Origin of the sequence: Ectothiorhodospira variabilis (assembly GCF_022227625.1) — a bacterium.
Taxonomy (GTDB): domain Bacteria; phylum Pseudomonadota; class Gammaproteobacteria; order Ectothiorhodospirales; family Ectothiorhodospiraceae; genus Ectothiorhodospira; species Ectothiorhodospira haloalkaliphila.
Map to the genome: position 1 here is coordinate 285,126 of NZ_JAJNAO010000003.1, position 41,341 is coordinate 326,466.

General features: G+C 63.5%; 35 protein-coding genes (1 of these 35 running past the window's edge). 22 read left to right on the forward strand and 13 right to left on the reverse strand.

The genetic code is table 11. The features are described from left to right. Together LPW30_RS06180 and LPW30_RS06185 are read right to left on the reverse strand one after the other, a co-directional pair. Positions 1-536 carry the 5' portion of an AEC family transporter gene (locus tag LPW30_RS06180; RefSeq protein WP_239680338.1) on the reverse strand. The gene continues 397 nt to the left of window position 1, outside the view, so only the first 536 of its 933 coding nucleotides appear in the window; it begins with the start codon at positions 534-536; its stop codon lies beyond the left edge, outside the window. 114 nt (positions 537-650) lie between these two features. Further along, positions 651-2,651: an acetoacetate--CoA ligase gene (locus LPW30_RS06185; protein WP_025282893.1), complete on the reverse strand. Its 2,001-nt coding sequence runs from the start codon at positions 2,649-2,651 to the stop codon at positions 651-653. 200 nt (positions 2,652-2,851) lie between these two features. Here LPW30_RS06185 and LPW30_RS06190 point away from each other — a divergent pair, with 200 nt between their 5' ends. Further along, positions 2,852-4,129 (forward strand): hypothetical protein, encoded by a 1,278-nt coding sequence (locus LPW30_RS06190; protein WP_239680339.1) that lies wholly within the window; start codon positions 2,852-2,854, stop codon positions 4,127-4,129. A gap of 64 nt (positions 4,130-4,193) precedes the next feature. Continuing rightward, a complete protein-coding gene (locus LPW30_RS06195; protein ID WP_238624486.1) occupies positions 4,194-5,048 on the forward strand; it encodes a class I SAM-dependent methyltransferase in 855 nt (284 codons plus the stop codon). A gap of 10 nt (positions 5,049-5,058) precedes the next feature. Here the strand turns inward: LPW30_RS06195 and LPW30_RS06200 are convergent, their stop codons facing one another. From LPW30_RS06200 to LPW30_RS06230, 7 genes are all read right to left on the reverse strand, one after another. Beyond that, positions 5,059-5,955 (reverse strand): hydroxymethylglutaryl-CoA lyase, encoded by an 897-nt coding sequence (locus LPW30_RS06200; protein WP_025282896.1) that lies wholly within the window; start codon positions 5,953-5,955, stop codon positions 5,059-5,061. A 10-nt stretch (positions 5,956-5,965) separates the two neighbouring features. Then, on the reverse strand, positions 5,966-6,445 hold the full coding sequence (locus LPW30_RS06205; RefSeq protein WP_025282897.1) for a MaoC family dehydratase: 480 nt from the start codon (positions 6,443-6,445) through the stop codon (positions 5,966-5,968). Then, positions 6,442-8,454, reverse strand: a complete 2,013-nt coding sequence (locus LPW30_RS06210; RefSeq protein ID WP_239680340.1) for an acetyl/propionyl/methylcrotonyl-CoA carboxylase subunit alpha — start codon at positions 8,452-8,454, stop codon at positions 6,442-6,444. The genes LPW30_RS06205 and LPW30_RS06210 overlap by 4 nt, the downstream gene beginning before the upstream one ends. A gap of 62 nt (positions 8,455-8,516) precedes the next feature. After that, positions 8,517-9,317, reverse strand: coding sequence for an enoyl-CoA hydratase/isomerase family protein (locus LPW30_RS06215; RefSeq protein ID WP_239680341.1), 801 nt, complete (start codon positions 9,315-9,317; stop codon positions 8,517-8,519). Positions 9,318-9,331: 14 nt separating this feature from the next. Further along, positions 9,332-10,939 carry a carboxyl transferase domain-containing protein gene (locus LPW30_RS06220; RefSeq protein ID WP_239680342.1) on the reverse strand — a complete coding sequence of 536 codons (1,608 nt, stop codon included), beginning with the start codon at positions 10,937-10,939 and terminating at the stop codon, positions 9,332-9,334. Positions 10,940-10,993: 54 nt separating this feature from the next. Beyond that, entirely contained in the window at positions 10,994-12,160 is a 1,167-nt protein-coding gene (locus LPW30_RS06225; RefSeq protein WP_025282901.1) for an isovaleryl-CoA dehydrogenase, read from the reverse strand. A gap of 139 nt (positions 12,161-12,299) precedes the next feature. Next, positions 12,300-12,815 carry a MerR family transcriptional regulator gene (locus LPW30_RS06230; RefSeq protein ID WP_025282902.1) on the reverse strand — a complete coding sequence of 172 codons (516 nt, stop codon included), beginning with the start codon at positions 12,813-12,815 and terminating at the stop codon, positions 12,300-12,302. 413 nt (positions 12,816-13,228) lie between these two features. Here LPW30_RS06230 and LPW30_RS06235 point away from each other — a divergent pair, with 413 nt between their 5' ends. From LPW30_RS06235 to LPW30_RS06285, 11 genes are all read left to right on the forward strand, one after another. Beyond that, positions 13,229-14,926, forward strand: coding sequence for an AMP-binding protein (locus LPW30_RS06235; protein WP_239680343.1), 1,698 nt, complete (start codon positions 13,229-13,231; stop codon positions 14,924-14,926). A 194-nt stretch (positions 14,927-15,120) separates the two neighbouring features. Then, positions 15,121-15,924, forward strand: coding sequence for an ABC transporter ATP-binding protein (locus tag LPW30_RS06240; RefSeq protein ID WP_025282904.1), 804 nt, complete (start codon positions 15,121-15,123; stop codon positions 15,922-15,924). Then, positions 15,914-17,893: an AMP-dependent synthetase/ligase gene (locus tag LPW30_RS06245; protein ID WP_025282905.1), complete on the forward strand. Its 1,980-nt coding sequence runs from the start codon at positions 15,914-15,916 to the stop codon at positions 17,891-17,893. Before LPW30_RS06240 ends, LPW30_RS06245 begins: the two co-directional genes overlap by 11 nt. A gap of 3 nt (positions 17,894-17,896) precedes the next feature. Beyond that, positions 17,897-18,784 carry a branched-chain amino acid ABC transporter permease gene (locus LPW30_RS06250; protein ID WP_035369072.1) on the forward strand — a complete coding sequence of 296 codons (888 nt, stop codon included), beginning with the start codon at positions 17,897-17,899 and terminating at the stop codon, positions 18,782-18,784. Positions 18,785-18,789: 5 nt separating this feature from the next. Next, the gene (locus LPW30_RS06255) at positions 18,790-19,863 is read left to right on the forward strand and encodes a branched-chain amino acid ABC transporter permease (protein ID WP_025282907.1); all 1,074 of its coding nucleotides are present in this window, start codon (positions 18,790-18,792) and stop codon (positions 19,861-19,863) included. 47 nt (positions 19,864-19,910) lie between these two features. Continuing rightward, positions 19,911-21,158 (forward strand): ABC transporter substrate-binding protein, encoded by a 1,248-nt coding sequence (locus LPW30_RS06260; protein ID WP_239680344.1) that lies wholly within the window; start codon positions 19,911-19,913, stop codon positions 21,156-21,158. Positions 21,159-21,231: 73 nt separating this feature from the next. Beyond that, positions 21,232-22,068, forward strand: a complete 837-nt coding sequence (locus LPW30_RS06265) for an ABC transporter ATP-binding protein (RefSeq protein WP_239680345.1) — start codon at positions 21,232-21,234, stop codon at positions 22,066-22,068. Between the two features lie 35 nt (positions 22,069-22,103). Beyond that, positions 22,104-22,925 carry a universal stress protein gene (locus LPW30_RS06270; protein WP_239680346.1) on the forward strand — a complete coding sequence of 274 codons (822 nt, stop codon included), beginning with the start codon at positions 22,104-22,106 and terminating at the stop codon, positions 22,923-22,925. Positions 22,926-22,952: 27 nt separating this feature from the next. Beyond that, positions 22,953-23,702 (forward strand): electron transfer flavoprotein subunit beta/FixA family protein, encoded by a 750-nt coding sequence (locus LPW30_RS06275; protein ID WP_025282911.1) that lies wholly within the window; start codon positions 22,953-22,955, stop codon positions 23,700-23,702. A 1-nt stretch (position 23,703) separates the two neighbouring features. Then, complete coding sequence (locus LPW30_RS06280; protein ID WP_025282912.1) at positions 23,704-24,645, forward strand: electron transfer flavoprotein subunit alpha/FixB family protein; 942 nt, start codon at positions 23,704-23,706, stop codon at positions 24,643-24,645. Between the two features lie 21 nt (positions 24,646-24,666). Next, complete coding sequence (locus tag LPW30_RS06285; RefSeq protein WP_239680347.1) at positions 24,667-26,304, forward strand: electron transfer flavoprotein-ubiquinone oxidoreductase; 1,638 nt, start codon at positions 24,667-24,669, stop codon at positions 26,302-26,304. 163 nt (positions 26,305-26,467) lie between these two features. On the opposite strand, the gene LPW30_RS06290 is transcribed toward LPW30_RS06285, so the two are convergent. The 3 genes from LPW30_RS06290 to LPW30_RS06300 all read right to left on the reverse strand — a co-directional run bounded on the left by LPW30_RS06290 (position 26,468) and on the right by LPW30_RS06300 (position 31,950). Beyond that, positions 26,468-27,220, reverse strand: a complete 753-nt coding sequence (locus tag LPW30_RS06290) for an MBL fold metallo-hydrolase (protein ID WP_239680348.1) — start codon at positions 27,218-27,220, stop codon at positions 26,468-26,470. A 276-nt stretch (positions 27,221-27,496) separates the two neighbouring features. Beyond that, complete coding sequence (ilvD, locus tag LPW30_RS06295) at positions 27,497-29,188, reverse strand: dihydroxy-acid dehydratase (RefSeq protein ID WP_239680349.1); 1,692 nt, start codon at positions 29,186-29,188, stop codon at positions 27,497-27,499. A 116-nt stretch (positions 29,189-29,304) separates the two neighbouring features. Then, positions 29,305-31,950 (reverse strand): AMP-binding protein, encoded by a 2,646-nt coding sequence (locus LPW30_RS06300; protein ID WP_239680350.1) that lies wholly within the window; start codon positions 31,948-31,950, stop codon positions 29,305-29,307. Between the two features lie 189 nt (positions 31,951-32,139). Here LPW30_RS06300 and LPW30_RS06305 point away from each other — a divergent pair, with 189 nt between their 5' ends. The 9 genes from LPW30_RS06305 to LPW30_RS06345 all read left to right on the forward strand — a co-directional run bounded on the left by LPW30_RS06305 (position 32,140) and on the right by LPW30_RS06345 (position 40,403). After that, positions 32,140-32,598, forward strand: a complete 459-nt coding sequence (locus LPW30_RS06305; RefSeq protein WP_239680351.1) for a small multi-drug export protein — start codon at positions 32,140-32,142, stop codon at positions 32,596-32,598. Between the two features lie 127 nt (positions 32,599-32,725). Then, entirely contained in the window at positions 32,726-33,253 is a 528-nt protein-coding gene (locus LPW30_RS06310; RefSeq protein WP_128571966.1) for a hypothetical protein, read from the forward strand. 398 nt (positions 33,254-33,651) lie between these two features. Then, positions 33,652-34,569, forward strand: coding sequence for a hypothetical protein (locus LPW30_RS06315; RefSeq protein ID WP_239680352.1), 918 nt, complete (start codon positions 33,652-33,654; stop codon positions 34,567-34,569). A gap of 70 nt (positions 34,570-34,639) precedes the next feature. Further along, positions 34,640-36,403 (forward strand): hypothetical protein, encoded by a 1,764-nt coding sequence (locus LPW30_RS06320; protein ID WP_239680353.1) that lies wholly within the window; start codon positions 34,640-34,642, stop codon positions 36,401-36,403. Continuing rightward, a complete protein-coding gene (locus LPW30_RS06325; RefSeq protein WP_026623488.1) occupies positions 36,403-36,834 on the forward strand; it encodes a hypothetical protein in 432 nt (143 codons plus the stop codon). Before LPW30_RS06320 ends, LPW30_RS06325 begins: the two co-directional genes overlap by 1 nt. Next, positions 36,831-37,538: a C39 family peptidase gene (locus tag LPW30_RS06330; RefSeq protein ID WP_238625719.1), complete on the forward strand. Its 708-nt coding sequence runs from the start codon at positions 36,831-36,833 to the stop codon at positions 37,536-37,538. Before LPW30_RS06325 ends, LPW30_RS06330 begins: the two co-directional genes overlap by 4 nt. A 38-nt stretch (positions 37,539-37,576) precedes the next feature. Then, entirely contained in the window at positions 37,577-38,728 is a 1,152-nt protein-coding gene (locus LPW30_RS06335) for a transporter (RefSeq protein WP_239680354.1), read from the forward strand. A gap of 219 nt (positions 38,729-38,947) precedes the next feature. After that, entirely contained in the window at positions 38,948-39,658 is a 711-nt protein-coding gene (locus LPW30_RS06340) for an aminodeoxychorismate lyase (protein WP_239680355.1), read from the forward strand. An 82-nt stretch (positions 39,659-39,740) separates the two neighbouring features. Continuing rightward, positions 39,741-40,403: an MOSC domain-containing protein gene (locus LPW30_RS06345; RefSeq protein WP_239680356.1), complete on the forward strand. Its 663-nt coding sequence runs from the start codon at positions 39,741-39,743 to the stop codon at positions 40,401-40,403. A gap of 472 nt (positions 40,404-40,875) precedes the next feature. On the opposite strand, the gene LPW30_RS06350 is transcribed toward LPW30_RS06345, so the two are convergent. Beyond that, the coding region (locus tag LPW30_RS06350) for a rhodanese-like domain-containing protein (protein WP_338018811.1) at positions 40,876-41,341 on the reverse strand (466 nt) is incomplete at its 5' end.

Below are 41,341 nucleotides of genomic sequence, written 5' to 3' on the forward strand. Positions count from 1 at the left end.
ATGCCGATGTCGTTCAGATTGAGCATCACGCCCAGCAAGAAGGCGTACAGCGATGGCAGGCGCGCCACCTTGATCATGCAGTCGCGGATACCGAAACGCCCCCGCGCCGCCAGGTAAAAGCCCACCGAAGTCTCGAACAGGGTGGTCCCCAGCATGCAAAGGATGTAAATGCTCAAGCCTTCGGTGCCGAACAGCAGCAGGGCCACGGGGATGCCGAAATAGCCGCTGTTGCCCGTGCCCACCGACAGGGGGATGAGCGAGGCGGTGCTGTCCCTGAGCCAGCGCCGGGCGACGTACAAATGGCTCAGCGCAATCAGGGTGCAGAATCCGAACACCATCACCGGCAGCAGGATCACGCTCGGCGATAGCGGGGCATACATCACCCCGGCAAAGATCACCGACGGGGTGATGATGTAGAGCATGATCCCGGCGATATGCCCCCCACTGGCGTTCAGGTAACGCCCGGCCACCCAGCCCAGGGCAATGGTGATGTACAGGGGGAGGAGTTGGGTAAAGAGAGAGAGGGTGGTGGTCATGGGGGCATGATAAGGCCCGCTGACCCTCCCATGTTCGCCATATGGCTCATGCCTGATGCGAGACCGTTGCATCGGGTTGTGACGAAGGGCGGGCTGAATACCCGCCCTGACTGATCATGGGCGTGCCGGGCGGCTTTTGTCCCGGCCCGCCAATGTCAGGCATCGTGCAATCTCCTGCAGGGATTCCGGGTTGGCCAACGCACCCAGGTTCTCCGCATCCGTTTCGCCCTGAAGCATGCGGGCGACGGCAAGCTCCACCTTCTTGCCGCTGCGCGTATAGGGAATCTGGCCGACGGCATGGATCCTGGCCGGCACGTGGCGCGGGCTGGCGTTGGCGCGGATGCGCGAGCGGATGCGCTTCTCCAGTTCCGGTGTGAGGGTCTGATCCGGCGCCATGACCACGAACAGCACCACCTCCACATCACCATCCTCATGGGGAGCCCCCACCACCAGGCTGTCGGCCACTTCCGCAATGGTTTCCACCTGCCGGTAGATTTCCGCAGTGCCGATGCGTACGCCACCAGGATTGAGTGTGGCATCGGAGCGCCCGTAGATGACGGCGCCGCCGTGCGGTGTGAACTGGATGAAGTCACCATGGGCCCAGATGCCGGGGTAGGTGGCGAAGTAGGATTTGCGGTAACGGGCCCCGTCCGGATCGTTCCAGAATCTCACGGGCATGGCCGGGAAGGGGGTCACGCAGACCAGTTCGCCCCGGTCATGTCCCGCGTCCCGACCATCCGGGGTGTAGGCCCTTGCATCCACACCCAGCATGCGACACTGGATTTCGCCCCGCCGCACCGGCAGCAGGGGGGTGCCACCCACGAAGCAACCGCAGATATCGGTCCCGCCGGAGATGGAACTGAGCATCAGGTCCGCCTTCACGCTGTGGTACACCCAGTCGAAATCCTCCGGCAGCAGGGGAGAGCCGGTGGAAAAGAGGGCGCGCAAGGCCGACAGGTCATGGGTATTGCCGGGTTCCAGACCGGCCTTGCGACAGTTACCCAGATATTTGGCGCTGGTGCCGAAATGGGTGACCCGTTCCCGGGAAATCAGGGACCACAGGCAATCCAGGTCCGGGTGCGCAGGTGACCCGTCGAAAAGGACCAGGCGTGCACCGGTGAGCAATCCGGAGGCGAGCCAGTTCCACATCATCCAGCCGGTGGTGGTGAAATAGAAGAACGTGTCTCCCGCCCCCAGATCGGCATGCAGCAGCAATTCCTTGCTGTGATTGAGCAGCATTCCGCCGGCTCCATGGACGATGCACTTGGGTACGCCCGTGGTGCCGGAGGAATAGAGGATGTAGACGGGGTGATCCGGCGGGAGTTGCTCGAATACCGGCGTGGCCTGGGGATGGGCGTCCAGGGCAGTTTCCCAGTCCACGAATCGAGGATCGTCCGGGTGACCGAGTTCGGGCAGCATGGGCAGGCTCAGCACCCGTTGAAGTCCCGGTATCTGCCGCGCCAGTTCAAGGTTCTGTTCCGCACGATCAAAAACCTTGCCGTTATAGCGATAGCCGTTGGCCAGGAGCAGGACCTTGGGTTCGATCTGCCCGAAGCGGTCGACGATGGCGGAGACGCCGAAATCCGGTGATGCCGAACTCCAGATGGCGCCCAGGCCGGTGGCGGCCAGCATGCCCACCAGGGCCTCGTGGGTGTTGCCCACGACGGCCGCCACACGATCGCCCTGGGTCACACCCTGTTCCCGCAGCCAGGCCTGCAGGGAGGCCACCCGAGCCAGCAGGGTGGCGCCATCCAGTCGCACATCCTCGCGGGATTCACTTACTTCCAGCACGGCCTCTTCATTGGGGTTGCCATCGATGGCGTGGCGCAGCAGGTTTTCGGCGAAATTCAGTCGGGCACCCACAAACCAGCGGGCTCCAGGCATGGTGGTCGATTCGAGCACCGTCTCCGGATCGCGACTGGCACGCACTCCGGTATGGCGCCAGATGCTGTCCCAGAACGCCGCAGGGTGACTCACGGACCAGCGATGCAGCTCGTGATAGTCCTGGAAGGGCCCGTGGCCCTGCTGCACCAGCCAGTCCCGGTAGCGGGCCATGGCGCTTTGGGTGAGTTCCCGGGGGCCCGGTCGCCAAAGAATCTCCGCCTGTGTGCTCATGCTCGCCTCCCCGTTCTGATTGAGATGGGTCCATGCCCGCCGCGCCTTGGGCCGACACGGAGAACTAACGTTTACGTTTAAGGAATATAAAAATTGACGTTAGCGTAAACGTAATCTAGCCTTATCCAGGTCTCGACGCAATGGGCGTGGGGGCTCGTGAAGGGCATAACGACGACAATCACCATCGGGAGGAGACATTCATGGGCATCAAACCCGGATATCTGGCGCTGGCCGGCCTGCTGGCCGTGCCCAGCGCGTGGGCGGTTGAGTATGATTTCAGCGGAGACATCGATGTACGCGCCTTCGGCCGTCTGCCGGCCGCTGGGAGCTACGAGAGCGGTTTCGAGCAGCGCCTGCGTGTGCAGTCAGACATCCGCCTGCAGGATGGCGTGAGCGTTCATGCGGGCGTGAACCTCATCAACGACACATGGCGCGGGGATGGCTCGGGGGATGTGGCCGGCCTACCGCAGAGTCAGCCATTCACCCTGGGCCGTGATCATCGCACGGTGACCCTGGACTATGGTTACGTGCAGATCCCCCTGGGTGACTGGAACCTGCGTGCCGGTCGCCAGATCGCCAACTGGAACTTCGGCATCACCGTGGCGGACGACCGCCGCGACCGGATCATGATTCTGGGGCCGGTGGCCGAGGGTGTGACCTTCCTGGCGGGGGGAGACCAGCGTCAGAAGGGCACCCTGGATGATCGCAAGGATGATGGCTACCTGCTGTTCGCCGGTTTCGTGGGCAATACCAATGATTGGTCATGGGGGGCACTGCTGGGGCATTACGTGGGGGACGACGAAAAGGATGGCGCCGGTGATTATGAAGGCGGTCGGTTCTATGCCCCGCGGGACGGCACGCTCATCTCTCCCTGGGCACAGGGTGAGCTCGGGCAGGTCAAGGTCACCACGGGCGCCCATTACCTGGGAGGCGGTGATGCGGTCTACACCAACGATACCTTCGCCGGTTTCCTGCGGGGTGGCTTCGAACTGTCCGATAGCTTCAATCTGGAAGCCCAGTATTTCTTCAACATCGGCGGTTCGCTCATCGAGCCGGGTTTCGACACCTTCTCCAGCCTGATTCACAGCAGCCCACGACATGATGCCACCGCGACCTACATCGGGGCCCTGGACATGCGTGGACTTGGCAAGGTGTCACGGGAGTTCAGCGGGATGGGTGACCAGGACATCGACCGGCATCTGCTGGCCGTGCGTGGCACGTACAGCCCCCATGCCAGCTGGCAGCTGAAACTGGCCGCTGGCTGGGTACGCTATGACGGCATGGCGCCGAATCTGGGTCAGACGAGTGATGATCCGGATCGGACCGAGGATGTGGTTTTCGGTGACATGCAGTTGCACTACGACGTGACGCCGTCCACCAGTCTGTGGGCCACTTATGGCTATGCCGATACCGCGAACCTGATCGATGGGCGTGACAGCGTGGATGCGGTGAGCCTGAATCTCAGAACCCGTTTCTGAGGCACTGGCCTGGTCCCTATCGGGAAGATGGGGACCAGTTCCCGATGCTTGCGAGGAGTTGTCGATGCCCTCTGATGTGCGTGCCCTGGCACGCCGGTACGCCGAGCCGGATCTGCTCGATCGCCTTCGCCGGGCGCTGACCACGCGCGGGCTCGATCCCGACCGGCTCTCCTGTGACGATATCGCCGCCATCGACCAGTTGCATGTGGGCGGACGCGCCGCGAGTCGTGCCTTGGCGGCGCGGGCCGGGCTTGAGACGGGGATGCGGGTGCTTGATCTGGGCTGCGGCACCGGTGGCACCAGCCGCTTGCTGGCGGCAGAGCATGGCGCGCAGGTGATCGGCGTGGACGTCACCGGTCCGTATCTGGAGGTGGCCCGTTGGCTGAGCAAGGCCACCGGGCTTGAGGATCGCACGGGTTTCCTGTGCGCGGACGCCCAGCACCTGCCGTTTGCCCCGGCCACCTTCGATGGGGTGTGGTCACAGCACACATTGATGAATGTACCGGATCCGGCCGGCGCCCTGAGCGAGGTGTGCCGTGTGCTGGTGCCCGGTGGTCGGTTGTGGCTCCACGAGGTGGTGCAGGGTCCGTCCTCCACCCCCCCCATTTTCCCGGTGCCCTGGGCGGATGATCCGGCCCACAGTCATCTGTTGACCCTGGAGGCCCTCCAGGACCTGATGGGCGCGGCGGGTCTGCGCCCCGTGCATGTGGAGGATGTGAGCGAGGTCGCATTGCAATGGCGGCGCAAGCACACCCGGCGCGAGGCGGGGCGCCAGGACAACGGCCCCGGTGCGTGGGCGCCCCTGTCCCCCGCACTGATCTTTGGTCAGAGATTCCTGGAAATGGGGCGCAACGTGATGCGCAATCTGGAGGCGGAAAGGATTCGGGTGGTCATGGGAACCTGGGTGCGAACAGGCTGACCCGGATCCCTCAGCCGGCCATGGCGCGCGCCACCCGGGACTGCACAGGGCGCCCCAATTGCTGGTGGATCCAGTGCACCGTATCCACCAGGGCACGCAGATCCACGCCTGTCTCGATGCCCATGCCCTGGAGCATGTAGACCACTTCTTCGGTGGCCACGTTGCCGGAGGCCCCACGCGCGTACGGGCAGCCCCCCAGGCCGCCCACGGAACTGTCCACCGTGGCAATGCCCAGTTCCAGCACGGCGAACAGATTGGCCAGGGCCTGCCCATAGGTATCGTGAAAATGGGCGGCCAGATTCGCCAGCGGCACCTGTTCCGCCACGGCTTCCACCATGCGCCGTGCCTTCAGGGGGGTGCCGGTGCCCACGGTGTCGCCGAGTGAGATCTGGTGGCACCCCATGTCATGCAGGCGCCTGGCCACCCGGGCCACCGCCTCGGGAGCGATGTCGCCCTCGTAGGGGCAGCCCAGGGTGCAGGACAGATAGCCTCTCACCGGGATCTCCCGCTCCCGGGCCTGGACCAGGATCGGCTCGAAACGTTCCAGGCTCTCGGCGATGCTGCAATTGATGTTATTGCGCGAGAAGGACTCCGAGGCCGCCGCGAAGACCGCCACCTCCCGGGCACCGGCGGCCACGGCATTCTCGAAACCCTTGAGATTGGGGGTGAGCACGGGAAAGCGGATGCCCGGCCGGCTGGGTAGCCCGGCCATGACCTGGGTGTGGTCCGCCATCTGCGGCACCCAGCGTGGCGAGACGAATGCGGTCGCCTCCACCTGACGCAGGCCGGCCTCCACCAGGCGGCGGATGAGCTCCAGCTTCACATCCGTGTCAATGCTGCCGGGCTCGTTCTGCAGTCCGTCCCGGGGGCCCACCTCGACGATGTTGACGGCATGGGGCAGGGGCATGATGCTCTCCTTATTCGGCGGCACTGGCCAAGGATGGAGCGACGCGCTCACGCGCTTTCACCAGGATGCTGGGTTGCAGTTCGAGCACGGGCTCACCGGCCTGATTGATTGCGGTCCACAGGACCTTGATCACCCCCCAGCCTGGACGCGACTCGGAGGCCTTGACCTCGCGGATTTCCATGTGCAGAGTAATCCGGTCGCCGGGGCGCACGGCCTTGATGAAGCGGATCCCCTCCACCGCGATGCCGATCTGGCCTTCGGCCATGCGCAGGTCCGAGCGGATGGCCATGGCCGTCATCACCGAGATGGTGTGCCAGCCGCTGGCCACCAGCCCACGAAAAAAGGTGTTGCGGGCCGCCACCGGATCCACATGATGGGGCTGAGGGTCGTACTCCTCGCCAAAGCGGATGATGTCCGCCTCGGTCATCTCATGTGGGCCGGTGCTGAAGCGCATGCCCGGTTGCAGGTCTTCCAGGTAGTAGGTGCTCATGCTGCGTCCCCGGGACGAATGGCCAGAAGCGGGGACCCTTCGCTCACCTGATCGCCCTCGTTGAAGTAGACCGTTTCCACAACGCCGTCATTGAAGGCGCTCACCACGTATTCCATCTTCATGGCCTCCAGTACCATGAGGGCATCCCCTTCGGAGACGTGATCGCCCACCTTCACATTCACGGCCACCACCATGCCCGGCATGGGGGCCACCAGGCTGCCTTCCTTGACCTCGTCATCCATGCCGGCGGCCAATGGGTCATGCAGCATCAGCTCGCGGGTTTCGGCACTCATGGCCACCGTGAGCCGTTGTCCGTCCCGCAATACCCAGGCATCCAGATGCACGCCGTCCAGCTGCATGCGCAGCCGCCCGTCGGCATGCAGGTGTCCGCGGGCCCGGTGACGATGACCGGCCCATTCGATCACAAAGCCGTCATCCCGATAGTGGGCAATCACCTTGAGATCAAGATCCTGGGCGGTATCCAGGAAGTGCAGGGTGCGATGGCTGTCGCCGTTGAGTTGCCAGCCGGAGGTGCCATGCCAGGGGGAATAAGGATCCGCCGATGTGCGCGCCCGCTCCAGGTTCTCGCGATCCACCCGCAGCAGCTCATGCAGCGTGGCCGCGGCCAGCAGGGCCGGGCTGATCTCCCGGGGGGCCGGTAGCAGTGCGCCCCGGTGCGTCTCGATGAAACCGGTGTCGATGCGCGCCGCCCGAAAATCCGGGTGAGCCGCCAGGCGGGCGAGGAAATTCACGTTGGTGGTGGTGCCCACCACGATGAACTCACTCAGGGCGGTCTGCAGACGGTTGAGGGCGGTTTCACGGTCCTGATCCCAGACCACCAGCTTGGCAATCATGGGATCGTAGTGCACGGAGATTTCATCCCCCTCCTGAACCCCCGTGTCGATGCGCACGTGGGGTGATTCCTCGGGCGTGCGCAGGTGGCGGATTGCGCCAGTGGCGGGCAGGAACTCCCGGTCGGCATCCTCGGCATAGATGCGTGCCTCGAAGGCGTGACCGTTGAAGCTCAGACGCGACTGTTCGCAGGGCAGGGACTGGCCGGCGGCCACCTGCAGTTGCCAGGCCACCAGATCCTGACCCGTGATCATTTCCGTGACCGGGTGTTCCACCTGCAGCCGGGTGTTCATTTCCATGAAATAGAAGTCGCCCCGGCCATCCATGATGAATTCCACGGTGCCTGCGCCCACATAGCCGATGGCACGGGCAGCGGCCACTGCGGTTTCCCCGAAATGCCGGCGACGCACCTCGTCCAGGCCCGGCGCCGGGGCCTCCTCAATCACCTTCTGATGGCGCCGTTGCACCGAGCAATCCCGTTCGAACAGGTGCACGACCTGACCGTGACTGTCCGCGAAGACCTGGACTTCCACATGGCGGGGCTGCAGCAGGTATTTCTCGATGAGCACGCGGGCGTCGCCAAAGGCCGCCGCCGCCTCCCGCTGCGCCCCCTTGAGGGCCTCGGCCAGATCCTCGGGGCGGTCCACACGGCGCATGCCCTTGCCGCCACCGCCAGCGGAGGCCTTGATGAGCACCGGATAACCGATCTCTTCCGCCACGGCGGCCAGGTGCTGGAGCGACTGATCCTCGCCATGGTAACCGGGTACCAGGGGAACGCCGGCCTCCGCCATGATGGCCTTGGCGGCGCTCTTGGAACCCATGGCCTCGATGGCCTCCGGGGGCGGGCCGATGAACACGATGCCGGCATCCCGGCAGGCTCGGGCGAATTCGGCGTTTTCCGAGAGGAAGCCGTAGCCCGGGTGAATGGCCTGGGCGCCGCTCTCCCGGGCCACCTCGATGATCCGCGCCTGGTTCAGGTAGCTTTCCCGTGCTGCGGCGGGGCCGATGGGCCAGGCTTCATCACAGGCCTTCACGTGCATGGCCTGACTGTCCGGCTCGGAGTACACCGCAACGGTGCGGATTCCCAGTCGCCGGCAGGTCCGCTCGACCCGGCAGGCGATTTCCCCCCGGTTGGCGATCAGTATCTTGTCGAACATGCTCCAGTCCCTGTCAGGTGAATCGCATGGTGCCTCACATGGAGGCAATGAAAGGGGTCCACTCAAGCCGCACCGGGCATGGGCCAGACCGGCGAGCGCTTTTCAAGAAAGGCGCCCAGCCCCTCCTGGCCTTCCCCGCTGACGCGGATCCGGGCGATCCGGGTCGCGGTCTCCTCAAGCAGCCCGGCATCAATGGGTTGGCCTGCCACGTCCCGCACCAGGGCCTTGGCGGCGGACATGGCCTGGGGGCCGTTCTGGGTCAGCTGCTCCAGAAGTCGTGCCAGTATCTGGTCCAGGTCTGCCTCGTCCACGGCCACTTCATGCACCAGACCCATCTGCCGGGCACACTCCGCATCGAACAACTCCGCTGTGGTGAAGTAGCGCCGTGCCTGACGCTCGCCCATGGCCGCGATCACATAGGGGGAAATGGTGGCCGGGATGAGGCCCAGACGAACCTCCGAGAGGCAGAATCGGGCTCGGGGGGCCGCCAGGGCCACATCACAGGCCGCCACCAGGCCCACGCCACCCCCCATGGCGGCACCGTTGACGCATGCCACGGTGGGCTTGTCGAGCCGATAGAGGGTGTCCATCAGCTGTCCCAGGGCCAGGGCGTCGCGATGGTTTTCCTCTTCGCTGTAGTCGACCATGCGCTTCATCCAGTGGATGTCGGCGCCAGCGGAAAAGCTCTTGCCCGCCCCGGTGAGCACCACGGCCCTGACCGCCGGATCCTGCTCCAGCGTCACAAGGGTGCGGGTCAGTTCCCCAATCAGCGCATCGTCAAAGGCATTGTGACGATCCGGGCGGTTCAGGGTGATGGTGGCAACGCCGGCTTCGGCATGGACCAGCAACATATCGTTCGCCATGATCTTCCTCCAGGTCACATGCGGAAGAGCCCGAAACGGGTCTCCTCGATGGGGGCGTTGAGGCTGGCGGAAATGCCCAGCGCCAGCACCATGCGGGTGTCTGCGGGATCAATGACGCCGTCGTCCCAGAGGCGTGCCGTGGCATAGTAGGGGTGACCCTGGTGCTCGTACTGTGCGCGTATGGGGGCCTTGAAGGCTTCCTCTTCCTCGCTGGACCAGGCCTTGCCCTGGCGTTCCAGGGTGTCTCGCCTCACCTGCGCCATCACGCCCGCCGCCTGCTCGCCGCCCATCACCGAGATGCGGGCGTTGGGCCACATCCACAGGAAGCGCGGCGAATAGGCGCGTCCGCACATCCCGTAATTGCCGGCCCCGAAGCTGCCCCCGATGATGACGGTGAACTTGGGCACCCGGGCACAGGCCACCGCCGTGACCATCTTGGCCCCATCCTTGGCGATGCCACCGGACTCGTACCGGCGACCCACCATGAAGCCCGTGATGTTCTGCAGGAACACCAGGGGAATGCCGCGCTGGCTGCACATCTCGATGAAATGGGCCCCCTTGAGGGCGGATTCGGAGAAGAGGACGCCGTTGTTGGCCACGATACCCACCGGGTAGCCATGAATGTGGGCAAAGCCGCACACCAGGGTGGTGCCGTACAAGGCCTTGAATTCATCCAGTTCGGAGCCGTCGACGATGCGCGCGATGACTTCGCGGACATCGAAGGGTTTGCGGGTGTCGGTGGGGATGATGCCGCCCATTTCCTCCGGGCTGTAGCGCGGTGGCCGCGAGGGTCGCAGGTCCAGACTCACCTGCTTGTCACCATTGAGGCGACTGACGCAGCGACGGGCCAGGCCCAGGGCATGGGCATCATTGAGGGCGTAATGGTCAGCCACCCCGGAGACCTTGGCATGCACATCGGCACCCCCCAGTTCCTCGGCGGTGACCACCTCGCCGGTGGCCGCCTTCACCAGCGGCGGTCCGGCCAGGAAGATGGTGCCCTGTTCCTTGACGATGATGCTTTCCTCGGCCATGGCCGGCACGTAGGCGCCGCCTGCCGTGCAGGAGCCCATGACCACCGCGATCTGCGGGATGCCCTGGGACGACATGACCGCCTGATTGTAGAAGATGCGCCCAAAGTGATCCCGGTCCGGGAACACCTCGTCCTGGTTGGGCAGGTTGGCGCCGCCGGAGTCCACCAGATAGATGCAGGGCAGGCGGTTCTGCTGGGCGATTTCCTGTGCCCGCAGGTGTTTCTTGACGGTGATGGGATAGTAGGTGCCGCCCTTGACCGTCGCATCGTTGGCCACAATCATGCATTCGCGACCTGACACCCGGCCGATGCCGGCGATGACCCCCGCGGAGGGCACCTCGTCGTCGTACAGCCCGCAGGCGGCCAGCTGGGAGATCTCGAGGAAGGGGGAGCCGGGATCCAGCAGTACCCGTATGCGTTCCCGGGGCAGCAATTTGCCCCGGGACAGATGGCGTTCACGGGCCCCTTCACTGCCGCCGGCGCTGACCTGTGCCACACGCTGGCGCAGATCCTCCACCAGGGTCGACATGGCCGCCCGGTTGGCGGTGAACTCCTCGGATCTTGTGTTGATCTTGCTTTTGATGACGCTCATCGGTTTCCCTGCCCACCAGTTTGCTCATTGGGTGCCGGGCGCACTGGGACGGCCTCAGCGGGTTTCCTTGAACAGTTCCCGTCCGATCAGCATGCGCCGGATCTCGGAGGTGCCGGCTCCGATTTCGTAGAGCTTGGCATCACGCAGCAGTCGACCGGTGGGGTATTCATTGATGTAGCCGTTGCCCCCCAGGCACTGGATGGCCTCCAGGGCCATGGCGGTGGCCTTCTCGGCGGCAAACAGGATGGCCCCGGCCGCATCCTTGCGCGTGGTCTGCCCCCGGTCGCAGGCGCGACCGACGCTATAGACATAGGCCCGGGAGGCATTCAGGCCCACATACATGTCCGCCAGCTTGCCCTGCATCAACTGGAACTCCCCGATGGCCTGATTGAACTGCTTGCGTTCATGCACATAGGGCAGGACCACGTCCAGGCAGGCGGCCATGATGCCCAGTGGGCCAGCGGCTAGCACTGCGCGCTCATAGTCCAGGCCGGACATGAGCACCTTCACGCCTTCGCCCTCACGGCCCAGGATGTTCTCCGCGGGCACCTCGCAGTGGTCGAAAATCAGCTCGCAGGTGTTCGAGCCGCGCATGCCCAGCTTGTCCAGCTTCTGGGCGGTGGAGAACCCGGGGGTACCCTTTTCGACCAGAAAGGCCGTGATGCCCTTGGGGCCGGCGTCGGGATCGGTCTTGGCATAGACCACATAGGTGCTGGCCTCGGGGCCGTTGGTGATCCACATCTTGTTGCCGTTGAGCACGTAGCGATCACCTTCCCGCCGCGCCCGCAGACGCATGCCCACCACATCGGAGCCCGCGCCCGGTTCGGACATGGCCAGAGCGCCCACGTGCTCGCCGGTGATCAGCTTGGGCAGGTAGCGCTGCTTTTGTTCCTCGCTACCGTTGAGCTTGATCTGGTTGACGCAGAGGTTGGAGTGCGCGCCATAGGAGAGAGCCACCGACGCGGAGGCGCGGGAGATCTCCTCCATGGCGACCATGTGGGCCAGGTAGCCCATGCCACTGCCGCCGTATTCTTCGCTGACGGTGATCCCCAGCAACCCCATCTCGCCCAGCTTGGGCCACAGATCCTGAGGAAACTCGTTGTTCTGGTCGATTTCGGCCGCCCGTGGCGCGATTTCGGCGGCGGCAAATTCCGCGACTGCATCACGCAGCATGTTGATTTCATCGCCCAGGTCGAAGTCGAGGGTAGGGTGGTGGCTCATGGCGCGGTCCTTTCAATGGTTTTCCGGAAGCCTATATTCAGTTCACGTAAACGTCAATACAGTATTACGTTAACGTAAACGGCATTAATTGTCCGGGCGTGAAGGGTATGTCGGCAAGGCGCCATCCCTTGTGATGGCCTCAGGAGCCTGTCTTGAGTCTGGCCTCGCCGCCATCGGGCCTGTCGATGTCGCCGGGAGGCTCGGGGTTGGCCGTATCCGCTTTGCGGTCCTGTTTCGCCTTCTCCTGGGCTGAGAGTAACTGCTCGCAGTGAGCATAGGAGTGCTCCAGTTCCTTGAGGGTCTCTTCCAGGTCCTCCCGTTGACGGAGGAGATGCTCGCGCTTTTCGTCCAGCACCTTCAGGTAATAGCGCAGTTGCCGGGACTCCCCGTGGGCATCGTCGTAGAGGTCGAATGCCTCGCGCATCTCGCTCAGCGTGAATCCCAGTCGTTTGCCACGCAGGATCAACTTCAGGCGCGCACGATCCCGGCGGCGGTACAGGCGCTTGGTGCCCATGCGCAAGGGGGAGAGCAGGCCCTCATCCTCGTAGAAACGAATGGCGCGGGTGGTGATGCCGAACTCCCGGGCCAGTTCACCGATCGTGAACGTGGTGCCATGGGCATCGCTTTCCTTAAAGGCGGGCTGGGGTTGAGTCATGTATGAACCTCCGTCGGCTCTTGCCGGCCACTCCGGGGGAGGGGGGCTTGGGGAAATGCCGCAAACGTCAACGTCACTTCGGTGGGTCCGGAAAGGGGGGGATTCATCCGAAGTGCTTTCATTGTACGTGAAACCTGGGGCGGGTGAAGCGCTGCATGCTGCATTGCAGCGATCTTTTTTTATCGATCACGCCGGTCTCTCTGGCCGCTACCCATGGTTTTCCGTCATGCACCGGGATGGTGCGTTGTGAAGCGGTTGTCAGCGGCCTGGTGGAAAAGCCCGTACAGAATACAGCAAAAAAGGGTTGACGTGGACGTAAACGGTAACTAAATTGCCTATAACCTTATTACAGATAACCCCATAATCAGACCGGGATCAACCGGCGCCAAACCAAAGGCAGGAGGTCAGTCCTGATGTCAGGTCAGAGACTTAGTTATGTGTGCGGTGCGGGCACCGAGCCCTTGTGGGGCGTCACCGTGGGTGAGCAACTCCATCATCTGGCCACGGTATGGCCCGAGGGGCTGGCCCTGGTGGATTGCCAGCAAGGCAGGCGCTGGACATGGTCTGAACTGGATCAGCAGGTGGATGCGCTGGCCGCCGCCTATCTGGAGCTTGGGCTGGAGCCGGGCGATCGGGTGGCCATCTGGATGATGAACCGGAGCGAGTGGGCACTGGCCATGTTTGCCGCTGCGCGGATCGGCATGGTTTCCGTTAACGTAAACCCGGGTGCTCGCAAGGCGGAATTAGAGCGGTCCCTCAATCGGGTGCAAGCGCGCGCACTGATCATCCAGGACCAGTTCAAGAGCAGCGATTACCTGAAGATGGTGAACGAACTCTTCCCGGAGCTGGCCAGCGCGGGGGAAGGGGCGCTTCGTTGCGAGGCGGTACCGAGTCTTGAGCGGGTGATCCGGGTGGGGTCGGCGTCCACGCCCGGGATGATCAACTTCTCCGAGTTGCTGCGGGCGCCCAATGCCGACACCCTGGAGCGCGTGCGCTCCCTGAGCGCCCTGGTGGACTTTGATGCGCCGGCCAATATCCAGTTCAGCAATGCCATGGGCGGCGAGCCGGCCGGCACGACGCTGACCCACCACAACATCATCAATAATGGTCTGACGGTGGGTCGCACGCTTCGCCTGAGCGAAGAGGACCGCGTTTGCATCCCGGTGCCGCTGTTTCACTGCTTCGGTCTGGTGATGGGCAACATGGCCTGCCTGACCCATGGCAGTGCCATGATCTACCCCGGAGAAGCCTTCGAGCCACTGGACACCCTGCAAGCGGTGCAGAAGGAAGGGTGCACCGCTTTGTATGGTGTGCCGGCCATGTTCAAGGCCATGCTGGACCACGAGGAGTTTGCCGGCTTCGATCTGTCCACGCTGCGCACCGGCATCATGGCGGGGGCCCCGTGTCCGCCGGACACCATGGACCAGGTGATGAACCGCATGCACATGACCGAAGTGACCATCGGTTATGGCATGACCGAGTCTTCGCCCATCTCCTTCATGAGCGACGTGGACGATGCAGTCGAGCACCGACTGTCCACCGTGGGCACCATTCGACCGCATCAGGAAGCCAAGATCATCGACAGTGAGGGCCGCATCGTGCCGCTGGGCGAGGTGGGCGAGCTGTGCGTGCGTGGCTACAACGTCATGCGGGGCTACTGGGGCGATCCCGATCTGACCACTCGCGTCGTGGATACGGCACGCTGGCTGCACACCGGCGACCTGGCCCGGCTGGACGAGGCGGGCTATTGCCGGATCGTGGGCGGCGTCAAGGACGTGATCATTCGCGGGGGCGAGAACATCTATCCCCAGGAGATCGAGGATTATCTGCGTGGCCATCCGCGGGTTCGCGACGCGGTGGTGGTGGGCGTCCCGGACGAACGCTTGGGCGAGGTGGTCTGCGCCTGCGTGGAACTCCAGAGCGGTGAGGAAACGCTCACCGCACAAATGCTGCAGGACTACTGCCGCGAGCAGATCGCCCATTTCAAGATCCCGCGCTACGTGCGGTTTTACGCATCCTTCCCCAGCAGCACCGGGCGAGCACTCAAATTCATGCTGCGTGACGAGAGCCTGAAGGATCTTGGGCTTCGGGATCCTGGCGGGGGACATTGAGCCAGCGCCGGTCCCGGTGCGAGGCAGGGCATTCAGGAACCACAAGAACAACAGGGCGCGCATCGCCTCCGGGTGATGCGCGACGGAGGGGTGCGCGCCCCGCGTGCGTGACCCGACCTTGGGGACGGGAACAGCCACAACGGTGCGTTGGCTCGGCACGGGAAAACCACATCAGGTACTTGGAGGAACGAGGCATGACGAAAACGCAGGAAATCGTCGGCCAGCAGACCGTACTGGAATGCGAGGAGGTATGCCGTTGGTTCGGTGGCCTCCAGGCACTGAAAGGCATCTCCCTGACGGTGAGGGAGGGTGAGATCTTTGGCCTGGTGGGGCCGAATGGCTCGGGCAAGACAACGCTCGTCAATGCTGTCACCGGCTTCTATCCGCCCCAGCAGGGTTCGATTCGCTTTCTTGGCGAGCCCATCAACGGTTTGCGGCCTCATCGGATTGCCCAGAAGGGCATTGCCCGCACATTCCAGAACGTGGCCCTGTTCAAGGGGCTGAGCGTGCTGGACAACATCCTGCTGGGACGACACATCTTCATGCGTCCCAGCTCTCTGGCCTCACTGTTCTACTGGTGGTGGGCGCAGAAGGAGGAAGTGGCGCACCGGGTCAAGGTGGAGGAGGTCATCGACCTGCTGCAGCTGGAGAGCGTGCGTGACGAGCCCGTGGACGTGATCCCCCTGGGCATGCAAAAGCGCGTCGAACTGGCCCGGGCACTGTGCGCCGAGCCCCGCTTCCTGGTCCTGGACGAGCCCATGGCCGGCATGAACCAGGAAGAGAAGGAATACATGGTGCGCTTCATCCTGGATGCCCGCGATGCCATGGGCGTCACCATGCTTCTCATCGAGCACCACATGGATGTGGTCACCGCTATCTGCAATCGGGCGGTGGTGCTCAACAACGGGGAGAAGATCGCCGAGGGCCCCACTCGCGAGGCCATCAATGATCCTGCCGTGGTCGCGGCCTACATCGGGAAGACTCAAGATGCAGCCTGAGAGACAATACCGCGAAGATCCGCCTGTGGACGCCCTGCATCCAGACTGGCGGGAAGACGATCATCTGATCCAGTTGCTGGTTCACAACGCCCGGGAGCACGCGGGCGAAGTCGCCCTGCGTGAACGTCACCGAGGCATCTGGCACGAGTACACCTGGCAAGACTATCTGGATCATGTCATGAACCTGGCCGCCGGGCTGGAGGCCCGTGGGGTGCGCGCCGGCGACCGTATCCTGGTGGTGGGCGATAACCGACCGGCCCTCTACTTCGGCATGCTGGCCGCCGTGTGCCTCAAGGCCATTCCCTCGCCGGCCTACCCGGACACCAATCCCGCCGAGCTCCAGGGTCAGATGGAAGCGGAGGCCATCCGCTGTGCCCTGGTGGAGGATCAGGAGCAGGTGGACAAGCTGCTGTCCATCCGCGAGAGCGGCTACGACAATCTGCACCTGATCGTCTTCGACGACGACCGGGGCCTGAAGGGAGAAGAGCCCGAGGGGGCGGTGAGTGCCCTGGATCTGATGGCCCAGGGCCGGCAGGAAAGGGAGAACCGTCCGGGCCTGGACGAGGATCTGCAAAGCCGCGCATCGGTGCATGACATCGCCGTGCTGCTGCACTCATCGGGCACCACCGGCGCGCCGAAGGGCGTGCCGCTCAAGCATGGCCATATCCTCTCGGGGGTGCGCAATGCCTCGGCCGCGGGCTATTTCCGCGAGGGTGAGGTGCACATGGCCTACCTGCCCATGGCCTGGGTGGGAGACTTCATCTTCACCGTGGGGGCGGCGCTGGCACTGCGCTTTTGCGTCAACATCCCCGAGAAGCAGGAAACCGCGCTGCACGACCTGCGGGAGATCGCCCCGACACTGTACTTCAGCTCGCCACGGGCCTGGTCCAACATGCTCACCCGCATTCAGGTGGGCATCAATGAGTCCTCGCCGCTCAAGCGGCGTCTTTACCATCACTTCATGCCCTTTGCGGTGGAACTGGAGCGCCGCCGCCTGGAAGGCCAGGCCCCCGGGACCCTGGAGCGCTTCTGGCGCGGGGTGGGGGAAGTGCTCATCTACGGCCCCATCAAGGATCACCTGGGACTGAGCCGGGTGGAACGGCCCTACACGGCCGGCGAGGCCATTGGCGAGGACGTGTTCCTGTTCTTCCGGGCCCTGGGCCTGAATCTGCGCCAGTTCTATGGCCAGACGGAAAACTGCGCCCTGTGCGTGGCCCAGCCGCCGGACTCCATCAGTCTGCACACCGCCGGCAAGCCGTTCCCCGGCGTGGATCTCAAGATCAACAGGGATGGCGAGATCCTGGTGCGCGCCGACAACATCTTCGACGGGTATTTCAACAACCCCGATGCCACACAGGAAACCCTGCAGGATGGCTGGATGCACACCGGCGATGCAGGCTATCTGGAGGAAGACGGACAGTTGGTGGTGCTGGGCCGGGTTTCCGAGGTGGTGTACACCGAGGCGGGCCACCGGTTCATTCCCACCTATGTGGAAAACCGCCTCAAGTTCAGCCAGTACATCAAGGATGCCTGCATCCTGGGCCGGGAACGGGCGTTCCTGGCGGCCTTGATCGTGATCGACATGGAGGCCGTGGGGCACTGGGCCGAGGAGCATGGCGTTGCCTACACCTCCTTTGCCGACCTGTCCCAGAAGCCGGAAGTGTACGGCCTGATCAATGGCGAGGTGGCCCATGTCAACACCGTCCTGCCAGAGGGCCTGCAGATCCGCCGTTTCGTCAATTTGCACAAGGAGTTCGATCCCGACGATGGCGAAGTGACGCGCACCCGCAAGCTCAAGCGCAAGGTCATCGACCAGCATTACGCACCCATCATCGAGGCCCTGTACGACGGTCGACAAGCCATCGAGTACGAGGCCCGGATCAGCTATGAAACCGGCGCATCGGGGACGCTCAAGCGCCACCTGATGGTCTCTGACGTCACCCCGGCCCATGTTGCAGAGGAGGCTTAAGCAGTGGATATCCAGTTCCTGATCGAATTGATCATCAACGGCGCCCTGACCGGCCTGATGTACAGCCTGGTCGCCCTGGGCATCGTGCTGATCTACAAATCCTCCGGGGTTCCCAACCTGGCCCAGGGGGCCATGGTGATGATCGCCGCCTACCTCATCTGGATGTTCGCCCACCTGCTGGGCATACCGATCGTGTTTGCCATCCTGCTGGCCATCGTCGGCATGTTTCTGTTCGGCATGGTCACCGAGCGCCTGCTGCTGCGCAAGATGGTGGGGCAGCCCATCATCATGGTGGTCATGCTCACCCTGGGCCTGGAAAGCCTGCTGCGAGGCCTCGGCCCCGGCCTGCTGGGGGCCTCCCCCAAGAGCCTGGACCTGGGTCTGGACATGATGCCCATCATCGTCGGCGATGTGTTCATCAATCGGGAATACCTGGTGGGCGGAATCATTGGCGGCCTGATGGTGGCCGGCGCCCTGCTGTTCTTCCGCACCCGCATCGGCACGAAGCTGCGGGCGGTCTCCGATGATCACGTTTCCAGCTGGTCTGTGGGTATCTCTGTGGAACGGGCCGTGGCCATCTCCTGGGGTCTGGCCGGCATCTCTGCCGTGGCCGCGGGCGCCATGTGGGGATCGGTGCAGGGGGTGGACTGGACCCTGACCGCTTTGCTCTTTCCGGCGGTGGCGGTGGTCATCCTCGGGGGACTGGACAGCATCTACGGCGTGTTCGTGGCGGGGCTGATCGTCGGCATCCTCGGTAGCGTCATTCCCGGGTATGTGGATCCACTGGTGGGGGGCGGCACGCGTGATGTGGTGACCTCCCTGATCATCCTGCTGACCATCATTTTCCGCCCCCACGGCATCTTCGGCCGTGAAGATATCGAGAGGGTCTGAGCGCCATGTTCTATCGACTGTCCGGAATCAAGCATACGCGCTATGCCTCGTCGCGGGCCCTGTGGCCGGTGACCGCCGACCGCCGCATCATGCAGTTACTGGTGGCACTGGCACTGCTGGCACCGTTCTTCCTGTCCGATCTCTATCTCACCAGCTACATGCTGCCATGGCTGATCTGGACCGCGGCCGCCCTGTCGCTGACCCTGTTGATGGGCATGGCGGGGCAACTGCACTTCGGCTTTGCCGCCGTGCTGGCCATCGGCGCCTATACCAGCATCCATCTCACGCGCGCCGGTGTTCCCTTCGAGTTCGCCCTGCTGGGGGCGGGCCTGATGTCGGCCTTCATCGGCGTGATCTTCGGGGCCGCGGCGCTACGGGTGAAGGGGCTCTATCTGGTGATGGCCACCCTCGCCATGCAATACCTGGTGGAGTGGGTGATCATCAATGTGCCCGCCATCTCCGGGGGCGCCCAGGCCACTCTGAGCACCCCCGATGTCACCTTCCTGTTCATGCCCCTGCAGAGTGACGCCTCGCTCTACTACATGGCACTGTTGTGGACCGTGGTGGTGACCCTGCTGCTGCTCAACATCAAGCGCACCAGCTTTGGTCGGGCGCTGGTGGCGGTGCGGGACAAGGATTTCGCCGCGGCGGTGATCGGGGTGGATCCGGTGAGATACAAGCTGCTGGCCTTCTTTGCCGCCTCCTTCCTGGGGGGGGTCACCGGCGCCATCCTGGCCTTCTGCTACTACCAGGCGGTCACGCCCGAGCAGTTCGGCTTCAATGTCTCCATCCAGCTGGTGGCCATGGTGCTGGTGGGTGGCCTGGGCAGCGTCATCGGCGCGTATCTGGGGGCCGGCTTCGTGCTCCTGCTGCCCATTGTGCTCACCAATGTACTGGCCTTCCTGGCCACCTACGAGTGGATTCCCATCTCGTTCAATCTGATCGCTCACATTCCGCTGATGGTCTACGGGGCATTGATCATCGGTGTGTTGCTGTATGAGCCCCTGGGATTGGCCAAGATCTACGACAACCTGCGCAAGTACTTCGTGGTCTGGCCTTTCCGTCATACCCAGAGCTGATACCTCCCCGTGGGGAGGGCATAGAAAACCTTGGAGGAGTGTGCGTCATGAAACCATTCACCCGATGGCTGGCCGGCATGGCCGGAGCCGCGGCCCTGGGCCTGAGCGGCACCGCCCAGGCCGAGAAGGAGCCCATCAAGTTCGCGCTGTTGCAGGACTTTACCGCTGTCTACACCTTTGTGACCGATGAGTATCATCAGGGCCAGAGGGACTATCTGCGGCTCGTGAACGAGACCGGTGGCATCGAAGGCCACATGATCGAGACCATCGTGCGGGACACCGCCAACGAACCCCAGCGGGGCCTGGAGGCCTATAACCGCGCCCGTCGGGAAGGTGCGGTGCTGGTGGATTTCTTCAGTACGCCGGTGTCCCGTGCCGCGGTGAACCGGGTGCTGAGTGACGAGGTGGTGATGATCACCGCGTTGCACGGTCGTGGTGATGCCAGCGAAGGTGAAACCTTCCCCTTCGTCTTCCCGATGATGGCCACTTACTGGTCACAGGCCACGGTGCTGGCGGACTACATTGATCAGCACCAGGGAGGTCTTGAAGGCAAGCGGATCGCGCTGGTGCATATCGATTCTCCCTTTGGCCGCGAGCCCATCCCCGTGCTGCGTGATCTGGCCGAGAAGAAGGACTTTGAACTGCGTGCCTTCGCTTATCCCAGCCCCGGCACCGAACAGTCGGCCACCTGGTCCGATTTGCGTCGCTACCGGCCTGACCACGTGATCATCTGGGGCGCCGGTGGCGGCCAGCAGGTGTCGGTGCGTGAAGCCATCCGCAACGGTATCCGTCAGGAGAACATCCTCTCGGTGGTATGGCTGGCGGAGACGGATGCGCGCAACGTGGGCGGTAACCACATGAACGGCGTCAAGCGCTTCGAGGCCGTGGGCACGGGCACCGATCACCCGATCATCCAGGACATCATGGAACACGTGATCGAACCGGGCCGCGGCCAGGGTTCCGCGAACAATGTGGGCACCACCTATTACAACATCGGCGTTGCCACCATGGCAGTGGCCGTGGAGGCCGCGCGCCTGGCCATGCAGGAGTTCGGGGCACCGCTGACCGGTGAGAAACTGCGTGATGGCTTCCGCATGATCGAGAACTTCGATGCCAGAGGCATGATGCCGCCCATCACCATCACCGCCGGCGATCATCAGGGGGGTGGTTACGGCCGCGTGTCCGCCTGGAATGGGGAGGCCTGGGAACCGCTGACCGACTGGTACGCAGCTCACCAGGATATCGTCTGGGAAGAGATCGAGAAGGACGCCGCCGGCTTCCGCGAAGGCCGCTGAGTCCCCATGTCGCCGGGGCGGACAAGCGCCCCGGCGGCCCGACGGGTATCCATGACAGGAAAGGGGTGATCCCATGCAGAATACTGCCAGTCAAACCGTGCCGGTTGCCGACGCCGGCCAGCCTCTGCTCGAACTGGCCAACGTGGAAGTGATCTACGACAAGGTCTTCCTGGCCATCAAGGGCGTCTCACTGAAGATCCACAAGGGGCAGATGATCGCCCTTCTGGGCAGCAACGGCGCCGGCAAGAGCACCACCCTCAAGGCCATCAGTGGCCTGCTGGCCCCGGAGCGTGGCCTGGTGACCCGGGGCGCACTCACCTTCCAGGGTCGGGACATGCTGCCGCTGTCGCCGCCAAAACGGGTGGCCAGCGGCCTGGTGCACGTCCTTGAGGGACGGCGCATCTTCGAGCACCTGTCACCGGAGGACAACCTGCTGGCCGCCTATGCCACCCGCGGCAGCCGCCAGCGCTATCAGGAACTCAAGGAGCGGGTCTTCAATTACTTTCCCCGGCTCAAGGAACGGGCACGCACCAAGGCCGGCTACCTGTCGGGCGGCGAGCAGCAGATGCTCGCCATCGGCCGTGCCCTGATGACGGAGCCTGAACTGATCATGCTGGACGAGCCCAGCCTGGGCCTCTCGCCGCTACTGGTGCAGGAGATCTTCCAGATCATCCGTGAGATCAACAAGGAGCAGGGGGTCAGCGTGCTGCTGGTGGAACAGAACGCCGCGGCCGCCCTGGAGGTGGTGGATTACGCCTACCTGCTGGAGAACGGCCACGTGGTGATGAGCGCCGATGCCGCCGTCATGCGGGAGAACCCCGATGTACAGGAGTTCTACCTGGGCGGTTCCGGCAAGGTGGATTACCTCAACGTCAAACATTACCGGCGTCGCAAGCGCTGGCTTGCCTGATGCCGGATTCGATTGCTGCTATCAAGGAGTGCGCCATGTCCGCCACTGTTACCATTCCCCTGGATTCCTCCGCCCGTTCCCAGGCGGCCCTCAAGCCCGGCCTCTCCCTGGCCGGTCAGCTGGGTGCCCGCGTCCGGCTGGTTTCGGTGGTGCCCCGCGAGACGGACAGCACCGAACGCAAGGCCTTGCTGCAGAGCATTCTGGCCGCCCGTGGGCTCAACGATGCCCAGGTGGAAGTCGTCGTCCACGGTTCGGTGACCGACGGGCTGATGCAGGCCATGAGCACCGAGCCGGACAGCCCCCTGGTCATGTCCACACATGCCCGGGGGGCCGTTGGCGAGGCGGTGGTGGGCAGTGTCGCCGGGCATGTGCTGCGTCAGTCGCGTCGCCCGGTCCTGCTGGCCGGCCCGGATCTGTCCGAGGAGTGGACGGGCCCCATCCGCACGGTGTTGATTTGCCTGGATGGATCCGCCCTCTCCGAGGCCGTGTTGCCGCCGGCGGTGGCCTTTGCACGCTCGATCGGCGCGGATGTGCGCCTGATCCAGGTGCTCAAACCCAGCTTTGGTCACGGTGGCCCCGGGGCGGACTCGGGGGAATGGGTCTACCTGCGCCGCATGGCGGACCACATGCCGGAAAAATACGGCGTCCAGGCCAACTGGGACGTGCTCCACGGCAAGGACGTTGCCCGGGCCGTGGTGGAGTACTCGGCACTGATACAGGGGGCGGTGATCGCCATGACCACCCACGGGCGCACGGGGCTGCAGCGCGTGATCATGGGCAGCTTTGCCCGTGAGGTGGTGCACTCGGCCCGTTCGCCGGTGCTGGTGCTGCGCCCCGACGAAAACGGTAACGCCTGACATATCTTTCTTATTGAGGAGTGGCCCATGAAGGTACTCGTACCGGTCAAGCGCGTGGTGGATTACACCGTTCGGGTGCGCCCACGCTCCGATGGCAGCGGTGTGGACATTGCCAACCTGAAGATGTCCATGAACCCCTTCGACGAAATCGCCATGGAGGAGGCGGTGCGGCTTCGCGAGGCCGGCGTGGCCACCGAGGTGGTGGCAGTCAGCATCGGCCCGGCCGCGGCCCAGGACACACTGCGCACGGCCCTGGCATTCGGCGCCGACCGGGCGCTGCTGCTGGAAACGGAGGAAAGCCTGGCGCCGGTGGTGATCAGTCGCGCCCTGGCTGCCGTGGTGGGGGAAGAGTCCCCCGATCTCGTGCTGATGGGTAAGCAGGCCATCGATGATGACTGCAACCAGACGGCGCAGATGCTCGCTGCACGTGTGGGCTGGGGGCAGGGTACCTTCGCCTGTCGGCTGGAGATGGGCGACGGCGAGGTGATCGTCACCCGGGAAGTGGATGGAGGCACCCGCACCGTGGCCCTGGGGCTGCCGGCGGTGGTGAGCACTGATCTGCGACTCAACGAGCCTCGCTATCTCAAGCTCCCCAATATCATGAAGGCAAAGAAAAAACCCCTGGATCGCCGTCCCCTGGACAGCCTCGGGGTGGATACCCGCAGCGGCATCCGCATGGTCAGCGTGGCCGAACCGCCCGCGCGCAAGCCGGGTGTGCGCGTCGCCGACGTGGGGGAATTGCTGGACAAGCTCAAGAATGAAGCACAGGTGATCTGACATGACAGTGCTGGTAGTGGCGGAACATGATCATCGACATCTGGCCGATGTCACCCGCAGGACGGTGAGTGCTGCGCTTGCCCTGGGTGATGCCGTGGATGTCCTGGTGGCCGGGCAGGACTGCCAGGCCGTGGGTGAAGCGGCGGCGGCACTGGAGGGTGTGAGCCGTGTACTGCTCTGTGACGACCCGACCTATGCTCACCAGCTGGCCGAACCCCTGGCTGAGCTGGTCATCTCGCTGGCCTCTGACTACTCGGCAGTACTGGCCGCGGCCACCACCCAAGGCAAGGACTTCATGCCCCGGGTGGCGGCCCGTCTGGATGTAGCCCAGGTGTCGGACATCACCGGAATCGAGGGTCCGACCACCTTCGAGCGGCCCATCTATGCCGGCAATGTCATGGCGCGGGTGATTTGCGAGGATCCGATCAGGGTCATCACGGTACGTCCCACGGCCTTTGACCCGGTGGGCGAGGGCGGCTCGGCGTCGATCGAGACGGTGCCGGCGGCCCAGGATCCGGGGCTGTCACGCTTCGTGGAGGAATCGCTCACCGAGTCGGAACGCCCGGAACTGGGGGCGGCCAGGGTGGTGGTCTCCGGTGGGCGCGGTGTTGGCAGTGCCGAGGGCTTCCAGCTGCTGGAGTCCCTGGCCGACGAGCTCAATGCTGCCATCGGCGCCTCCCGTGCGGCCGTGGATGCCGGGTTCGTGCCCAACGACTACCAGGTGGGGCAGACCGGCAAGGTGGTTGCGCCCGAGCTGTACATCGCCGTGGGGATCTCCGGAGCCATCCAGCATTGGGCCGGCATGAAGGACAGCAAGGTGGTGGTGGCCATCAACCGTGACGAGGAGGCCCCCATGGTCCAGATGGCCGACTACGCCCTGGTGGGTGACCTGTTCGAGGTGCTGCCCGCCCTGCGGGACGGGCTTCGCGCCCTCAAATCCTGAACCCAACGCCGGAGGTGCCCTGTGGAACGTGAGAGCATGGAATTCGACGTGGTCATCGTTGGTGCCGGTCCAGCCGGGCTGGCGGCGGCCATCCGTCTGCGTCAGCAGGCCAAGCAGACAGGACAGGATCTGTCAGTCTGTGTGCTGGAAAAGGGCTCCGAGGTGGGTGCCCATATCCTCTCGGGCGCGGTGTTCGCGCCCCGGGCCCTGCATGAACTGCTGCCGGACTGGCGAGAACGGGGCGCCCCCCTGAACACCGCCGTCAGCGAGGACCAGTTCCTGCTGCTGACCCAGGGCCGTGCCCTGCGACTGCCCACGCCACCACAGATGCACAACCAGGGTAATTACATCATCAGCCTGGGCAATCTCTGTCGCTGGCTGGCGGAACAGGCCGAGGCCCTGGGCGTGGAAGTGCTGCCCGGATTTCCGGCAGCCGAGGTGCTCCATGACGAGCAGGGGGCGGTCAAGGGCGTGGCCACCGCGGACATGGGCCGCAACCCGGATGGCAGCGAGGGCCCACGCTTCGAGCCCGGCGTGGAACTCCATGCCCGCCAGACGCTTTTTTGCGAGGGCTGTCATGGCTCCCTGACCAAGACGCTCATCGACCGCTTCCGTCTGCGCGAAGGGGTGGGACCACAGACCTACGGACTGGGCATCAAGGAAGTCTGGGAAGTGGACCCGACCCGGCACCGGCCTGGTCAGGTGATCCACTCCGTGGGCTGGCCACTGGATACCCGCACCTATGGCGGCGGGTTTCTTTACCATCTGGAGGACAATCGGGTGGCGGTGGGCTTCATTGTGGGGCTGGACTACGAAAATCCCTACCTGAGCCCCTTCGAGGAAATGCAGCGCTTCAAGACCCATCCGGCCATCCGGCCCGAATTCGAAGGTGGCAAACGCATCGCCTATGGGGCCCGGGCGCTGGTGGAGGGGGGGCTGCAGGGCCTGCCGAAACTCAGCTTCCCCGGCGGCCTGCTGGTGGGGGACACGGCGGGCTTTCTCGACGTGCCACGCATCAAGGGCAGCGACAATGCCATGAAGAGTGGCATCACGGCGGCAGAGACCGTTTTCGATCTGCTGACCTCGTCACCGGCCGGCGGTGCCGAAGCCAGCGATTTCCGTAGCCGCCTCGACAATACCTGGGTGATCCGGGAACTCCACCGAGCCCGTAACATCCGCCCCGGTTTTCGCTGGGGTCTCTGGGCTGGACTGGCCCACGCGGCGGTGGATACCTATGTCTTTCGTGGTCGCGCTCCCTGGACCCTGCGCCATCACGCCGACCATGAGCGCCTGCGTCCCGCCAGGGATTGCCAGCCCATCGATTATCCCCGTCCTGATGGGGCCATCACCTTCGACCGCCTCTCTTCGGTTTTTCTTTCCAACACGAACCACGAAGAGGGTCAACCGATCCACCTCAAGCTGAGAGACGAAAATCGGCCTACTGCTCTGAATCTCCCGGTTTACGCGGGGCCGGAAGCCCGCTATTGCCCCGCGGGCGTATATGAATATGTGGAGACCGGGGATGCCAATGGGTCGCGTCTGCAGATCAACGCCCAGAACTGCGTGCACTGCAAGACCTGTGATATCAAGGATCCGGACCAGAATATCGACTGGGTGGTGCCTCAAGGTGGAGATGGACCCAACTATCCTGGCATGTGAGACAGTGCCAAGCACCGCACCCAACCCTGCCGTTTTGCTGACCAAGCCGTGCTCAAGGCCTCCAGGCAGCTAGGGGGGCGGTATTTCTTTGATCGCCGGACTTCACCCTAGCTCGACGCGCTGATCGGGTTGCCTGCTGCGGAACAAGGTTTCTTGTTCCGCACTACCCCTGCCGACTCGCCTCGCACAAGCCGCGCATCTCTTCGGGTACGTTGTCCGGGCAGGCGCCGCATTGTTCGTTGCCGGGGACCGCGAAATCGATCTTGCGGGGGTAGGGCAGGTCCATGTCGTGCATGATCTTCACGAACTCGGCCTCGCTGCGGCCTTTCCCCAGGCGGGGGTTGCGCAGCTTTTCCTGGCCGATGGTGGTGATGCGCCGTTCCTCGTAATCGTGGGCGGGGTAGACCAGGGTTTCGTCAGGCAGGCTGAAGAATTTGTCCTGGATGCTGTGGTAGAGCACGTGGGCGTCGCCGGACTGAAAATCGGTGCGTCCGCAGCTCTCGATCAGCAGGGCATCGCCCGAGAACAGCAGCTTGAGACCGTGGTGATCCAGCAGGTAGGCGTGGTGGGTGTCGGTGTGCCCGGGGGTGAACAGCGGGTTCAGGGTGATGCTGCCCAGCTTGAATGGCTCGCCCTCGCGCAGACCTACATCACGGCAGGGGATTTCGTCCAGCGCCGGCCCCGCGATCTGGCAGCCGGTGGCTTGCTTGAGGCGCTGCGCCCCGGTGATGTGGTCCGCGTGGATATGGGTTTCCACCGCAAAATCCAGGGTCAGTCCCATGGACTGCAGCACTTCCAGATCCCTGTCCACGGTTTCCATCACGGGATCGATCAGCGCCGTGACCCCGGTATCGGGGCAGGCCAGCAGGTAGGTGAAAGTGGAAGAGTCCGGTTCAAAGAGCTGTCGGAAGTGCATGGGAGAATCCTCATGATGGGGAACAAGCCACGCAGGCAGTCTCAACGTTGCGGGAGCCTGCGGGCTCGGGTCAAGTGCTGCTTTCGTTCGCGCCCAGCGCCGCCACTTCGTCTGTATCGAAGCCGGGATCCCGGACTCCATCACCCTGGACGAAGTCTCCCTGGCCAGGCTTCTTTCGGGCCAGATCCGTGGCCTCTTCCGTCCACTTCCCGTGTGGTGACTTCCAGATAGACCCCATCCGGCAGGCAGATGGCTGGCTGCGTCAACGCATTCGCCTTAGATTTCCAGATCCCGGTCGGTCACGGCGCCTTGGCTGGCCGAGGAAACCAGCTTGGCATACTTTGCCAGCACGCCGCGCCGGTAACGTGGTTCGGGCTTTCGCCACCGTTGCCGGCGCTTGGCCAGCTCAGCATCAGGGACATTAAGTTGCAGCAGGTTCTGCTCAGCATCAATGGTGATGGTGTCGCCTTCCTCGACCAGGCCGATGGTGCCCCCTACATAGGCCTCCGGTGCCACATGGCCCACCACCATGCCGTAGGTTCCACCGGAAAAGCGCCCGTCGGTGATCAGGCCCACCTCATCGCCCAGGCCGGCGCCGATGATGGCCGAGGTGGGAGAGAGCATCTCACGCATTCCCGGGCCCCCCTTGGGCCCCTCGTACCGGATGACCAGGATGTCGCCGGACCTGATTTTGTCATTGACGATGGCCTCCATGGACTCCTCTTCGGAGTTGAAAACCCGCGCAGGACCGGTGATGGCGGTCTTTTTCAGCCCCGTGATCTTTGCCACGGCACCTTCTTCGGCCAGGTTGCCCTTGAGCACGGCCAGATGACCCTGACTGTATAGCGGCGTATCAATGGGGCGGATGATGTCCTGATGTGCCGGCGGTGTCGCGGGGACCGTTGCCAGGGTTTCGGCCAGGGTCTGGCCGGTGATGGTGAGGCAGTCACCGTGAATCAGCCCGGCCTCCAGCAACATCTTCATGACCACGGGCGTGCCCCCCACGGCGTGGAACTGGCTGGTAACGTATGTACCTGAGGGCTTGAGGTCGCATAGCACCGGCACCTTGCGGCGGATCACTTCGACGTCGTCGATGGAGAAGTCCACTTCTGCTGCATTGGCAATGGCCAGCAGATGCAGGACGGCATTGGTGGAACCGCCCTGGGCCATGGTCACGGCAAAGGCGTTCTCGAAAGCCTTTCGGGTCATGATGTGTCGGGGTCTGCGATCCGCCTTGATGGCTTCGAGCAACACCTGGGCGGAACGCGCGGCGGAATCGCCCTTCTCCTTGTCCTCCGCGGACTGGGTGGAGGAACCCAGGAGGCTCATGCCCATGGCCTCGAAGGCGCTGGACATGGTGTTGGCGGTGTACATGCCGCCACAGGAGCCCGCCCCGGGGCATGCATTTTTCTCCACCCCTAGCAGATCCGCATCGCTCAGGTTACCCGCGGCGTACTGGCCCACCGCTTCAAAAACACTGACGATGGTCAGGTCCTGGCCCTTGTACTTGCCCGGCTTGATGGTGCCACCGTAGACGAAAATGCCCGGGACGTTGATGCGGGCCAGGGCGATCATGGCGCCCGGCATGTTCTTGTCGCAGCCGCCGGTGGCGAGGATGCCATCCATGCTCTGCCCCTGGACCACCGTCTCGATGGCGTCGGCGATCACCTCTCGAGACACCAGCGAATACTTCATCCCCTCTGTGCCCATGGAGATGCCATCGGAGATGGTGATGGTGCCAAACTGCTGCGGCATGGCGCCGGCGGCGCGCAGGGCCTCGTCGGCCCGCTGCGCCAGGGCATCGATACCGATGTTGCAGGGAGTAATGGTGCTATGGGCGTTGCCCACACCGACAATGGGCTTGTCGAAATCCCCATCCTCAAAGCCGACCGCCCGCAACATGGCCCGATTGGGGGCGCGCTGAAAGCCTTCGGTGACCGCTTTGCTTCGTCTATTGTTTGCCATCATGGTTGCCCTTGGGGATGCCCGGATCAGGCCCTGCATCAACTCAGGAATGGACTCACGATATTACGGATTCGGTGCACTGAAAAGTGAGTGACTGGCCTGGCCGCGCTTCCTTTTTGTCAACGCGTGTCGCCGGGTTCGCCCAGGGCGGCCACCGCATCCTGAAGGTGCCGGGCAATCTCCCGAGGTTCGCTGCCCAGGCTGCCGGGTTCCAGCGGCTCACCGATGACGATGCGCAACCGTCCCGGTCGGGGCCAGCGCCGCCCGGGGGGTAACGCCTTGCCTGTGCCTTCGATGTGCACGGGAATCACCGGTGCTGGTCGCGCCAGCAGCAGACTGCCGATCCCGGGCCGAAAAGGTTGCAACCGACCATCTCGGGAACGGCGTCCCTCCGGAAACCAAACCAGGCTATGCCCGCGCTCAAGAGAGGTGACCGCCAATGCCAGACTGCGTCGAGGGGATCTCCCCGGGTCGATGGGCAGGATCCCGACGATCCGACTGAAGGTCCGGGCGAGACGGCTGGAGAACATCATCCCGGTCCATCCGGCCCAATACAACGTGCGTATCTGCCGCCAGGTGAGAACCCGGGTGAGCACCAGCGGATCCAGGGCACTCAGGTGTCGCGGGGCCAGCACGTAAGGGCCTCCTTGACGGGGGATGCGCCCCTCCACCTCCAGACGATACAGGAGCCGGATTCCCAATCGAGTGATGCCCAGCAGAATCAGGCCGATGAACTGGCGTATGGATCCGCGAGGTGCCAGCCAGCGCCGCGCCGCGTCGTCCAGGTGTTGCTCGGGGTCTTTGAGGGCGGTTTGCAGATCCTGCTCGTCACCCTGCTCGGCTTCGCCGGCCGCAGCCACCTCACGTAGCAGATCCCGTACGCTCTGTACCCGTGAGATGGCCTCATCCTCCATTTCCACGCCGATGCGGTCACGCAGCGCCAGGGTTAAATCCACCCAGGCCAGGGAGTCCAGCCCCAGGTCCTGGTACAGGCCGCTGTCCGGCGTGAGCCGCCGGTCATGGAAACGCTCGGCCAGATACTGCCAGGCCTTCTCCACGCTGGGATCCGACAGCAATTGCTGATCCTCCGGGCCCATGGCCTCGGGATCAATCGGCTTGGCTTCACCCTTTGGGGCTGCGCCCTCGCCCAGGTCCTCGAAGCGTTCTTCCAGCTTGTGGCGACGCAGCTTACCCAGCCGTGTGCGGGGCAGGGGATCGAGGCTGATCTTCAATGTGCCGGGACGGTGGTGAGTGGGTAGATCCTGAGTGGCCGTTTCCATGGCGCTCTTGAGGCGTTTGTTGAGTTCATCCCCCTCGACTTCGCGCAGGAGTTCCGGTTCGGGCACCACCACCGCTGCCAGGCGGTCGTCATGGGCCAGCACCCCTGCTTCACGGATCTCAGGGGCCTTCTCCATCTGTTTTTCCACTTTCTCGGGATCCACGTTCTCGCCTCCGGAGAGCAGGATCATGGCCGAAGTGCGGCCTCCCAAGTGGAGAAAACCGTCTTCATCAATCCAGCCGGTGTCACCGGTGCGGAACCATCCATCATCGTCCAGCACCTCCCGGCTCTTCTCGGGCAGGTTGAGATAACCGGCAAACACATTCGGTCCACGGGCCATCACCTCGCCGGCATCCTCCTGGCCATCAATGGCCAGTTCCACCCCGGGCAGCGGCAGTCCGGCGCTTTCCAGACGAACCCGATCCGGTGGGTTATAGGTGAGGATCGGCGCCGTCTCGCTCAGCCCGTAACCCGTGGCCACCTCCCATCCCAGCGCCTGCAAGCGACGCCCGAGTCCCGGATCCAGGGCCGCTCCCCCGGCAACCACCAGACGTAGCCGCGGTGCCATGCGCCGATGCAGGCCGGCGAACAGGCGTCGCCCCAGACGCCATCCCGGCCCCCGGCGGGCCATCATGGAAACCCTTAGCATGCCGTGAAAGAGTCGGGCTGCGGTACGGCCGCGCCCGGTCACCCTTTGTTCCAGAGCAGTCCAGATGGCCTCGTAGAGCCTGGGCACACCGAGCATCACCGTGGCTTCACCGTCACGCAGGGCACGGACAATCTGCGGCCCTACCAGTGAATATGGAATGATCAGCGGTGCCCCCAGGGTGAGGGGGGTGAGAATCCCCACAGTAAAGGGATAGACATGATGAAAGGGCAGGGGGACCAGTACCCGATCCCGATCGTCTGCCAGGGACTGGTCGCACAGGGCCTGCACGTTGGTGGCCAGGTTGGCATGGGACAGGGGCACCCCCTTGGGTGGCCCCGTGGTGCCTGAGGTGTAGAAGATGGCTGCAGTGTCCTGGCTGCTCGCCCGGGCCGGCGCAGGACTGTCGGCCACGAGGTTCCGCCAGGAACGGTCATCGGTGGTGTCCTTGTCCAGAAGCCAAACGTCAGCCTCAATCTGTTTCGGCAACCGGGAAAGCAGCTTGTCAGTGGTCAGGATCGTGCCTGGCCGGCAGTCGTTGAGGGCATGGGCCAGGTCCTCGCCCGGCATTTGAGTGTCCAGGGGAACGAGTACGCCCCCCGCCCGCATGACACCCAACGCCACCGCTACCCAAGGGGCGCTATTGGGTGCCATCAGGGCCACTCGATCACCGGTCTTCAGGCCGGCGGCGGTCAGACCTGCCGACAGCCTGCCAGCCATGTCCAGCAACTCTTCACGCCGCCAGCTGCGGGATCCATCGCGAGTCATCTCCAACAGCGCTTCCCGGGCTGCTGGTAATTCGCGGGACCCGAGCAACGCGTTGATATCGGATGCTGTCATGATCGCTGGCCTCCGTTTTCAGACGGAAAGGGGCACCGTTTGTCCGGCTATATGGAGTGTGGACCCGACCTCCAGGTGTTGCAATGCAGAACGGGCAAAGAGGCCGGGCCATTGAGATCGCGGGGGCGTCCGGTTTCGTCTACACTGCGTGCCCCTTATCCGTTTCCCCCGTGCATTCCTGATCACCCCATGCCCGATCTTCTTTGGCAATATTCCCTGGTTTTTCTTGCTGCAGCCACGCCCTGGCTCGAGATCATGGTCGTGATCCCGGTGGCCGTCGGTTTCGGGTTGTCTCCGGTGCCGGTGACGATCGTGAGTTTCGTTGGCAACGCCCTGCCAGTGTTCGGCATCATCGCCCTGTTCCGCTGGTGGGAGGGGCGCCGGGGACCCATTCAAAGGCGCTGGAGCCCAAGGGCGCAGCGTGTGTGGGACCGCTATGGTCTGCCAGGGGTCGCATTTGCGGGCCCGGTGCTCACTGGTATCCACCTGGCGGCGGTCATGGCGCTGGCCATGCATGCGGACCGACGTTTGACCGTGGTCTGGATGACCCTCAGTCTCGCAGTCTGGTCGTTGATTACCCTGGTGGCTACGGTGGTGGGATTCGAAAGCATGGGGTGGCTTCTGGGCGGTCAGCAGCCACAGCCCTGAGCTTGTCGGGTGAACCTCACGCGGAGTGTGAGTATTTTTCGCGCGCTGAGGCCATTGCTATCCTCCACCTCGTGCAGACCAGGATGAGGGGGATGTCATGGCCAGGCAAGACGTCGCGTTACCTACCATGCAAAGCGATTCTGAAGGAACGCTATGGCCTTCCTCCCGCTACTACCGTTTGGTGGAGGATCTAAGATCCCGGATCGGCCAAAGTCTGTATGTGTCTTTTGTGTCCTTCAATGGGGCCTTCCGCAAGGAAGGTCAGCCCTACCGGCTGCTGGACATCATTTCTTATCCCGCGCCCCGGGCGCATCCTCATCCCCCCAAACGCGCCTATCCCCATTTGCTGGTGCTGGAGTCCGTGCCTTCGGAAGGGCAAACGGATATCCAATGGCGCAGTGGTTCGTTTCACGGCGGCGCAGTCAACCTGGCACACCTCGGGAGCATCAGTACCCGCCCCTTTCCCAGGGATCGATCCGAGTTCGTATATGCAAACCTGGATTTGCTCAGCGCCTACTATGCTCGACCGGCATCGGACCTGCTCGAGCGGGGTATCGTGCCGGCCGAGGTCTGCGTTGTATCGCCATTGGAGAAAAAGCTTGACCTGGCCAGCCCTCACTCCTTGGGCAAAGCTGCGCTTTACTCACCGCGATGACTTAGGCGCCGAAAGACGCGATCGCATTTCATTGCGTTATGTCAATACTCTGCTATCTTCCGTTTGACGCGTTATGTTGAATTCTGGCGACGGGAGGGTGGGTTATGAGGCGCAGAACTGAGGGCTTGAGCAAGCAACGTTTTTTTCTCCACGCACCCCGGGTGCTCCCGGTGGCCGTGACGCTGGCGCTGGTCGGAGCAACCGCACCGGTTGTGGCTTCCCAATCCGGACCTTCCCAACTGAATCTGGAAGAGATGGATAACATTACGGCAGGGGTTGCCTCTGGTCACCCCCTCAGTGCCAGCGGAGGGGCCATCGTCGGAAACGACTCCTCGGCGACGCTGAACTCAACAGGTCATGTTGAGTTACTTGAGGGCGCTCAGGCCAACGCCCGGGCGATGAACCTGGTCACAGGGGCCGAGAGCACCATTGCCAACGGCATCAACGTCTTTGACGGGCGGGCCGAGACCACCGCCGACATCATGGACGGTGCGCACTTCAACGTGGCACAGATCAACGACATCGTCCAGGAACAGCGCCGCGTGGCATCAGTGCCATCCTACGAGCGAATCGAGGCCAATATCGACCGGGTAACGTCGGACAGCGGCTCCAGTTTTGAGTCCTCAGAGCTGGCGTCATCCGAGAACATTACCAACGTGGAGACGCATTCCTTCGCGCGCAGCAACGAGAGCAGTGGTCGCGTGAACGCCAAGTCTACGGTGCTGGGGCAGGAGATACAGGCGGGACGGGGTCTGTCGGGTGCCGGTGATCTCGGTGTGCACTTTGATGCCGGTGAGTTCACGTTCGAGTCAGGTGGAGGTGTCTCGCTGCCCGGGGATGTCTCCTTTGAAGGAGAGGTGAGGGTCAACCTCAGGCTGCCCGAGATGACGGTGGAATTCGAGGGGGCAGGGTGTGCGGTCCAGAACGGCTCCTGCCAGGCCGAGGGGCGCTTCGAAGAGGAGATCATGGACATGGTGGACCGCTCCACTGCTCACAGCCAGGAGAGCAGTGAGGTCAGCGAGCGCTCCTGGGACACGGCACTGGATGAACGAATCCGGGCACCCTTCGTGCTGCGAGACGCTCAGGCTGAGTACATCGTGGTGGACAGTTCAGATCTGACGGTGGAATCCAGCTACCTGGTGGTGCTGGCAGGCAATGCCCAGGCTGATGTGCGGGCAATGAATGTGGTCAATGCCGCCGGCAGCGCCGTGGCCAACGGCGTCAATGTGGCCACCCAACGCTCCGGAGCGCTCAATGCCGGCGGGGGGCAATCCCTCAATCTGACGCAGACCAACGTCATCAGCCACAGCCGCTGAGATCGCCGTCAAATAAGGGTGGCGGTGGGGCTGTGTCCCGCCGCCCTTGACCAACAGGGAGGCTCGGATCATGAGTGTGTCCCAGGGTCTACTGAGGGTACCCATCGGGATGGCGCTGGGCCTTGCGTTGACGCCGACCCTTGCGGCGGCACCCAGGGCGCTGGATGACTTGGCACTGGACCGGGTTCAGGCCTCGGGGATGCTGGTACAGCAGCCCGGCCAGAGCGCCATCGGACCTCCCGATCGTCCCCTTCCGGACCGGGCCCGCGCCGGGGTGCAGGGCGCTGCTTCCATGGAGGCAGGATTACCCCCGCCACCGGGCGACGTGTCTGGCGTGGTGGCTGGAGGCGCCGTGTTCGACCGGGAATCGCTGAATCAGGTCCAGTTGGGGGGCGCTGCCCAGTCCGGTCTGACCGGGTTGAATGTGGTTAACGTCGCCCGAGCCGACGCCATCACCGGCCTGAATGTCTTTGAGGGTGGGGCCGTTGGAGGGCCCATCTCCCGGGTGGATCAGACCAATCATTTTGTGCAGGAGGGCGCGGACGGGGCTCAACTTGGTGCCACCACCAGTGGTCAGGACAGCCGCCGCTGGGAAGCGACCCAGTTACGGCAAGGCATTGGGGATCGCCAATCACGCATGGATACGCGCGTGGACCAGGAACTGAGTCAGGTCCGCACCCGTGCCCATTACAACGCTGCCGTACCCGGCGACAGCCTGGGGCGTGATTGGGAGGTGGGGCTGGATCTGTGCGGTGCCCCCACCTGCACGCTGCCCTCACTGACACTCCCCGCCGTCTCATTTGACTGGTTTACCGGAGAAGAACCCGCAAGGTTCGGTCTCGGTGCCGAGTTTTCGGGTCTGCAAATCCAGGGTGCCCAGGTGACGCCGGCCTCGATTCGGGGGGAGGGAGATGATCTGGTGGTGAACCTGGGGCAAATCAGCCTCCCCCCTCCAGATCTTCCCACCGTGCGTGGAGAGCTATGTTTGGGCGGCTGCGTCCGCGCCGACCTTGACTTCAATGTGGGCAATCGCACCACCGCGTCGTTGGATTTGGGCGAGATCCGCCTCGCAGGCGCCAACCCGCTCCAGGACCTGGATATCAAGCTAGGCCAAGGGATCGCGGCCGTGGGCAGTGGTCGTTTCGAGATGCAGACACCCCAGACGGGGGTTGATCTCAATCTGGGCCTCTCGCTGCCAGGCATCACTGAATCCTTCGTCCTGGATCTGGAACCCGTTGCCGGCATATTGACCTCCGCAGCCCTGGAGCTGCTGCCCGGTCGCCCGCTGCAGTCCCTGGAACTGGATCTGTCACTTCCCGATGCCCGCTTTGAAATCTCCCTGGGAGACTTGTTTGACCCGGGCGGTGAGCAGGGTCCGCCCTGGTCGACAGAATTCGGCATGCGGGCTGACCTGACCGATGGCATCCTCTGTCTAACCCGATCCGCGCAGTCCTGCGGCACCCAATCCATCGAGCGCCTGGAGTCATTCGAGCGCGTGCTGGAGAAGCAAACCCACACCTGGGAGCATCAATGGGAGCAGGATCGGTGGTCCCGGAGGGAACAGACAGAGCAGACGACCGGCGGTGAATTGGTCGGAGCCCGGGCGGACCTGATCACCCTGTCCGGAAGTCAGTCCCGGGTGGAGACCTACCATGTCGTTCAGGTGCACGGGGGCGCTCAGCAGACTTTGCGAGCGTTGAATGCTGCCAACGTCACCACCTCGCTCATGGGAGGGGCCACCAACGTGGCGCGCACCCCCGCCCACGTACGTGCCACGCAAGGGAATCCCTTGGCCGTGAGCCAAAGCAACACCTTTGTGCAGGGGTTTCAATGATGCCCATCCAATCTCGCAAGACATGGCTGCTGGCTTGCACCCTCTGGATGGCGGGAACCGCGCATGCCCAGTCGCCTCGACTGATGGATGATGCCTGGCTGGATCGCGTGGTGGCCGGTGCGGTGATGGGGGATTCCCAGGAGCTGGCCCGGTTCGAGGCAGCAAGAACCACCCGGCGGGGCAGTCACATCCATGTTCAAGGTCAGGCTGCGCTTCTGGACGGCCGCTCCAACCCCCAGGCCCTGCTGATACTGGGAGACAATGCTCAGCAGAACCTTTCCTCGCTGATCAACATCAACGCGGTCAACTCACCCGTGAATGTCTTGCTGAATCTGAACGTCAATATCGACTCCGTGGTCGGTCAGATGCAGCAGATCAATCTCCAGAGGGAGTTGGCAACGTCCCCAGCGGCGCTGGGAGGCCCCAGATGAAAGCCGTCGCCCCCGCGCTGCTGATATCGGCGCTTGCGACAGCAAGCCCGGTGGTGGATGGGGGCACGCCACTTCCGACCGCAGCGGGTCGCGTTTCCACCGACGTGATGCCCCTCAAGCAGTTGCGTGAGGCAGGATTGGTGCGCCAGGGGTGGGATGTCAGCTGTGGATCGGCTGCCTTGAGCACCATTCTCACCTACCATTTTGGCGACCCCTTCAGTGAGGCCACGATTGCCGTCAGTATCCTGGCCAACACAGACCCGGAGAGGGTCAGGGCACGTGGCGGATTCTCCCTTCTCGATCTCAAGCGCTTCGCCGAGGCCGTGGGCTATCAGGCAGAGGGCTACGCACAATTGACCCTGGAGGATCTGGAACACAGCCCGGTGCCTGCGATTCTCCCCATTCGCTATCGGGACCTGGATCATTTCGTGGTGTTCCGGGGCCGCGCCGGAAACCGTGTCCTGATTGGTGATCCGGCCTTCGGCAACCTCACCCTGTCGCTGGCACAGTTTGACGAGGCCTGGTCCAGTCGTATCGGGTTCTTCGTGCGGGAGGTGGGCCAATCGCCATGGGACCCGGGACAAGGACCGCTGGCTCCCAATGCGCTGAACACGCCACTACCCAACCTGGACTATGTTCACCGCCTGCTGAGGGCGGGTGGACCCGTGCCACCGGCCATACGCCATCTCCCGGTGACCCCGTGAGGGTGCCTCCGACCAGGAGGGGGATGTCCAGGCGGGGGATGTCGTGGCTATGCATCGTGGCGGTGAGCGGTGTGCCTGCCACCATGGCCATGGCCGATGAACGCATCGATCAATTGCAGGAGGAGTTGCGCGAACTGCGACGGGCCATCGTCGTGCGTGATGACGTCATCCGGCATCTTATCGACCGTCTTGACGAACTGGAATCCCATCTGCACCCATCTGCGCCGGGCCCGGCACAGATCAGGGAACCCGATCCGCAACAGGAGGCCCTGGAACAGGCCGTCCAGGAAGCCGCGGAGGAAGAGCGTCGTGAACAGGAACGCCTGATTCGGGCCGCGTTCGAACAAACCCTCATCGATCGTGGCGGTCTGCTGCTGCCGCCTGGAACCTTCGAAGCAGACCTGGGCTTCAGTTACATCAGCAGTTCCAGCGATCGTATCGTCATCGACGGCTTCACCATCCTGCCGGTTCTGGTGGTCGGGGACATTGTCAATGAGCGGGTCCGCACCGATATCGCCCAGACCACGTTCACCGGACGCATCGGGTTGCCTGGAGACTGGCAGCTGGAGGCGCGCATTCCCTGGGGATGGCAGCGCCGTCAGGTGGTCACTGCCGAAAACGAGGAGAGCACCCAGTCCGCTCAGGGGCTGGGTGATATCGAACTTGCCTTGTCTCATCAATTGATCAGGGGCTCGGAAAGGTGGCCCGATCTGCTGGGTAGCCTGCGTTGGAAGACCACGACCGGTGATAACCCCTTCGACCAGGAGCCGGGTCGACAGCTTTCCCTGGGCAGCGGTTTCAACAGTTATGCCGGCTCGCTGACCTTGGTGCATGTGACGGATCCGGCCGTTTTCTTTGGCGGACTGTCCTACACTTATAATGAGGGTGTGGACATCGAGGCGGGTCGGTTTCGCAGCGGTAATACCGTCGGTGCGCAGGTGGGTCTGGCGCTGGCGCTGAACCTGGACACGTCCATCAGCTTCGGATTTTCCCAGCAGGTGTCTGCCAGTAGCCGGATTGACGATGCGCGTATCCCCGGATCCTCCCTGGTGACCTCGACGTTCAATGTGGGTGCGTCCTACTCCACGTCTCCGGATTTCACAGTGGATTTCGGTCTGGGCATTGGCGTAACCGCGGATTCGCCGGACCTGCAGTTCACGGTGGGTATGCCGTTGCGGCTACGCCAGTGATGACGCATATTCCGCGATCCCGTGGCCGCCTTCTGGTGCAGGACGTGAGCGCATGCCACAGACCTTGCCCAACAACCGGAATCCGCACGCTACGCCGAATATGAGTATTTTTTCCCTGAGACTTCGGTATTTCGCCGCGATGACCTAAGCTTTGAGGGGTGGAATCACATAGCAACGCATTCAGACCACCCGCAAACTAACGCCAGCCACGCCCAATCCATGTCGACCGATCGCGTCACCTTCAGCTTTTTCCGTTATCCGCTCGGCTACAGCCCGGCAGCCTTTCTCTTCATGGGTTTTCGCCGCCTGTTCATCGGCCCCGATGTGCCCGCTGGCGACATCAGGCTCATGGGCTGCGGCGGGGGCGATGGTTTTTCGATCCTGCCCGATCCGCGCACCTACTGCCTGCTAAGCGGGTTGCCAGACGCTGCCGATGATCAGCGACTGCGGCAAAGCCGTTTCTATCGGCGCATCGCCGGGCCCAGCGAGGCACAACTGCATATCGAGTTGCGACCCATCTCGGGCCATGGCACCTGGGCCGGGCGCGAGCCGTTCGAGTACAGCGGCGAGCGCGCAACGGATGGACCCGTGGCGGTCCTCACCCACGCGCGTGTGCGTCGTAACCGGGTTCGATCCTTTTGGAGCGCCGTGCCCGCGATCCGCCAGCACCTGCACCAGGTCCCCGGCTGCTGGTTCCATATCGGCTTTGGTGAGACGCCCCTGCGCACGCTGGCCACCTTCACTCTGTGGCAGGACACTGAACAAATGCGCGCCTTCGCCTACCACAAGAGCCCGCACCATCGCACCCTGCGCGCAGCACGCCAGCAGGACTGGCTCTCGGAATCGATCTTCGTGCGTTTTCGGGTGGTGAATGTCACCGGCGATCTCAGCGCATGGTCGCCGCACCTGGCGGCGGGTGCGGCGGCATAGCATCGATCAGCATCACGGCTCGAAATGCAGTCTGCAGGCTCACTCTATAAGGTATTGCGGCTGCATTACCCTGGGGAGATACATGAACGAAATCTGGCCCGCTCGAGGCCCGTTCCTGCGTGACCGCCCGCTGATCGTGGAAGCCAGTGGTCGCCCCTCTGCCATGGACAAGCAGGCGGCTGATGTGCCCGCATGGCTGGATCGGGAGGGTTTCCAGGGTGATGGGGTGGTGAACCGGAAGCATCATGGTGGGCCGAACCGCACGGTGTGCCATTACCCGGCGGAGCACTATGCCCTTTGGGTCAAGCATTATCCCTTCCTGGAAGGTGAGCTGGTGCCCGGATCCTTTGGCGAGAATCTCAGTACCGACGGCCTTTCGGAGGGGGAGGTCTGCATTGGTGATTGCTTTCGCTGGGGGGAAGCGGTGATCCAGGTGAGCCAGCCCCGCTCCCCCTGCAGCACCCTGGAGGCCCGTCTTGAGGCACCGAGGCTGACACGTCGCATGTCCGACAGCGGTGCCATCGGTTGGTTGTATCGCACCCTGGAGCCAGGATGGGTCGCGCCGTATGCATCGCTGGAGCGGATTGAGTCCCATCCCGATCGAGTCAGCATTGCCCGGATCTGGGCCGCTCACGTGAATCATCATGCCGACATCGGCACGCTCGAGGCCCTGGCGGATCTGAAGCCGTTGTCGAACCTGTACAGGAACCGGTTTCGGCAGCGGCTGGACTATAGACGGGGCTAGGGCGGGTGACTATTGAAAATCTCAATTACCTATCGGATAGAAGGATTAAAAATGGCCCCAGTCGGGGCGTGATGCTGGCCGGCGTCTCGATCTGATGGACACCTGTCATGCAATTGGATTCTTTGACCCGGATGTCCCGGATGTCCCGGATGTCCCGGATTGAAGGCCAGGATGCGCTCTAACAGGCCCTCAAGGAGCCAGGGATGAGGAGGCGGTGGTAAGAGGGATCAGTGCGGGACGTAACAAAGGGGCGCGGATCGAAACCTCCCTCACTGGGCCGGGGGCTGCTGGTCTTGGTCTTGTGGTCTATCCAGCCAATAGGCCAACCTCGTGCAGAAATTGCCTGCCGGCCGGGGCCATGACCATGCTGGCCTTGGACGGTTACAGAATCAAACCACGATGGGGCGCCCATGCGCCCCACCGCCATCAAGCACAGCGAAATTTTTCTGGGTTTTTCAGAGCGGGAAAACGATTAGTCCCACCAATACATATAAGCCACATCCCTATAGATAAGTTGCGGCCGCAGCCGAGTCACATATGGGAGTCCATAGTGGTAACGCCAACCATTTTTATCCCTGTCATCGATGACACCGTCATGGTTTAGATCAACGATGAGGTTTTCTCGAATAGCATTGCCGTCGGCATCAAAATCGATCACCTTGGGGGCTGTCAAGTGAATGCCTACAAAGCCCTCCCAAATGTTCCTCACATGGGTATAACCCGCGTCGGTCAGGAGATTTGCAGCACCCACGCTGCGTACGCCGGTTCTGCACAAGGTGTAGATGGGTGTATCCTTTCGGGGAATGATGCGCTGGACATATTGCACGAAAGCAACATCGTCTTGAGGAATCCGCTCGCCGGATGAAGCACAAGCACCATCAGGATGCCGTATCTCGCATGTTTGATAAATGAACGGATATGGCACGTTATAGGCCCCT

Bases quoted from the DNA above. Each gene is read 5' to 3' on its own strand.
- LPW30_RS06185 (WP_025282893.1), bottom strand. From the start codon at position 2,651: ATGAGCACACAGGCGGAGATTCTTTGGCGACCGGGCCCCCGGGAACTC.
- LPW30_RS06190 (WP_239680339.1), top strand. From the start codon at position 2,852: ATGGGCATCAAACCCGGATATCTGGCGCTGGCCGGCCTGCTGGCCGTG.
- LPW30_RS06195 (WP_238624486.1), top strand. From the start codon at position 4,194: ATGCCCTCTGATGTGCGTGCCCTGGCACGCCGGTACGCCGAGCCGGAT.
- LPW30_RS06200 (WP_025282896.1), bottom strand. From the start codon at position 5,955: ATGCCCCTGCCCCATGCCGTCAACATCGTCGAGGTGGGCCCCCGGGAC.
- LPW30_RS06205 (WP_025282897.1), bottom strand. From the start codon at position 6,445: ATGAGCACCTACTACCTGGAAGACCTGCAACCGGGCATGCGCTTCAGC.
- LPW30_RS06210 (WP_239680340.1), bottom strand. From the start codon at position 8,454: ATGTTCGACAAGATACTGATCGCCAACCGGGGGGAAATCGCCTGCCGG.
- LPW30_RS06215 (WP_239680341.1), bottom strand. From the start codon at position 9,317: ATGGCGAACGATATGTTGCTGGTCCATGCCGAAGCCGGCGTTGCCACC.
- LPW30_RS06220 (WP_239680342.1), bottom strand. From the start codon at position 10,939: ATGAGCGTCATCAAAAGCAAGATCAACACAAGATCCGAGGAGTTCACC.
- LPW30_RS06225 (WP_025282901.1), bottom strand. From the start codon at position 12,160: ATGAGCCACCACCCTACCCTCGACTTCGACCTGGGCGATGAAATCAAC.
- LPW30_RS06230 (WP_025282902.1), bottom strand. From the start codon at position 12,815: ATGACTCAACCCCAGCCCGCCTTTAAGGAAAGCGATGCCCATGGCACC.
- LPW30_RS06235 (WP_239680343.1), top strand. From the start codon at position 13,229: ATGTCAGGTCAGAGACTTAGTTATGTGTGCGGTGCGGGCACCGAGCCC.
- LPW30_RS06240 (WP_025282904.1), top strand. From the start codon at position 15,121: ATGACGAAAACGCAGGAAATCGTCGGCCAGCAGACCGTACTGGAATGC.
- LPW30_RS06245 (WP_025282905.1), top strand. From the start codon at position 15,914: ATGCAGCCTGAGAGACAATACCGCGAAGATCCGCCTGTGGACGCCCTG.
- LPW30_RS06255 (WP_025282907.1), top strand. From the start codon at position 18,790: ATGTTCTATCGACTGTCCGGAATCAAGCATACGCGCTATGCCTCGTCG.
- LPW30_RS06260 (WP_239680344.1), top strand. From the start codon at position 19,911: ATGAAACCATTCACCCGATGGCTGGCCGGCATGGCCGGAGCCGCGGCC.
- LPW30_RS06265 (WP_239680345.1), top strand. From the start codon at position 21,232: ATGCAGAATACTGCCAGTCAAACCGTGCCGGTTGCCGACGCCGGCCAG.
- LPW30_RS06270 (WP_239680346.1), top strand. From the start codon at position 22,104: ATGTCCGCCACTGTTACCATTCCCCTGGATTCCTCCGCCCGTTCCCAG.
- LPW30_RS06275 (WP_025282911.1), top strand. From the start codon at position 22,953: ATGAAGGTACTCGTACCGGTCAAGCGCGTGGTGGATTACACCGTTCGG.
- LPW30_RS06280 (WP_025282912.1), top strand. From the start codon at position 23,704: ATGACAGTGCTGGTAGTGGCGGAACATGATCATCGACATCTGGCCGAT.
- LPW30_RS06290 (WP_239680348.1), bottom strand. From the start codon at position 27,220: ATGCACTTCCGACAGCTCTTTGAACCGGACTCTTCCACTTTCACCTAC.
- ilvD (WP_239680349.1), bottom strand. From the start codon at position 29,188: ATGATGGCAAACAATAGACGAAGCAAAGCGGTCACCGAAGGCTTTCAG.
- LPW30_RS06300 (WP_239680350.1), bottom strand. From the start codon at position 31,950: ATGACAGCATCCGATATCAACGCGTTGCTCGGGTCCCGCGAATTACCA.
- LPW30_RS06305 (WP_239680351.1), top strand. From the start codon at position 32,140: ATGCCCGATCTTCTTTGGCAATATTCCCTGGTTTTTCTTGCTGCAGCC.
- LPW30_RS06310 (WP_128571966.1), top strand. From the start codon at position 32,726: ATGCAAAGCGATTCTGAAGGAACGCTATGGCCTTCCTCCCGCTACTAC.
- LPW30_RS06315 (WP_239680352.1), top strand. From the start codon at position 33,652: ATGAACCTGGTCACAGGGGCCGAGAGCACCATTGCCAACGGCATCAAC.
- LPW30_RS06320 (WP_239680353.1), top strand. From the start codon at position 34,640: ATGAGTGTGTCCCAGGGTCTACTGAGGGTACCCATCGGGATGGCGCTG.
- LPW30_RS06325 (WP_026623488.1), top strand. From the start codon at position 36,403: ATGCCCATCCAATCTCGCAAGACATGGCTGCTGGCTTGCACCCTCTGG.
- LPW30_RS06330 (WP_238625719.1), top strand. From the start codon at position 36,831: ATGAAAGCCGTCGCCCCCGCGCTGCTGATATCGGCGCTTGCGACAGCA.
- LPW30_RS06335 (WP_239680354.1), top strand. From the start codon at position 37,577: ATGTCGTGGCTATGCATCGTGGCGGTGAGCGGTGTGCCTGCCACCATG.
- LPW30_RS06340 (WP_239680355.1), top strand. From the start codon at position 38,948: ATGTCGACCGATCGCGTCACCTTCAGCTTTTTCCGTTATCCGCTCGGC.
- LPW30_RS06345 (WP_239680356.1), top strand. From the start codon at position 39,741: ATGAACGAAATCTGGCCCGCTCGAGGCCCGTTCCTGCGTGACCGCCCG.